Source organism: Bacillus sp. 11B20, assembly GCF_056098985.1.
Window position 1 is genome coordinate 1 of sequence record NZ_JBLZWZ010000006.1, and the last position, 57,671, is coordinate 57,671.

Consider the following 57,671-nt stretch of genomic DNA (forward strand, 5'->3'; position numbering starts at 1 on the left):
TAACCCGAAGGTCGCAGGTTCAAATCCTGCCCCCGCAACCAAAATGGTCCGGTAGTTCAGTTGGTTAGAATGCCTGCCTGTCACGCAGGAGGTCGCGGGTTCGAGTCCCGTCCGGACCGCCATTTTTATAACTTGTAAACGAAAACGTATAGTTTCGTTTTTTTTTATGTCTTTTTCTTTCCACAAGTACCCACGATGCAATGAAATGATTTGTGTTTGGCTACACTATATGAAAGAATAGATAGATTATTTCAACCCAGCCTGGTTTTTACACACCAGGCTTTCTTTATATCATTTTTAGTTGGAACTGAGACTTATATTCGCTACACTAATACTAACTGTGTTTGACATCATGTCTACTTAACCAATTGATTGCAAGAAGGGGCTGTCTTTTTATGGATGAATTTGATCTTATTCGCCGAATCACACCAAAAGATACATATCAGCGCTCTTTGATCATGGGCATCGGTGATGATGCAAGTGTTTATCAACCTCATTCACATTGTGAAGAAGTCGTTTGTGTTGATACAATGGTGGAGCATGTTCATTTTCGTTTTGACTTTTCCACACCTTATGAAGTTGGCTTTAAGGCACTAGCAGTCAATGTCAGTGATATCGCTGCAATGGGAGGCACCCCAAAGTATTATCTTGTTTCAATTGCAATCCCGCCTCATGGTGATGAAACAATCGTCACGGCTCTTTACGAGGGAATGAAAGCGTTGGCTGACACCTATCATATGGATTTGATTGGTGGAGATACAGTAGCCACCCGCAGTGACTTTGTCATTACCGTGACGGTTATTGGTGAGGTGTCAAAGGGAACAGCTTGTTATCGTCACAGTGCTCAAACTGGAGACGTCGTCTTTGTCACAGGTGAACTCGGTTCGTCGGCTGCTGGGTTATCAATCTTAATGAACGAAGCAACTCCTTCTGAGGCGGTCGATGCTGATTTTTTTCTTAAGCGTCATAAGATGCCTCAGCCTCATATTGCTGCTGGTCACATTTGTTCAAGTTTCCCGCGGGTCACCTTGAATGATGTGAGTGATGGATTAGCGAGTGAGTTGAATGAGATAGCTGAAGCGAGCGGTGTGAGGATCGAGATAGAAGCTGATAAGCTTCCAATTCATCCAGATTTACAGGTGCTGCGCAAAGACTGGCTTGAATGGGTGTTATTTGGGGGAGAAGACTTTGTTTTAACTGGAACGATACCAGAAACTGATTGGGAAAGCTTTGAATCTCAATGTCGAAAAGAAGGCATTCAGATCACACGTATTGGACAAGTCAAAAAGGATCAAGCAGCCGGTGTTATGTTAAAAGACAATGATCAACAAACAATGTTAATGAAAAAAGGATATAATCATTTTAAGAAATGAGGTGACATCAACGGTGAAATTAACATGGACAACAAAAGGTGCGGATGAGACGAAACGAATTGCCGCTGCTTTGGCCAAACTTGTGATGCCAGGCGATGTATTGACATTAGAAGGAGATTTAGGCGCAGGCAAAACCACTTTTTCAAAAGGTTTTGCGGAAGGCTTAGGAATTACCCGTATCGTCAACAGCCCCACCTTTACAATTATTAAAGAATATACCGATGGCAGACTGCCACTTTACCATATGGACGTGTACCGCATGGAAGATGCGGAAGAAGACATCGGACTCGAAGAATATTTTGAGGGTGAAGGTGTATGCTTGGTTGAATGGGCACATCTGATTGAACCTCAATTGCCTTCTTCCTATTTAAAAATTGAAATGCTGAGAACAGAACGTGAAGAAGAACGGCATCTCACGTTTGATGCAAAAGGGGAGCGTTATGAGTCCCTTTGTAAGGAGATGAAAGAATTTGACCATACTGGCCATTGATACATCAAACCATACACTAGGAATTGCTCTTGTAAGAGACCTCACTGTGATTGGCGAGAGCATTACGTATTTAAAAAAGAACCATTCCGTCCGAGCAATGCCCACTGTTGAAGCATTAATGAAAGAATGTGGTGTAGCACCAAGCGAACTAAGTAAAATCGTTGTGGCAAAAGGACCTGGTTCTTACACTGGCGTCAGAATAGGTGTTACCATAGCAAAAACACTTGCGTGGACGCTGTCTATCCCGATATCGGCTGTTTCGAGTTTAGAAGCGCTTGCGGCAAATGGTCAATATTTTGATGGGTATATCTCACCTCTATTTGATGCGAGAAGAGGACAAGTTTATACTGGGCTATATACGTTTGAAAAAGGTAAGATCAAAGAGGTCGAACCAGATCAAAATATCCTGCTCACGGATTGGCTTCATGAGCTGAAGAAGACAGGAAAACCTGTTCTATTTCTTGGACAAGATGTGCACCTTCATGAAGAGAGCATTCGCTCCATTTTAGGAGAAACGGCTGTACTGGCAGGGGGGACATTTCATAACCCAAGACCTTCAGTGCTTGCATTTTTAGGCGCAGCTCGTCCTGCTGAAGATGTTCATCAGCTTGTTCCTAACTATATTCGTTTGGCAGAAGCGGAAGTGAAATGGCTTGAAGGACAAAAATAACCTTAACATAGCAGAAATACGACAAATGACAGTAGCGGACATTCCAGAAGTGTATACGATTGAAGTGCATTCGTTTACAGCGCCTTGGAAAAAGGAATCGTTTGTCTATGAGATTCTTCATAACCAATACAGCCATTATTTCCTCATCGAAGAAGATCAGCAGCCTGTTGGATATTGCGGGGTCTGGATTGTCATGGACGATGCACAAATTACGAACATTGCGATTCTCCCTGAGCATAGAGGAAAAGGCTACGGGGAAGCATTGCTTCGATATGTCATGGAATTTTGCAAAGAAAAAAAGACAGATCATCTTTCTTTAGAGGTGCGGGTTTCAAATACACCAGCACAATCCCTCTATGAAAAGCTCGGTTTCAGACCAGCTTCTATTCGAAAGAATTATTATACGGATAATGGAGAAGATGCATTAGTCATGTGGGTGAATATAAATGAGTGAACAAACAGATCGATTCATATTAGGAATAGAAACAAGCTGTGATGAAACAGCTGCATCCATTGTGAAAAATGGAAAGGAAATCGTGGCAAATGTGGTCGCCTCGCAAATAGACAGTCATAAACGATTTGGCGGTGTTGTACCTGAAATTGCTTCGAGGCATCACGTGGAGCAAGTCACCATCGTATTAGAAGAAGTGATGACACAGGCGGGTATGAGCTTTAAGGATTTGGATGCGATTGCTGTTACGGAAGGGCCCGGTCTCGTCGGTGCCCTGCTGATTGGCGTCAATGCAGCAAAGGCACTGAGCTTTGCCCATCAAATTCCTCTTGTTGGTGTTCATCATATTGCAGGGCATATTTATGCCAACCAGCTTGTTGATGAATTGGAGTTTCCATGTTTAGCTCTTGTTGTCTCTGGCGGACATACTGAGCTTGTTTTAATGAAGGAGCACGGATCTTTTGAGGTCATCGGAGAAACATTAGATGATGCAGCTGGAGAAGCCTACGATAAAGTGGCCCGGACGATGGGTCTCCCGTACCCAGGCGGACCTCATATTGATCGGTTAGCACATGAAGGAGAGCCGACAATTAAGCTTCCTCGTGCATGGCTTGAAGAAGGGTCTTATCACTTTAGCTTCAGTGGTTTAAAATCAGCTGTGATCAACACCTTACACAATGCGTCACAAAAGGGAGAAACGATTGCCCCAGAGAATTTAGCCGCAAGTTTTCAAGCAAGTGTCATTGAGGTGCTTGTTGGGAAAACATTGAAAGCAGCAGAAGCCTATGGTGTGAAGCAGGTTGTTCTAGCTGGAGGAGTCGCTGCCAATAAAGGATTAAGAGAAGCTTTAACATCAGCATTCACGAAACTGCCAGACGTGAAGGTTATTATTCCGCCATTATCACTTTGCACAGACAATGCAGCCATGATCGCTGCCGCTGGAACCATTGTGTTTGAAAAAGGAATCAGAGGCGATATGGCGATGAATGGCCAGCCAGGATTGCCGCTAGCCTCATATAAATAAAACTCCTGTGGATTACAGGGGTTTTTATTTTTCTATGAAAGCGATTTATTCACATGTAAACGCTAAATATCCACAATTGTTAGAAAATTTCGTTTTAAAGTCAAGAGGATGTGTATAAATACGACATTTTTTGTGGATATGTGATTAAAACACTGTGGATAAAGTGGATAAGTCTAAAGTGTTTAAGAATAATCAAGAAGTTATTGTGGGTATCGTTGTGGATAATAAATTTTCATTGAAAGAAAAAAGAGTACCCTTTAGGGCACTCTTTAAGAATCTGAGAGCTCTTCCCACTCCGCAAAAAGTGATTCTAACTCTTGATTGAGCGTATCATTTTCTGTTTGAATGGCTTGAACCTTCTCGTGATCTTGAAAAATATCAGGATCACATAACAGCTCTTCATTTTCACCGAGCTTGTCTTCAATGACAGCAATCCGTTTTTCAATTTCTTCAATCCTGCGCTGCTTTTGTCTTTCTTTCTTTTTCAGTTCTTTTTCTTCAGCATAAGAAAGCTTTGTTGTTTCTACTGGCTGGGCAGCTTGTTTTTTAACCGGTTCATTTTCTTGAAGTGCCTTCAGCTCTAGTTGTTCATTTTTCTTTTCGAGGTAGTAGTCATAATCACCGAGATATTCTTTAGTTTCTGTAGGCGACAGCTCGAATACTTTCGTAGCGAGACGATTGATAAAATAACGATCATGCGAGACAAATAAGATGGTTCCTGGATAATCGATCAGTGCATTCTCTAAAATTTCCTTACTATCTAAGTCCAGATGGTTTGTCGGTTCATCGAGAATAAGGAAATTGGCTTTTTGGAGCATCAGCTTTGCCAGTGCAAGACGTGCTTTTTCCCCACCGCTTAATGCATGGACAGGTTTTAAAACATCATCACCTGAGAAGAGGAAGTTTCCTAAACATGTCCGAATTTCTTTTTCATTCATATGAGGATAATCATCCCAAAGCTCATTTAGCACTTTTTTCGAGGATGTCAGTTTGGCTTGCTCTTGGTCATAGTAGCCGATCGTGACATGAGATCCAAAAGTGATGTCGCCTTTTACCGGTGTTAATGTGTTCGTTAACGTTTTTAAAAGGGTTGATTTCCCGATCCCGTTAGGACCAATGAGTGCCACACTATCCTCGCGTTTAATCTGAAAAGAAAGAGAGGATAGGAGCGGTGTTTTTTCATCATAACTAATATCGAGATCATGTACCTTCAGTACATCATTGCCGCTTTGTCTCGTAATATCAAAATGAAAGTTTGCAGATTTTTCATCTCCTAAAGGCTTATCTAAACGATCCATCCGTTCGAGCTGTTTGCGTCTGCTTTGAGCGCGCTTTGTGGTGGAGGCTCTTGCCAGGTTGCGGTCCACGAAATCCTGGAGCTTTGAGATCTCTTCTTGCTGCTTTTCGTATAGTTTCATATCCCGCTCGAGCTGCTCTGCTTTCAGATCCAGATACTTACTATAGTTCCCTGCAAACTTTTTCATCGAAGTTCTTGAGACTTCATAGACGTGGTTTACGACTTTGTCTAAGAAATAGCGGTCATGGGACACGATGAGAATGGCACCTGTATAATTTTGCAAATACTGCTCAAGCCATGATAAGGTATCAATATCTAAATGGTTTGTCGGCTCATCCAGAATTAAGAGTTCTGGTTTCATTAACAAGAGCTTTCCAAGTGCTAAACGGGTTTTCTGGCCGCCGCTTAAAGATTGGACGGTTGTCTCATCTTCAAAATGACTAAAGCCGAGTCCATGAAGAATGGAGCGGACATCTGCTTCATATTGATAGCCGCCTTGATCTTTAAATTCCTGCTGAAGCCTGTCATAGGTTTTCATCAGGGCTTCCAGCTCAGAACCTGTGGAAGAAGCCATTTTCTCCTCAATGGTTCTCATCTCTTGTTCCATCTCTTTTAAATGATCAAAAACCGATAATAATTCGTCTTTTAGCGTACGTGTAGACGTCACATCGGTATGCTGTGCTAAATAGCCGATCGATAGGTCTTTTGGTTTGATGATCTCACCTTGCTCGTAAGACATTTGACCGGCAATGATTTTCAAAAGCGTGGATTTGCCTGCGCCGTTACGACCTACAATGGCAATTCGATCCCTTGCTTTGACTTCCAATTTTATATTCGTTAAAACGGTATCAGCGCCAAACGATTTGGACAGCTGATTCACTTGTAGAATCATCATGTAACTTCACCTCTGCTATAATATGTTAAGTGTAGCTTATCAGCAGTAAACCGGCAAATGTTACATACAATCGCCATATTCAAATGAAAGACAGATAGGAAAAAATAGTGTATCATTTGAGTGAGGGAGCGTTGAAAGATGAGTCAATTTAGCCACTTTAACGAACAGGGGAGAGCAAAGATGGTCGACATTAGTGACAAATCGTCTACAGTGAGAACCGCCGTTGCTGTTTCAAGTGTTCGTATGATAAAAGAAGTGTTTCATAAAATACAACAGCATGAAATTGGAAAAGGGGATGTGCTGTCTGTTGCACAGGTTGCTGGCATCATGGCAGCAAAGCAAACATCTACCATCATTCCAATGTGTCATCCGCTTGCACTAAAAGGCGTGGATATCTCCTTTAATTGGGAGGAAGACGGAAATGCGCACATCCTGAACATACAAGTACAGGTGAAAACAAAAGGAAGTACGGGTGTGGAGATGGAAGCGCTCACTTCTGCTTCAGTATGTGCACTGACCGTTTACGATATGTGCAAAGCGATTGATAAAGGCATGATCATCGGTCCAACCTATCTAATTGAAAAGACAGGCGGGAAAAACGGTGATTTTCACAGAGCATCTGATATTTAAGTTGGAGGACCTTATATGAATATAGATCAGTCAAAAATTCCACAAGCGACAGCCAAACGTTTGCCGCTTTACTACCGTTTTTTAAAAAATTTGCATGCATCAGGAAAACAAAGGGTGTCATCAGCTGAGCTTAGTGATGCAGTCAAAGTGGATTCTGCTACCATTCGCCGAGATTTTTCGTACTTTGGTGCACTTGGGAAGAAAGGGTATGGCTATAATGTCGATTATCTCTTGACCTTCTTCAGAAAGACCCTTGACCAAGATGAAATGACCAATGTCATGCTCATTGGTGTCGGGAATTTAGGGACTGCTTTTTTACACTATAATTTCATAAAAAATAATAATACAAAAATTTCAATGGCTTTTGACGTCAATGAGAGTAAAATAGGAAGTGAGATAGGCGGCGTGCCTGTCTATGATTTGGATAAGCTTGAAGAGCATGTTCAAGAGGTAGGAGATATCCCTGTTGCAATTTTGACAGTACCTGCCGTAGCAGCTCAATCCATTACAGATCGTTTGATTGCCCTTGGCATCAAAGGAATCCTTAACTTTACGCCGGCTCGATTGAATGTGCCGGAACACATTCGAATTCATCATATAGATTTGGCGGTTGAACTTCAGTCTCTTGTGTATTTCTTAAAGCATTACTCTGTTACGCAGGAGGACTGACGAAAAGGGGTAAAGGGGGTGGAGCAAATGGGTCCGATCGGTCCTGGGAGTTTGATTCTGATTGCGATTGTAGCGCTCATTATTTTTGGGCCGAAAAAGCTTCCTGAATTAGGAAGAGCAGCAGGAGATACATTACGTGAATTCAAAAATGCCACAAAAGGCTTAGCTGATGATCAGGAAGAAAAAAAGAAAAAAGAAGATCAGTAGAATAGGATGAGCTTCATGAATGTCAAAGATATGCCGCTTATGGAGCATATTGTGGAACTGCGAAAACGCCTAGTGATCATTGCGATGTTTTTTGTCGCCTTTATGGTGGCTGGTTTTTTTCTCGCTAAGCCGGTCATTGTGTATTTACAAAATACCGATGAAGCGGCAACACTTACGCTGAATGCATTTAAACTTACAGATCCACTGTACGTGTTTATGCAGTTCGCATTTGTCATTGCTTTGGTTTTGACGTGTCCCGTTATTTTATATCAGCTGTGGGCGTTTGTGAGTCCTGGCTTATATGAAAAAGAAAGAAAGGTGACACTTGCTTACATTCCGATTGCACTGCTTTTATTTTTGAGCGGTGTGGCTTTCTCTTACTTTATTTTATTTCCGTTTGTCGTCGATTTTATGATGCGAATGTCGAATGATTTAAATGTAGAGCAAGTCATTGGGATTCATGAGTATTTTACATTTCTAATGCAGCTAACACTTCCATTTGGCTTTTTGTTTCAGATGCCAGTCGTGTTGATGTTTCTCACCAGACTCGGCATCATCACACCGATGTTTTTATCAAAAATACGGAAGTATGCCTATTTTGTCCTCCTTGTCATTGCCGCACTCATTACACCGCCAGAGCTTGTTTCTCACCTCATGGTCACCTTGCCAATGCTCGTTTTATACGAAGTGAGCATTATCATTTCAAGAGTGACCTATCGCAAAATGCAGCAAACAGAGGAGAAAGAAAAACATTATGTTTCATAAAAAAGCATCATGATCCAATAAGGGATCACGATGCTTTTTCTATTGTGTAAATTGATTGATCGCGTGAAAGAGGTGCTCATAATAGGCGGGCTCATGCGAGACAAAATCTCGAATACGTACTTCCCTGCTTTCCTCACGTCGTTCTCCGTTTGTATCAACTTTAAAGCCCTCGATTCGAATTCTTTCACATGATCCTGTTAAAAGCTGCTGTGCATCAACCAGTTTTGCTCTGTACAGACCAGCAACTTCTTCTTTCTGTAGATGAACTTCCATATGCTTTTCTTCATTCATATAAAGATACACATGGCAGAACTCACGGTCAATGAAAGAAGGCAGGTGAATTTCATCTTTTATGATTCCTGTATAAGTAAGGTTCTCAAAAGGGATAGAAAGACCAAGCTCTTCTTCTACCTCTCTTAAGCCATCAGAAGGCTGTTCATCTGCGAGAAGGTGACCTGCTGCGGTGATATCAAACAGTGAAGGAAAATCCTTTTTTGCAGGACTCCTTAGCTGAAAATAGAGATACACGGTGCCAAGCTCCTTTTTAAGAAGCCAGAAATGAAATGTTTCATGCCAAAGACCTTGGGCGTGGACATCTGAACGAGCGGCAGCTCCAATGGTTTCATGCTGATCATTGAAGAAACGAAGTTTTTCATGTTCCATGAAGTTACATCCTCCATAAAAAAACCATTTTCCAAACGCGGAAAATGGTTTTTGATTTATTTTTGCTGCTGTTTTTTGAGTTTGACAGAGAAGGCAAACATTTTAAGCGCGATATTGATATTATAGGCCGCAAACACCATCAGCAAAATGCTGTAAAATGACCACATGTCACCTGGATTTTGAATGGCCATATAGGTGAAAGCCACACCTACGGCAAAATAAATGATGCCCCATACGACTGGGTTTCTCATGAGAAAAAGCCTCCAATAATCATTTGCATGGTTTGAGATTGTTCTTCAATCATTTTTTTCACTGGCTCAATCTGCACAAGAACGACAAGTGAGTTCATCAGCATATGAGCGCCGATTGGGACAATGATTCGTTTTGTTTTCGCATATAAAAAGGCAAAGGTAAAGCCCATTGCGGTATAGAGCAAGATATGGGGAAAATCATAATGTACAGCAGCGAAAACCACTGAACTGGCAAGTGCTCCAATGAAGAAATTCGTTTTTTCATAAATCACACCAAAGATGATTTTACGGAAAATGATTTCCTCTAATATCGGTCCAATCAGGGCGATGACGATCACAAGCCAAGGAACGGCATCCATAATGGATAAAATGTTTTGGGTATTTTCAGATTCTCGTCCAATGCCAAATGCATATTGTTCAATCGCCCCCGCAATTGATTGTGCAAAGAGAGAAAGAAAGAAACCGCCAATGATCCATGCGATAGCAGAACCGATTGAAGCTGGCGCTTCATTTCGCAGTGAAGCTTTTGGGACGGTTCGAAGGATGAGCAGAATAATGATCAATCCGATACAGAAACTGATGATTGTCCACGTTCCTGATAATTTTGAAAGCTCTGTTTGAGTCATCGGTGATTGAATGAATCCCAGCCATTTCATTATGAGAAAATAAGGAAACGCAGATACCTGTACCAATATATACGTTAAGATGATGTACCAATATTGTTTTTTCAAGTAACGAAAACCCCTTTACTAAAAGAACTAAATTTATTGTAACACAAGTCTTCTTTTACGATGAAAAGGAAAGAATCTGAGATTCAAAAAGATCGTGAAAGCGTAAAAATTTTTAAAGGTTTTCACTTGAAATTGCAGAAGACATTCTTTATTATAATAAATGTGTTAGCACTCACTGGTGATGAGTGCTAAAAAAGACTACATATAAAAATTGAGGAGGTTGTTTCTTATGTTAAAGCCATTAGGCGATCGCGTAATCATTGAACTCGTTGAATCTGAGGAAAAAACCGCTAGCGGTATTGTGTTACCGGATTCTGCAAAAGAAAAACCGCAAGAAGGTAAAATTGTTGCAGCAGGTTCAGGGCGTGTACTTGAAAGTGGTGAGCGCGTTGCGTTAGAAGTAAGCACAGGCGACCGCATTATCTTCTCAAAATATGCAGGCACTGAAGTGAAATATGAAGGAAAAGAATATTTAATCCTTCGTGAGAGCGACATTTTAGCTGTTATTGGTTAATCACATAAAAAAGCATTGAGATATATTTTTAAAAAGACTGAGGAGGTTTCGTTATTATGGCAAAAGATATTAAGTTCAGTGAAGAAGCACGTCGTGCGATGTTACGTGGTGTAGATGCACTTGCAGATGCTGTGAAAGTAACTTTAGGACCAAAAGGACGTAACGTGGTTCTTGAGAAAAAATTCGGTTCTCCACTTATCACAAATGATGGTGTAACGATTGCAAAAGAAATCGAATTAGAAGATGCATTTGAAAACATGGGTGCAAAACTTGTTGCTGAAGTTGCAAGCAAAACAAACGACGTAGCTGGTGACGGTACAACGACTGCAACAGTTCTAGCTCAAGCGATGATCCGTGAAGGTCTTAAAAACGTAACAGCTGGTGCAAACCCTGTTGGCGTTCGTAAAGGGATCGAAGAAGCAGTAAAAGTAGCACTTGAAGGCTTGCACGAGATTTCTAAACCAATCGAAGGTAAAGAATCAATTGCTCAAGTTGCGGCTATTTCTGCAGCAGACGAAGAAGTCGGCAGCCTAATCGCTGAAGCGATGGAGCGCGTTGGCAACGACGGAGTTATCACAATTGAAGAATCTAAAGGTTTCACAACTGAGCTAGAAGTGGTTGAAGGTATGCAGTTTGACCGCGGATATGCTTCTCCATACATGGTGACAGATTCTGATAAGATGGAAGCAGTTCTTGAAAATCCTTACATCTTAATCACAGATAAAAAGATCACAAACATTCAAGAAATCCTTCCTGTACTTGAGCAAGTTGTACAACAAGGAAAACCATTATTGCTTATTGCTGAAGATGTAGAAGGCGAAGCACTTGCAACTCTTGTTGTGAACAAACTTCGTGGTACATTCAACGCAGTAGCAGTAAAAGCACCTGGATTCGGTGATCGTCGTAAAGCAATGCTTGAAGACATCTCTGTTCTAACTGGCGGAGAATTAATCACAGAAGATCTAGGACTTGACCTGAAATCAACTGAAATCGGTCAGCTTGGTCGCGCGTCTAAAGTCGTTGTGACAAAAGAAAACACAACAATCGTTGAAGGTTCAGGAGATTCTGCTCAAATTGCAGCACGTGTGAACCAAATCCGTGCACAAGTAGAAGAAACAACTTCTGAATTCGATAAAGAAAAATTACAAGAACGTCTTGCAAAACTAGCTGGCGGCGTCGCTGTCATCAAAGTTGGTGCTGCAACTGAAACAGAACTAAAAGAGCGTAAACTACGCATCGAGGATGCACTGAACTCAACTCGTGCAGCAGTTGAAGAAGGTATCGTATCCGGTGGTGGTACAGCACTTGTAAATGTATACAACAAAGTCGCTTCAATTGAAGCTGATGGTGACGTTCAAACAGGTGTAAACATCGTTCTACGTTCTCTTGAAGAGCCAATTCGTCAAATTGCTCACAACGCTGGTCTTGAAGGATCCGTTATCGTTGAGCGCTTGAAAAACGAAGAAATTGGCGTAGGCTTCAACGCAGCAACAAACGAATGGGTAAACATGATCGAAAAAGGAATCGTTGACCCAACAAAAGTCACTCGCTCTGCACTTCAAAACGCAGCTTCTGTAGCAGCAATGCTTCTAACAACTGAAGCAGTCGTAGCTGACAAACCAGAAGAAGGCGGCTCAGGCGGCGGAATGCCGGATATGGGCGGCATGGGTGGAATGGGCGGAATGATGTAATCATGCTTCCTGAATCCCATTAAAATTGGGATTAGACCTATATTATTCTTAAGGTAACCAGGATAACGAAAGAGTAACATTAACTTCAATACAGGTCTAAATTAGAGGTTTTCCATAAGTTCTTTGAACTTTTGGGAAGCCTCTTTTTCATTTTTTTGTGACTTGTAAATAAACATTTCTTTATGACTAATGTCTTTTTGATTTATTGGATTCAGTATAATAAGTGGGAGTTATTTTGTTTCTAAAAGAGAAAAATTCATGTTGAGGTTTATGGAGAAAAACTGGTATGATGATTATATTATTCTGATTGAGGTGATTGATGTGGCAGCGTTTAATGAGTGTTTAGGGTCTGTTATACGTTTTTATAGAGAATCAAAAGGGCTAACGTTGAGAGAATTGGCTGGAGATTTAGCTGTTCCTTTTACATCTCTTTCAAAGATGGAAAGTGGAGATCAGAAAATAGACAGTGAATTTCTGGTGAAGGTAGCTGACTATTTTGGAGTATCAATTGATACAATGCTTAATCGCTCATTGGAAGATACAGAAAAAAACACCTATCAAAGAGAAAGTGAGCTAAGCATGCGTGAGGCACTAAAATATATACTCGATAATTACCAAGAAGCAAGATCTGAATCGTTCAAGAATCATGAAATGGGTAACCATGTACGGAATATCATTAAGAACACGATTGCTAACGAGGCAGAATTAGATGAAAATCAATTCTTTATAGTGGGTTCAGTTGGACAAGGACAATGGGCGGAAATACCATGGATTTCAATATTTATTAGAGATATCACCTCAACAGCTAAAAGAGGTTATTACATTGTTTACTTGTTCAAAGCAGATATGAGCGGTGTATATATATCCTTGAACCAAGGATGGACTTATTTTAAGAACAAGTATGGTACTAAATGGGGTCGTGAAAAAATACGGTCGACTGCAAATATCATTAAGAAAAAATTAAATATTGCACCAGTTAATATGACTGCAACAGCAATTACTTTAGGAGGACGAGGGGACCTAGCGCAAGGTTACGAAAATGGCCATATTTTCGGGCGTCTATATAGTGCAAATAATTTGCCTAGTTCAAAGGAACTTATCAGTGACCTTAAAGAATTGCTGACTTCTTACAAAGAAATTGAATATATGATGGGGGAAAGATCTGTAGATCAATTTAATGACTATTTGTTGTTAAGTGATGATGGTCACTATTTAGAAGAGGACCAATATCAAGAAGAGGATTTTCAAGATAGTGTGCAGTCAACCCTTGATAAAAAGGTAAAGGAAGCAGAAAAGAATTCAATGGCAGAATTGGAGACTGAGGATATTCCTTTGCCAAAACCAAATCCTGTTTTTGATAAATCAAGAAAGGAACGTTGGCCAAGAGATGCTCAAGTTGCAGCAAGAGCGCTTCGTTTATCCGAATATAAGTGTGCCTTCGATGATTCGCATACTTCATTTACTTCGAAAGTTACTGGGAAAAGATATTTGGAAATGCATCATCTAGTGCCAATGAAGTATCAGGGAGAGTTTGATGTAAATTTGGATAGGGAATCGCAACTTTTAGCCTTATGCCCTACGTGTCATCGTCAGATTCATCATGGTACAGATGAAGAAAAAGAGAACATACTAAGAAAGCTATTTTATGAACGACGTGAGAAATTAGAGGCAATAGGTATTGAGATAGGTTTTAAAGAACTACGTAAAATGTATGGTATCGGGAACTAAGTATAGGCGGAGAGGAGTTTATAATAATGGAAAATTTGAAAAAAGCTGTATTGCATTTTCGGAATGAGAGAGATTGGGGGAAGTTTCACAATGCAAAGGATTTAGTAATTTCCTTAAACCTAGAAGCAGCAGAATTACTTGAAAATTTCCAATGGAAGTCCAGCGTAGAAGCAACTGAAACTAAAATCGAGGAAATCAGAGAAGAAGTTGCTGATGTCATGATATATTTGCTCCTCCTATGTGACAGGTTGGATATTGATTTAGAAGATGCAGTTCATTCGAAATTAAAAATGAATGCGAAAAAATATCCAGTGGAAAAATCCTTCGGGAGAAAAACAAAGTATAACGAACTGTAGGAGAGATTTGTTACATTTTTAAACAGAGTACGCAGCAATGTTATTCAAGAAGTTATTTATGAAAGTGAGGCGTTGATCCTGATGTTATTCCCGACAAAATTATCTTCATTTGAAGTGGTTAAGAAATCACGCAAGGAATTTGAACAAATTGATTTTAAAGACTTTGATATAGATACTGTGCCAGTGGTTTATATTCAACGTGATAAGAAAAATCTATATGTAGGAAAGTCTACAGACATATACGGTCGCTTTTCTGCACATTTAAAAGATATTAGTAAAACATTTACTGAGATCATTATTATTAAAAGTGAACTGTTTAACGAAAGCTCAATTAAACACATCGAAACTCTTTTAATCGATTATTTATTAGCTGATGGTAAGTTTAATCTACTTAACAAAATTAAAGGGCAGAATATTCATTCTTACAACGGCATTGAAGATGTAAATAACATGTTCGTGAAAATTTGGGATAAGCTTATTCAAGAAGGAATTGCTAGTGAACAGCTAAAGGAAATTCATAATAAATTTATCTATAAATACTCACCCTTTAAGGTGCTCTCAGCTAATCAAATTGAAGTCTGCCAAGACATCATAGAAGCAATGCTTACTACATCAGAAAGTCGACATCTGATTACCGGAGATCCAGGCACAGGTAAAACAATAGTATTGACGAATATTTTATATGCACTCATTTATGACCAAACAACTGGTAAGGATCGTGAAGATCTAGATCGTGAAGATGTGGCACTTGTGATTCCTCAAAACCATTCATTAGGTTTATATAAAGACTTAATTCGAAAAGTTGGTTTGCATGGTATTACCGTACTATCGCCTTCACAATTTATTAAAAAGGCAAAAGGTAAAGATGATAAATATAAATATGTTTTTGTAGATGAAGCGCATCGTCTAAAGCAATATTTCGGTAAGCAAGCTCGAGATTTGAAACATTTGATCACTGCTGATGGTCATAAAACGGAGTTAGAATTGATTTCAGACTATTCATATCATTTAACGGTTGTGTATGATCAGTATCAAACTATTCGACCAGCGGATATAGATACCGCTCGCTTTAAACAAATGACAGCTGATTATAAAAATTATATTTTACGTAAACAGTTTCGTTTGAAGTCTGGAGATCAATATTTAGCATGGTTGCGTAAATATCTACAGATTGCTAATGATGTCGCTGTTTATGAAAAAGGGCTGCTGAAGGGCTATGACTTTAAGATAATGGACTCCATTTCAGAATTGTACGCAGCAGTAAAGAAACTGAATAATGAACATGAACTGTGTCGTGTTGTTGCAGGTTACTCTTGGGAATGGGCTACACAGAAGAATAAGAATCTACATGATATTACAGATCCTACTACAGGTGAAGGATTTAAATGGAATTCCAAAACAAAAGGTTGGATTAATCAAGAAAATAGCGTAGAGGAGATAGGTTGTATTCATACAACCCAAGGTGCAGATCTGAATTATGTTGGAGTTATTTTGGGGGAGGAAATTGATTGCGATTATGCTGGCGAAGAAGATGGGGGCTATGATTTAAACAAAGCAAAAATTATAGTCAATCCGGAAAAGTATAGGGATCGAAACGGTCTTCCAATCAAAGGTACTGACTTAAATAATGAAGAATTAAAGGCCTATATCAAACGTATTTATTATGTATTGATGTCTCGTGGAATAAACGGTTGTTATGTATATGCAACAAACCCAAATATGCAAACATATTTGAAGGAAATTTTTAAAATCAGTAAGTGACCTTTTCAATCATAAAAAACGCTCAATATCCGGGTAAGTTAGCACATGATAACCTCCACTATTCATGTTACAAAGTAGTGGAATTATGGGTGGAATGATGTAACCCCTCGAAAACCCCTTGAAATATAGGGGTTTTGATATGTCTTCATGATTTTGGTCATATGCAATAAAAAGTACCAGGTGATGATGAATTGAAACCTTTACTGCTTTTCAATCGTTAAAATAAGTGACAGTGTTTTCATGGGTCTTTACCCGATATGAAGAGAATGGGTAATTTAAAGAGAAAAGCGGTGATCGTATGGGCTTGACGACGTGGGTGGCGATTATTGTTGCACTGGCCGTCGTGTTTGGATTGTTTGGATCGAAGAAGCGTGATAAATAATGAAAGAGTTAACCCCCACTTTCAAATAGGAGTAGGGGTTTTTTATTGTTAAGTGGAAAGCATTTCAGAGTTTTAAAAGGCGATCGTGATTTTTGAAGGACCGTATGCATAAAGCATACCCTCTTCACAGAAGCTGCTCTAAAATAAAAAAAGCCCTCATCATTCAAGGGCATTAGTGAAAGTTTATTTTACTTTAACTGTGAATGTCACGTCTTTACTATTCATGTAATCGTCAGTTGTGACATTTCCAAATTTCAGCTTTAATTCTTTGATGTTTTTAATGTTGATCTCTTTGCCTTCAGGAGCTAAGAATTGAATAACACCATCCTGTTTAACGCCACCTTCTACTTCGCCACCGATATCACCATCAGTCATAAACATATTCGCATCTAATTGCATGCTTCCCGCTACAGCTTTACCTTGATCTGGATAGAAGTTTAGAACTTTATCTGTCGTATTTTCGATATTCATTCCAACATTGATTCTATCCTTCATAATTTTAATTTCACCAAGGTTTACTTTCATTCCTTGAGCAGTTGTTTTGTGTTTGCTCGCATTTATTTTCTTTGAACCATCATCTTTTTTGTTTTTTGATTGTGTTTTTGTGCTTGTAGACTCTTTTTCTTTAGATGCACCTGTAGACACATCTTCTGTTGAGCCGCAAGCAGCCAGTGTAAATGTTAGCCCTAAAGCTAAAAATAAAGCATAGAATTTCTTCAAAATGAAAGTCCCCTTTTGTTTAATTTATATAAGCATCTTGTGCTTACACATTGACTATGACTATTATAATAGGATAAAAGTACTTTAAAATCAACAAAAAATGATAAAAATAGAAAATAATTGTTTTAGAGTGTTTTTTTATAAACCGGTTAGCTTAAAATTACATAAAATCCACTTCTTGTGACTTAAATCGAACTTGAATTTCCTTATAATAGAATTATTATAAGGGATTGGGAGTGATTGAGATGGATGGTTCGTCAATCAAGACGGTTAATAGAGAGGATCAACATGAATTCTTGTTTCTGAATATATCCTCAAATACAGTTGGGGCTCTTTCAAAGGAATCTGCTGAGAGGATTCTAAGGGGGAGGGATACCGATGAAATACACCAATTGATGTATGTTCCTATTGAAAATCATGAAGACCTCAAATGGCTCATCCACTCTTTGCATAAAGCCATCATGGATGAAAAAGATGTACGTGTCGCTCTTGAATTGGCTGATCTGCTCTATTTCTTTGTTGTCCCTGCTTACAAAGAAGAATTGATGAGCCGGGAAGATTTGTCACACATGATGAATGACATTCTATTTATGTTGGATCTTTGGACAGATGAAAACATAATAGAGTTAGTTGATGCCATTCAATATGAATTACAAAAAGTAGAGAGAAAAGGCTTGTAGAGCAATCTCTACAAGCTTTATTCTCTATTTTTATGCAGTTGTGTTATTGACGACAGGCTCTTTTCTAAACACGCCCATGCAGCCTGCAATGATGATTAATACAGCTGGAAGGATGAAGAACATAGAAATAGAAATAATGCCACCTACAGCAGATACTAATAATAGAATTCCACCAAGCTTTGCTTTTTTCTTTACAATGACAGATGAGACAATGGCAAGAATAGAGAAAAGCATTGCTGCCCAGCCTAATCCTGTAATTTCACTGGTGCCTGAATCGCTAAATGCTGCATCGATTCCTCCGAAAGCAAGAGCGAACATTGCGCCGAAAAATCCAAAAATACCTCCAATTAAACCTAAAACAAATTCTGTCGTTCTTTTCATAATACTTTCCTCCGATATGTAAATAAGAATTATTGGTACTTAAGAACCAACACAATCTTACTAATCGGCATTTCTTTCATAATGTTAATAGTTTTGTTAAAAAAAAGAAGAAAATCCATAAAGGATTTTCTTGTCCAGTTATTGGGCTCTTTCCCAAGTAATTTTTGTTTCATTTGTTTTTTTCGTTCCCTTTGCCAGCACCTTGCCGTTTTCTTGTTTCACGGTGATGTTTAGGTCATAAAAGGAATAGAGAGCGCCGAGGCTGTCGTTTTCTGGTTTATGAAGATTGTTTTCTTTTTCAGTTGATGCTCCAATGGCCAGCGTTTTTGCAAAGTTTAAACCAATGACTTCAGCGTAATCACTATTGGTATCAGAGGAAGCTGTTACGTTTAAAGAAATGATTTTTTTCTTTTGATCAACGGTGATGTCAGTGTCTTTGATGAGCTTAGACTGCTCCATCACTTCTTTCGTTTCCTTTTGAATGCGTTCATTAATTGTTGGAAGTGCCTTCGTTTCTGTTTTTTGTTCTTTCGTCGTATTTGAGCAAGCTGCTAGAATGCAGAGAATTACAGCTAGACTCATGAAAACAAGTAGACTTTTTTTCACGTTCGATCTCCTTTTTTTCTTCGAAGTATGTATGCTTATGTTACCACGAATCCTTGTTTTGATTAAAAGAGAAGTGTTGATAAGCTGTGAACAATAAAAAGCACCCTCTATCGGGTGCTTTATTTCTTATTGTGCTGAAAGGCTTGTACTTAATGGAATAGAAGAAATAACGGTGAATTTAGGAGTGGCAGCACCAGATTCTAAATTTTTACGTAAAAGCGATGATTTGATTGACCCATCCCATTTTTTATAGACACTTCCTGATGTATTTGCTCGAAGCTGTACATTTGAGAAGCTTGCTTGTGAATAGCTGTTTGTTCCATTATCCTGTACGCCGTGTACCATTTTGACAACATCAAGGTTTTTCAGACGGCTAGGGTTGTAAACAGGCTGCTTATAGCGCAGTTTTCCATTGACGTATAGTGACACTGTACCATCACCGTTGTTGATGAGCTTTAAGTTGACGCGTGCGCCATCTTTAATACTTGAATCGTATTCGCTGTTCCAGTATTTACTGCCGCCTTGTGAGCCGCTGCCTAGAAAGACCTTATAGCCAGAAGACGTTTTTGAAATACCGCTCTCTACAACGGCAGAGCCGAGACCGAGATACCAGTCCGCATAGCCATTTTTAATGGTGGCTGTTTTCGGCAGGACAATATCGGCAGAGATACCTGACCATTTGGCTTCATCCGTTTGTGTCACAATGGCGCCGTGACGAGGACTAGCAGCTGAGGCAGGAAGGCTTGAAAACATCAATACGAAGGCCAAGCTTACAATCAAAACAGTGAACCACTTTTTCATGAAAATTCCCCCTTAAATTTGATTCACCTTCATTATATAAAATGAAAGAGGGGAGCTGCTTACAATGTTCTAGCTGATTTTGGCAGTATTTATGAACTTAATCGGTCATAAAGTGGTCAACTTGTATTTGAATTGTAATGTGTCTGTAAAATAACTGGGTTCATCTTCATGTATAATAAGTGCAGAAACCAAAAACGGAGGATTTCTTAATGAATAAAAAGCTTATCACGACAATCGTAACAGTAGCTAGTTTATTTTTAGCATTCAGTTTCTCACATGGAGCAAGTGCAAAAAAAGTAAGCGGCAATATTACTTGGTATAATGGTGTCGGCAAAAAAGGCGCAGATGGAAAAAAACTCGGTCATTGGGATGCAGCAACTAAAATGGGCTTTGACGTACCGAAAAAAGGTACAAAACTAAGAGTGACAACAAAAGCGAAACCACATAAAGTGATTACAGTATATAAATATGATGTAGGCAGAATGCCAAATGCTGTACTAGACGTAAGTCCAAAAGCATTCAAAGCACTTGGGTATAAAACAAGTAAAGGTGTCGTAAAAGGGCATTACACTTATTAATACATAGGCATGCAAAGAAGCGGGAAAAGTTCATTTTCTGGCTTCTTTTCTTGTAGAGAGGGTCTGAAAGGCAATGAAAAAATCAACATGGTGGATCATCACAGTCATTGGCGTCGCAGTGATTGCGGCAGTTATTTTCTTCATGATGAAGCCGGGGCAAGAGGCAAAACATGCAGGGGAAGTCAAAACAAACCAAGATGCAAAAGACGAATTGCTCGTTTCATTTACAGATCAAAAGTTAAACAATACTTATTACTTGCATGATCGGGCACTTCATACGGAGAAACTGACAGCATATCCTTCGATTGCTTATGATTCTACGAAACAGATTTTATATTACACGTATACAGATGAAGATACGCAAAAGGTGAGTATTCGGGAATTAAAGGTGAAATCTGAAGAAGAAAAAACACTGTTTACGAGTGATGATTCCATCGACAGTATGAGGCTGTCTGGTGATGGGAAGAAGTTATTTCTTAGGTATAACAAGGATTCTGGAGAGCAATTTTATGTCGCATCTTTTGATTTGAAAACACACAAAATGAAGGAGCTGTATCCAGAAAAAAGCAAGGACGATACGGTGAGTTCTTTTGCATATGATCCGACTTCAAATGATTTGGCGATCCAGCATTATTCTTTAAAAGAAGATTATCAAAAAACCGATGAAGCGAATGAAAAGGGCAGAGATCCTGAACCAACAACCATGAAGATCACCCTTCAAACAGGTGAGAAGGGGAAACGCATTGCACGCATCTCACAAATGATCAATGATATTTCATTTTCTCCAGATCATAAGAAATTGATTTATACAGAAGTAAAGGTTCGTAAAGAAAAAGAAACATCCTCTATTAAGATGCTTGATGTAGAAACAGGAAAAACGATGACACTCGTTAAAAACAGTCAGGATGTTCATATTTTAAGTGCTGCACAGCCGCAATTTTCTACGGACGGGTCGTCTGTTTATTTCTTAGGTGTTGCAAAAAACGCAAAAGAATTAAAGGATGACACTGGACGAAAAGCGAAGGTAAGAACGATCTTTGAATACAATATGAAGAAGAAAACAGTGGAAGCCGCTTGGGAGAAGGATGGCGGAATCATTAACAATTTCACTGTCAATCGATAAAGGAAACGTTCAGTTATTTATATAACTGGACGTTTTTTTATTTTGTCACTTGAAATGCTGGAGAAATGGTGAGTTTATAGGAAGAAAATCAGCTTTTAAACAGTGATACGAGTGCTATTTTCATATTTTGCTTATGTGACAGAGAAAAAGAAAAAGAGTAATATGAGTGAACATAAAAAAACGAGAGGACTGATGACATCTCGTTTTCTCTGTTTTATTTGTTTTCATCTAATAAGTTTTGAAAGATAAACAGGGCATTAATGGAGTGAGGGAAGCCAGCAACCTTTGTACAGTGTTTAATAATCTCCATAATCTCTATGACAGAAAGTCCAATATGTAATGCTTGTTCAAAATGAGTCTTTAAGTCTTCATCACAATCGCCTTTTGTGATGAGGGAAGATAATGTGCTGATGGCCTTTTGTTTTTCATCTAATATGAAGTGGTTAAATTCTTTTTGTTCACTGAGTTCAATGGTTAGTTGTTCAATGTTTGACCGAATGCTCTCGTTCTCATGAATTGAAAGCTTCTCTCTGTTACCTGCCGCTGTTTCTTGTTTGACCTGGCAAGTTTCTTTTTCTTCATTCAAATTGAACTCCTCCGTTTGTTATCGCAATTTTCCATTTGTTCGTTCATTATGGCTTATGTGCCTTTTGATAGATGTAATGGGTATATAGTAGTATTATCGGTTTGCTGCGTCAACTTTTTAAGTGTGTAATGCTTCTCAAAGGAATGATTTATGCGATTTATTTTTCCATTTTGAAATGGATCATAAAAGGGCTAATGAATAGATGTCCGTTAGCCCTTTGTAATCAGCAATTTCATAAAAGTTCTACGCATTTAGCGGAAGAATGGTTTCATTTTTAATGAATGATATCCATCGGCCTCATCATGTCATAATCTTCATGCTCTAAAATATGACAATGCCACACATATCGGCCGGTATATGGAACAAATCGAGCAACGATCCGAATGACTTCACCTGCATGCGCCTGAATGGTGTCCTTGTAGCCTTGTTCATGTAAAGGAGGCGCTTCGTTTGGCCCTGTATACACGATTTCTCCTGTCGATTGATAGACTTCTGTATCAAACGGCCTTCTGTCTAATACCCTAAATTGAACAAGATGCAAATGAATAGGGTGTGTACCCCTGGTTGGATTGACGATGGACCAAACCTCTAGACTGCCAAGACGAGGATTTTCCGTGACAGGGTCATTCCAAAAGTTGTTATCGAGCAATAGGATTGGGCGGCCGTATTTATCCTGTGTGCCGGTAAGTGTGAGTGTACGCTCTCTATCAGCTCGACTTGGCCGAAGCGGTGGCAGCGGTTTGAAAATCGGACGTAATGTCTTAGGTACCCTTCCTTTTAGCGGACGTGTGACTTTGAATTGCATAATGTTCGCATCTGTTTCAGGATTCACATCCTGTCCGCAGCCGGCTGTATTTTTGAGAGTGATCGTTTTGTTTTCGTAAGCTGAAAAGTCGATGATGACATCGAAACGTTCAGCAGGCGCGATGCTAAATGATTGATGGCGAACGGGTCTTGGCAAAAAGCCCCCATCGGAACCAATTTGCATGATTGTAGCGTCGTTATCTAGATGCAGCTCATAAGTTCTAGTATTGGACGCATTTAAAATACGAAAACGGTATTTTCGCGGCTCTACTTCTAAATACGGCCATACTTTTCCATTGACTAAGATTGTTTCTCCACAAAAAAAGGGCACGATGGATGGATCTGGTATGTCACTGTCTTCTGGCGTGTTGTTTGGTCTGCTAGGATAAAACAGTGAGCCATCCTCCTGAAATGTACGGTCCATAATCATTAAAGGAATGTCATAGTCATCTTTCGGAAGCTCTAAGGACTTTTCAAATGCATCTGAGATTAAATAAAACCCAGCTAAACCGGCGTACACATTTAGTCGTGTCAATGCCATCGCATGATCGTGATACCACAATGTGCAGGCTTGCTGATGATTTGGGTATACGTAAGTCTCTCTTTCAAAGAAGGGGCCGGTTGCTTCAAAGTCCCGTGAAAACCAGGCTTCTGGATAGCCGTCACTGCTTGCTGGTGTGACACCGCCATGCAGATGAACGACTGTTTTGACCTCTGGTTCATCGTGATGCCCAGGATGAATGGTGTGATCGACAGGGAGGAAATGTTTCAATGGCAATTTGTTCATCCATTTCACTTTGACCTTTTCATTTCGATTGGCTTTAATGGTTGGACCAGGCAAACTGCCATTATAGGTCCATAGCTTGGTTGGGGGCAGGTCTCTATGAACTTTTAAGAATACCTCCTCCATAGCAATTTCATAATACGTTTGTCTTGGGTTCTTTTTGACGGGCTCCGCGACTTTTGGAATTGGAAGCTCGTCAACGAATTTTTCTAGGTTCATGTTGACTAATCCTCACTTAAATACAATTTGATACAGTATAAGTGCGGACATCCAAATAGGTGAATAAAATAAAAAAACCCGCTTTTCAGCGGGATAAATTAAGGGTGTTTATTTTCAAGCGCCGCATTTGCAGGCACTTTTTTATTCGGTTTAAAGATAAAATAAGCAGCCAGTACGCTAAAGGTAATGATACTCGTCAAAATGAGCTGTGGCCGCATGGATTCGATAAACAGCATCGATGCCAAGATGGCGCAAATGACCAAAATGGTAAAGTACGTGAGGTATGGGAACAGCCACATTTTGATTTTGAGCTGTTCTGGATTTTCTTTTTCGATTTTACGGCGCATTCTTAATTGTGAAACGGCGATGACCAAGTAGACAAGAAGGGCAATGGCTCCAGATGCATTGACTAAGAACAAAAAGATGGTTTCAGGATAAAAATAGTTCATCATGACAGCAATGTAGGAAAAGAAGGTACCTGCGACTGTAGCCGCTACAGGAACACCACGTTTGCTGATTTTCATAAAGCGTTTCGGCGCTTCGCCTCTTTCTGCTAATGAATAAAGCATTCTGGACGTTGTGTACAATCCGGAGTTTAAACAAGATAGAACAGCTGTTAAGACAATAACGTTCATGACTTGAGCGGCTGATGGAACACCGATGTATTCTAATACCGCAACGAACGGGCTTGTTAAAATACTTGCGGAATTCCACGGAAGTAAGGTGACAACGACAGCAATTGATCCGACATAGAATACGATAATACGCCATACAACAGAGCGTGTGGCTGTCGTCACAGATTTGACTGGGTCTGCTGATTCACCAGCCGCTATGGCCACAATCTCCGTTCCCATGAAGGAAAAGATGACGACAACGATTCCGAGTAACACAGAGCTGAATCCATTTGGAAGGAAACCGCCGTTCCCTGTTAGATTGGCAAGTCCTGAAGTATGATGACCGCCAAAACCAAAGATAAATGCAAAACCAATGAGTAGAAAGAGAATGATGCTGACGACTTTAATCAATGAAAACCAATATTCAAATTCGCCAAAAGATTTAACAGAAAAGATATTTGTTAATGTTAAGAGGATTGTGAGGATAAGACTTGTGAGCCAAACAGGTGCATCTCCATACCAATATTGAATAATGGCAGCACCAGCAATGGCTTCAATGGCGATGACGATCACCCAGAAGAACCAGTAAAGCCAGCCGATTGTAAAACCGGCCCATGGACCGATAGCATCGCTCGCATATTGTGAGAAAGAACCGCTTGTCGGATAGGCACATGCCATTTCTCCGAGCATTCTCATAATAAAGATCACCAGAAGTCCGGCAAAAGAATAGGAAAGAATGGATCCAGGCCCTGCAGAATGAATGACAGCGCCGCTACCAACAAATAGCCCTGCCCCAATGACCCCAGCAATGGAGATCATCGAAATATGTCTTGTTTTAAGGTTTTTTTGAAGACCGTTTGTCATGTTGGACATTTCTTTACCTCCAAACATTTCTCATGAATAGAGAATTTGTTTTTAGAATATTTTAAATTTTATCACACTGAATTGTCATTCAGCATTGGACAGGTTATCAAACTGACATTTCAAACCTCTTAACATGATGTTAAAAAGTATAAAGGATTTGAGAGATTATGTTCCCTCTTTTCCTTCGGATGATTCTTAAAATAACATAAAAAAGGGGGTGGGGAAGTTGTGTCACAAAATAAAATTATTCTGATAATTTCCCCAAGGAGAGAGATTTGACGATATGTCCATTTCGAAGAGAATTGGAAAAAGGTTGATAGGAGTAGGTCTTGAGGTCGTTTGACCTTGTAAAAATAAGTTTACTTAGGTCAACACATTTCTATTTATCCTATTTTGCTGACATAAGCGAATCATGTTGCTGTAGACCCACACGGGCTTTGCTTTGTAAGATAAATAATAGAAAAGTGATGTGTGAGGAGGCGCGGTTCGACATGGAGCGCTATAACGAATTAAGACAAGGTGAAACGGGTGCTTGGGTCAGCATCATTGCCTATGTGATCTTATCTGCGGTCAAGCTCATTATTGGGTACGTGTTTCATTCAGAGGCTCTTTCGGCAGATGGATTGAATAACACGACGGATATTATTGCATCCCTTGCTGTGTTGATTGGGCTGCGTATTTCTCAAAAGCCGCCTGATGAAGATCATCCATACGGTCATTTTAGAGCGGAAAATATTGCGTCTCTAGTGGCTTCCTTTATCATGATGCTTGTTGGGCTTCAGGTTTTGCTGAGTGCAGGGAAGTCGCTCTTCTCATCTGAGCATCAAACGCCGGATATGATCGCGGCTTGGACGGCAGCAGGAAGTGCTGTTGTGATGTACGGTGTGTATATTTATAACCGCAATCTGTCCAAACGGATCAATAGCCAGGCACTTCATGCGGCAGCTGCTGATAATAAATCAGATGCGTATGTGAGTATTGGAACATTTGTAGGAATTATCGCTTCTCAATTTCAGCTGGCATGGATTGATACGCTTGCAGCGTTTGTCATTGGCTTAATTATTTGTAAAACTGCGTGGGAAATTTTCAGAGATGCCTCTCATTCGTTAACAGACGGTTTTCATATCAAAGATATGTCTAAATATAAAGAGACCATTGAAGCAACACCAGGAGTGGGCGATTTAAAGGATATTAAAGCGCGTTATCTTGGAAGTACAGTCCATGTGGATGTAGTGGTTGAGGTCGAGCCCAACTTGAACATTGCAGAAAGCCATGATATTGCAGATGAAATTGAACGCAGAATGAAACAGGAGCATGATATTTTACACTCTCATGTTCATATGGAGCCAGCAAGTGAGCCGAAAGAAGAGAAGAAGTCTTTTCCATCGTGAGAAGGCTTCTTTTTTATACGTGCTGATGTTATATGCAAATGCGTGTTGTATGGTAAAGTTAGACTATATGAAATTTGACAGAAACGTGATAGGAGGATCAGGATGGCATTTGAAGAACCGATGCATTCAGATTTACAAAAAATCGTAGATAACATCAATAAAGTCATGGTTGGGAAAAAAGACATTGCGATATTAAGCCTTGTTGCGATTTTGGCGAAGGGGCATGTGCTGCTAGAGGATGTGCCTGGTGTAGGGAAGACGATGATGGTTCGTGCTTTGGCAAAATCCATTGGTTGTGAGTTTAAGAGAATCCAATTCACTCCTGACCTTTTGCCTTCAGATGTAACAGGCGTGTCGATTTACAATAAAAAGACGAATGAATTTGAATTTAGGCAAGGACCGATCATGGGGCAGATTATTTTAGCTGATGAGATCAACCGGACCTCTCCTAAAACACAATCAGCTTTACTTGAAGCGATGGAGGAAGGCAGTGTCACTGTGGACGGGGAAACGATGCCGCTTGCGGATCCATTTTTCGTCATGGCGACGCAAAATCCAGTTGAATATGAAGGAACTTATCCGCTGCCAGAAGCGCAAATGGACCGGTTTTTATTCAAGCTGCAGATGGGATATCCGACCATGCTCGAGGAGCTGGAGGTGCTCAACTTGCAGGAGAAGCAATCCCCGATTGATACGCTCCAAGCTGTCATGACAAAGGAACATATCCATGCGTTGCAACAGGCTGTTCAAACCATTCATGTGGATGCATCCATTAAAGAATATATTGTTGAAATTGCTCAAGCGACGCGTAAACACCCATCTGTTTATCTAGGTGTCAGTCCAAGGGGATCGATCGCCTTGATGAAAGCGGCACAGGCGTATGCGCTTTTGAATCAGCGCGATTATGTGATTCCTGATGATGTACAGTATTTGGTGCCTTATACATTACCGCATCGTATGATTTTGACATCAGAAGCGACATATGAAGGGAAGAAGGCGGAGACACTGCTGCGACAAATGCTTGAGCAAATTGGCGTGCCAGTTCAAAAGTCGATGACTCAATGAAGTCGCGTCATCGTTTAGCAGTTTCATTATGGTTACGGGTGATGATGCTCATCATTCTCACTGCGGCAGCCTTTTGTTATGCCATGTTTCAGGGAGGGTTTGTGAGCTGGTTCCTTTTTTATGCATTTTTACCATATGCTTTGTATGCATTGCTGTTTGCTCTCGTACCGCTTCGCGCGACAGCCAAGAGAACATTACAGCAAACCCGTTTGAAGGCGGGGGATGTGCTGTCCGTTGACATTGAAATCAAGCGGACACATCCATTTCCGTACGTTTACGTCATGATAGAGGATGCTCCGCCAGACACCTTTCATTTACAGGAACAGATTGAAATGAAGCAAATGCTGTTTCCTTGGTTTCGGAAAACATGGCGATTTACTTATCAATTGAACGATATTCCGCGGGGAGAGCATCATTTAACAGCAGTTAGAATCAAAACGGGTGATATGTTTGGGTTTGTTGAAAAAGAAATCATCATTCCGCTAGAGAAAAAGCTGCTTGTCTACCCAAAAGTGCTGGATATCCCTGTAGAGCCTGCTGAGTCACTGAGTGAAAATGGAGGCAAAGCGGTTCACTCGTGGTTAAATGAACCGACTCATGTGACAACAGGCGTACGAGAATACCAACAAGGAGACCGGTTTGCTTGGGTGGATTGGAAGACGACGGCCAGAAGAGGCCAGCTGATGACGAAGGAATTTGAACAGAATCAAGCAAAGGACCTTGTCGTGTTTGCTGATTTTACTGATCAAGCTGTTTATGAAACAGTTGTCTCTATTACAGCATCTGTTCTTCAAACGGCTGTGAAAAAAGGAGTGCCGTCAGGTCTTGTCCCTCTGGGAGATCAGTATGCCTTTCGGGTCGATCAAGGAGAACTTCATTTACAGGACATGCTTTATTATTTAACAAGAGTGCAGCATCAGCCTTCCCGTGCACTAGAATATAAACCGTTAGCAGCGAGTGAGTATCAGCATTCAGGAAAATATGTCGTCACAGGTCAGCTGCAGGAGGAGCTTGCGGCAAGTCTCTTCGGAAATCGAAATAGAAAGAACATCACCGTGCTTTTAGTGAAGAAAGCCGTTGACCGTTTGACGACAAAAGAAAAACAGCTTGCAGACCGGCTCAAGGCCTATGGAATACGCATCACCCTTTTATTTGAAGACCGGCTGCACGAAAGAACTGTGAGGTGACAAACATTTATGCTGCATACGCATCTGCGGCAAAGCCGTTTTGAATTGTTCATCTATTATGCTGTAGCTTTTCTGCTGCTATGGGAGTGGCTTCGTCCACTTCAAGATTTTACAGAGACGAGCCATACGTCTTATTTCATCATTTTTATCGGGCTTACGTGTTTGTTTACGTTCTTTCGTCTGAAGTGGTATGTGACCTTTCCTATTTGTGCTGGACTGATTTTACTCGCCTTATATTTGATCTTTTATCAATCAGCGCCAGGCTATCCGTCTGCTTTGTTTGCTGATATTAAGGATAATATCACATTAATGAGCATGGGCATGTGGAGTGACATGTATCCGTCTTTCCGCACATTGTTGTTTTATATTTTGCTGTGGCTGCTTGTCTACTTGCTTCATTATTGGGTGGTCTATCAGCAGCGTATCTTTTTCTTTTTACTCATGACGATTGTGTATGTCACAATTCTTGATACGTTTACGCCATATGATGCGACCTTTGCGATCGTTCGTATTATGGTATTTGGCTTTTGTTTGCTTGGATTGCTGTATTTCGATCGACTGCGTTCAGCTGAGGGCGTTCGGGTGTCACAGAAAGCACGTCTAAAATGGTTTTTCCCCATGCTGGCGCTTGTCCTTCTATCAGCGACACTCGGCGCTTCTTTGCCGAAGTCAGATCCAAAATGGCCCGATCCTGTCCCGTTTTTTAAGGCGGTCACGAATCAAGATGGAACAGCCGGGCAGAATAAAGTGGGATATAGTGCAGATGATTCGGCGCTTGGCGGACCGTTTAGTGAGGACCGCACACCTGTCTTTAAATGGAGCGGAAAGGAGCCGTCTTACTTTCGTGTAGAAACAAAAAGTATTTACACAGGAAAGGGCTGGGAGGATGCATCAAATGATACGAAGCCTACTCGGCTAAAGGAGGACACTGTGCCGCATCGGTGGTTTACTGAGCGAGTGAAAACAGAGGAGCATGAAACAAGAATCGATATAGAATCGGATTATCGATTTAATCATGCTGTGTATCCTATTGGAACGATCATGCTGACACCAATGGAAAACATTCCGCTGCAAATCATAGGCAAAACGGAGAAAATTGTCCCGTCTATGCAAAACCCACCCAAAAATTTAGGGAACTATCAAGTCAGCTTTTTATCTCCTACATTTATCCTAGAGGATTTGCAGAGAATCAAAGTACCGACAAAAAAGCAGGTGAATCAGCAGGTTGGCCGTGAATACTTGCAGCTTCCATCCTCACTCCCAGAGCGTGTGAAAACTTTGGCAAACAGCTTAACGGAAACGAAGGATAATATGTATGATAAAGCGAAAGCGATCGAGGATTATTTAGGATCTGCGAAGTTTTCATATGAAACGCAAAATGTCGCTGTGCCTGGTCGTAATGAAGATTATGTGGATCAATTTTTATTTGATACGATGATTGGCTACTGTGATAATTTTTCAACCTCTATGATCGTGATGCTTCGATCGATCGGGATTCCGGCGAGATGGGTGAAGGGATATACGTCTGGTCAGTTATATGAAACACAAATGGATGGAAACAATGTGTATGAAGTAACCAATAACAATGCGCATTCATGGGTAGAGGTTTATTTTCCAAACAGAGGCTGGGTCACCTTTGAACCGACAAAAGGATTTACAAACCCAGAGACATTTACAAATGAATCCGTTTCAAGTGATCAAACGGATGATCAAAAGGAAGAAGAAAATCAGTCTAGTTCTGATGCAAGTGAAGAAAAGCAGCAAGACCAGCCGCAGCAGCAGGAGACAGAGCAGCCGGCACAACCAAAGGAACAAACAGCGAAGGCAAAGCCAAATATGGTACATGCTGGTTCAATTGCAGGTTATGCGGCAGGAGCTATTGTCCTGCTTGGATTCATCAGCTGGATGCTTTATCGATTCAGAACAAGATGGCTGCCATTCTTTATTGTAAGAAAGGTGAAACGTCTGCCAGAGGATGAAGCATTCTTCTATGCATATGCGGCTCTATTAAAGCAGCTAGGGCGCAGGGGAATTGAGAAAAAGCCAGGTATGACGCTAAGAGAATTCGCTTCTTTGATCGATGAGAAGGATGGAGATCATTACATGTCAGAGCTGACGCAGCTCTATGAACGTGCGCTTTATCGGCGAGAGGATTCGTCGGCGCTTTGGCAGCAGTCGGCAAAGTTATGGGAAAATTTAATAAACAGGAGATAGTCTTGACCGCGTACCTTCCTGTTGTTAGAATAGGTGAATATTAAAACCTTCTAAAATACATGAAATTGAAGCGTTCGGATGTGAGTCTGGGCGCTTCAAAAGCGTGATTCACACTGAGAGCAGGTTTTCTCCTCTCATTTTTTCTGTGCGTTTATAAAAAACTATATTGGACATAGAGGTGACACCATGACAAATTTAGTAAATGAAATGATTTTGGTTCTCGATTTCGGCAGTCAGTACAATCAGTTGATCACACGCCGTATTCGTGAATTTGGTGTGTACAGTGAGCTTCATCCGCACACTTTAACTGCTGAAGAAATTAAAGAAATGGCGCCTAAAGGAATCATCCTTTCTGGTGGACCAAACAGTGTTTATGATGAAGGATCTTTCCGCTGTGATGAAAAGATTTTTGATCTAGGCATTCCGGTTCTAGGCATTTGCTACGGCATGCAGCTCATGACTCACTATTTAGGCGGGAAAGTAGAAGCGGCAAGCCAGCGTGAATATGGAAAAGCAGATATTCATATTAACGGAACACCTGCTTTATTCAAAGACCTTCCAACGGATCAAGTCGTTTGGATGAGCCATGGTGACCTCGTAGTTGAAGTACCAGAAGGCTTTACAGTCGATGCAACAAGTGCACATTGTCCAAACTCAGCGATGAGCTTAGCTGAGAAGAATTTCTATGGCGTTCAGTTCCACCCAGAGGTTCGTCACTCTGAGTACGGAAATGACCTATTGAAAAACTTTGTCTTCGGTGTGTGTGATTGCGATGGCAAATGGTCAATGGAAAACTTCATTGAAATCGAAATGCAGAAAATCCGTGAAACAGTAGGCGACAAGCAAGTATTGTGCGCACTAAGCGGCGGTGTCGATTCATCTGTTGTGGCAGTATTGATCCACAAAGCCATCGGCGATCAGCTGACATGTATTTTCGTTGACCACGGTCTTCTTCGCAAAGGCGAAGCAGAAGGGGTTATGAAAACATTTAGCGAAGGTTTCAACATGAACGTGATTAAAGTAGATGCAAAAGATCGTTTCTTAAACAAGCTAAAAGGTGTGTCTGATCCTGAGCAAAAACGTAAGATCATCGGTAACGAATTCATCTATGTATTCGATGACGAAGCGGACAAGCTAAAAGGAATCGACTACTTAGCACAAGGAACACTTTACACAGACATCATTGAGAGCGGAACAGCAACGGCACAAACAATCAAATCTCACCACAACGTAGGCGGTCTTCCAGAAGACATGCAATTCGAATTGATTGAGCCACTCAATACGCTATTCAAGGATGAAGTCCGTGCCTTAGGTTCAGAGCTTGGCATTCCTGATGACATCGTCTGGAGACAGCCATTCCCAGGTCCAGGACTAGGTATCCGTGTACTAGGTGAAATTTCAGAAGAAAAACTAGAAATCGTCCGTGAATCGGATGCAATTCTACGCGAAGAAATTGCCAACTTCGGACTTGAGCGCGACATCTGGCAATACTTCACGGTTCTCCCAGACATCCGCAGCGTAGGTGTTATGGGTGACGCAAGAACATACGACTACACAATCGGCATCCGTGCTGTTACTTCTATTGATGGTATGACGAGTGACTGGGCAAGAATCCCTTGGGATGTACTTGAGAAGATCTCGACTCGTATCGTGAATGAAGTGAAGCATATTAACCGCGTGGTGTATGATATTACGAGTAAGCCGCCTGCTACGATTGAGTGGGAATAGTTATAAAAGAGCTAGAAACCTTTGTGTATCAAGGGTTTCTAGCTCTTTTTTATTTTTAACTGCACTTTTTCCTTCCGTCTTCATGTGTTTATTCATCATTCCATCCCTTACACACATCAATCCATTGTGAATAACCGGAGTGTTTTTCTAATTGTTTTATTGTGAGTTCAATAGCACTGTTACTGCTCCCGCAGGCTGGATAGACTGTCTCAAAACGTTTGAGTGAAATATCTAAATAAATAGAAACGCCATTCTTTGTAGCAAAAGGACATACTCCGCCAATTTCATGACCGACCAAGTCAACAACCTCATGAGGAGAAAGCATTTTAGCTTTTGTTTTAAAATATTCCTTGAATTTTTTGTTATCAACTTTTGCATCGCCAGAGGTCACAACTAAAATAGCTTGTCCATTTACTAGAAAGGAGAGGGTTTTTGCGATTCTTTCAGGTTCGCAGCCCAGTGCAGAAGCAGCCAAGTCTACGGTTGCACTAGATACTGAAAATTCTTGAATTCGAGTATGCATATCATATTGTTTAAAGTAATCTTTTACTTGTTTGATTGACATGATGATTTCTCCTTTTTATTTGTATTGATTTGACATGATCTATTTTTTAAACGATATTGATGTGGTGTTAGGTGATACTTTTTCTTAAATAAACGAATGAAATGCTCTGCATTTTGATAACCAACGGCTGCCGCAATATGATCTACTTGTAAATGGCTACCAGTGAGCATTTCGCAGGCTTTTTCCAATCTTATTTCTTGTCGAATCTCACGAAATGATTTCCCAAGCTTACGAGCTATATATTTTGACAGATAAGATTGAGAAAGGTTAAATTCCTCTGCCATCTCCTGGATGGTAATATGCTCACAACATTGCTGAATATATTGTAGCATTTGAATCATACGTATATCACTAGATTGTTTGACCTGATTGACGTTCATATGGCTTGGTTTGAATCTTAATAAGAGACATAATAATATCTCAAACACATTATTCATAATCAACTGGTAACTAGGGAGTCGATTGTAATTTTCTGTAAATAATTGAAGAGAGCAGTCTAGCAAATGTTTATCCAAGTGACTATGGAAAATAAGAATATTTTTATTTTCTTTTATATACAATGCATTCAAAAAGAACTCTGAAATGACATGATTTCCTTTTAACATTTTAAAAAACACTTTTTGAAAAGTACTCTTACGGATCATGATTTGCATGGCGATTGTATTCTCCATTACAATTGGCTTGTGTATTGTGTTAGGTGGGATAAAGGCAATATCTCCTGATTTTAAAGCCATTTTTTTGCCTTCGACTTCTACATACATCTCATTTTCCAGAACATAGATCATCTCAAAGAAATCATGGATAGCCGACAATTGGGGCATAAAACGGCTATACTTTCTCACTTCGATATCTTTCTCCTGATCTAACCACATGGTATCTTCCTTTTCAAATTCATTCTGTCCTTTTAGCAAAAATTCTTCTATATATATTTGTTTATGCATTAGACTGTGTTTATCATAATCCTTCAAAAATAATTGCAATGATGTATTGTCATGCTTTTTCTGTTGGTATTTTTGATAAAAGATTTCTTGTTCGTTATATTCTCTTAAATATTGCATCACTTCATGTTTTTCAAGTTTATCTTTTTCCATCTACATCCAAACCTCTAGTTTATTTACTGCCACCACCAGAGCCTTTACTGTTGCTTCTATAATATCTTTATCAATTCCCGCACCCCAATGCATTTTTCCTTGAGATGAAATTCCAATCTGTGCACAGGCTTTTGCTTCGGAATCCTTGCCCAAAGAATTCTGTTCATAGACTTCCAAAACATAATCGAGATGAAAATATGCTTTTAACGTATTACTGATGGCATCTAAACTTCCAGTGCCAGTTCCTTGTATGTCGATTTGTTGCTGATCTCTCAGCAAAGTTAAGGTGACTTCCTGCTTATTTCCCTTATTAAATTGATAATCAAGCAGCTGGAAATGAGGGTGAAAATCAACATACTGCTTTTCAAAAACATGATATATTTCTTCGATAGACAATTCCCTATTTGTCTGATCAGATACTTTTTTCGCTGCATATCCCATGGCTTCATTCATTTGATAAGGAAGTTTAATGCCATAATTTGTTTCTAGTATATAGCCTATGCCGCCTTTTCCAGACTGGCTATTGATTCGAATCACATCCGTTTGATAGTTCCTCCCCAAGTCAACTGGATCTACTGGGATATACGGAACGTCCCATTTATCAACATTATTTTCTTTTCTATATTTCATCCCTTTAGATATCGCATCTTGATGTGACCCAGAGAATGCGGTGAAAACCATCTCCCCAGAATAGGGCTGCCTCTCAGGAACAGTGATTTTTGTTAGTTTTTCATATTTTTGACGAATAGCTTCTAGGTTATTGAAATTCAATTTTGGATCATAACCTTGTGAATACATATTCATCGCCAAGGTAATCAAGTCTACGTTCCCTGTACGTTCACCGATACCAAATAATGTACCTTCGACTCTTTCTGCGCCAGCTAGAACACCAAATTCTGCATCACTCACCCCAGAGCCACGGTCATTATGAGGATGGACAGATAATGTCACACTGTCTCGGTAAGACAGATTTTTGTGTATATACTCAATCTGACTTGCAAAGATATGAGGCATTGAATATTCAACTGTTGTCGGAATATTGATGATTGCTTTATGAGTTGGTGTCGGTTTCCAAATATCTAAAACACTATTACAAATATCTAACGCATAATCAACTTCTGTTCCTGGAAAGCTTTCTGGACTATATTGAAAATAAATATCACTATTTGTTCTTTCGGCAAGTTCTTTTACTAAAATAGCTCCATCAATGGCAATTTGTTTAATTTCATCTTTTGTTTTCTTAAATACCTGTCTGCGCTGCGCTTCTGAAGTCGAATTATATAAATGAACAATCGCTTTCGGTACCCCCTTAATGGCTTCGAACGTTCGGCGGATAATATGCTCTCTCGCTTGCGTGATCACCATAATCGTGACATCGTCTGGAATCATATGATGATCAATCAGTGTCCGCAAAAACCTAAACTCTGTATCAGAAGCAGCTGGAAATGCGATTTCAATTTCTTTAAAACCGATCTCTACTAGTAACTGAAACATCTCCAATTTTTCTTTTAAGTTCATAGGAATAGGTAATGCTTGATTACCATCCCGTAAGTCCACACTGCACCATATCGGAGCACTTTCTAATGTTTCTTTCTTCACCCAATCATAAGTAAGCTTCGGTGGCAAAAAGTATTTCTTTTCGTATTTTTTGTGATTAAACATCATCGATTCCTCCTGTAATTGGAATATAAAAAAAGCCTTTCATCCCCAAGATTTAACTTGGAGACGAAAGACTTCTTCTTACGCGGTACCACCCCTGTTTCATGATAAACAAACATTATCATGCCCTTATTCGGATACAGACTGTTTGATCTTATATCCTTCCCATATAACGGTGGGGTGCCGACCTTAACTACATCAATCCTTTTCATTTCACTAAGGCTACTCTAAGGTGAGTTCCCTGCCTTTTTGTTATTGCTTCTCATCAGCCAGCAACTTTCTGAAAACAATTCGGCAAGTACTATTCCTTATCATCGCATTCTCATTTTTCTGATTTTTTCTATTATACCAAGTCTATAAAAAAGAGATAGTGACAGGGATATCTTTTTCAATTGATTTTTTTTGTCCTATGGATGTCTTATCTTCATTTTTAATCCTCTTCACCAAATAAAAATCCAAGGCCACAAATAAAGGTGAGTGAATTCATAGCGAACAATAAAATCGCACCAATTTTTTTCATGGCAATGAACCTCCTCTTAAATTCAGTCTGCTAGCCTTCAAAATTTAAATTCACTGGTTCATCCTCTAAATGATCCACAGTATTTTGTTCTGTCACTGGCACACTTTCATCTACAGTTTTAAAACTAAGTTCGTCCATCCAAATGTGACCTGGACCTTGTAGTAAAATGCCAAACGCAATGACTTCACTTTTTATTGGAACATCTAGAACTACACTAAAATGATTCCAGCCGTTTGTTCCTGTAATGGGACGGTTCATCATATTGTCAAACGCAAGAACTTCACCTGAAGAATGATCAATTCTCATCCATAAACCAGCTGAACCTTTCACATCTTCGCTTTTGACAAAAGCAGAAAATTGAAGGCGTTCTCCTCGGTAACGATCAGAGTTAATTTGCTGCATCAATGTCGCGAATCCTCGTGCTTTTTCATCCTTTGATTTCAGGTAAGCGGAGTACGTACCACTGTGTACAATTCTGTCATCTAAACCTGTTTCATAATCAAATGGTGTTTCTCCCGTCATAATCCAGCCAGTAGGTGTGTTCTGATGATCAGCCATATTTGTTTCCTCCTCATCAATGATATTCCTTAATAACTTCCGATAACGTGCGGGCGACATGTCATATATCTTCTTAAAGGCTCTAGTGAAGGATTCCTGTGAACCAAAACGATACTGCAATGCGATATCAATCGCCCTTTGGTCCGTATGGATTAAATCCTTCGCCGCTTGGGTCATCCGTCGTTCCCTTATATAATCCACAACTGACTTCTTAATCACTCTTTTGAAGATACGGTGAAAGTGAAACCTAGAATAACCAGCGTGTTTCGCTAGAGTTTGAAGCGGTAAATCATCTTTCAGATGCTGTTCAATATAATTTAATGTTTCTTGAATCGTTTTCTCATGTTCTTGATAGGACAACCGAGCACCTCCTTGCCTTACGAGTTTAGTATAGCGGAAATGCTTTTTAGGAAACTTGACTTTTTGTGCTATGTTGTAATATTAGAATGGGCTTTCTAGTCCGAGGTAGCAGTGTACTGAGTGGGATTTCTGAAGAAAATCTAGAAATCGTCCGGAAATTGGAGGGGATACTATGCAAAGGAATTTCCAGCTTTGGTCTTGGGTGAAGCAAGAACATACGACTACACAATTGGTTTCCGTGCTGTATGAAGAGTGACTGGGCACAAGAGTACCTTGAAGAAGTGCTTGAGAAGATCCCAACTTGTATCGTGAATGAAGCATGTTAACCGAGGGGGATATGATATCACGAGCAAGACGTCTGCTACGAGTGAGTGGGGATTATATTGATTTGGTGTGTAAAATCTTTATTATTTGAGTTGTTTAAAAATCACTACAAAATTTTGTGATTACACACCAAAAAACCAACAAGGGGAGAGAAATACCGATTTTTTGTGAGAGTTTGGCATTTTTATTTTTTATATCTCTATAAAGATATAAAAAAGCGAAGTATTAACTTCGCTTTTGTTTGTTAATCTATTTCGTTTGAGAATCGAATTTGTATATCTTTCAGTTCATCATAAAAAGTGAAATAGTGTAACTCCAATTCTTCACAGACTTTTTTGATGATCCATTTGCCTCGTTCTTCAATCCTAAGATTGACTTTATTTAGAAACTCACTTAATTCTTGTTCATTTTGAGGTTTTAATCGATTGTAATTTCCGATTCCTTTGAAGTGACCTTTCCAAAATTCACTGACTGTCCATTCTTCATCATTGTTCACATAAGGTTGAAGGAAATATCGTTCGACGAACTGTTTCCAACATCCTAATGGTTGCAAGAATTCAAATAGTGAATACATCGTAACATCCCAATAATCTTGAGAAAATAAATAACGACCAGAGTTCATCCAATGTGGTAATACGGTGAAATTCCCAATGCAATGTGTGGAAGCAGCAAAGGTTTCAAATTTATGGGTGATATGACTATCAAAAGTTAGTTTTTTAGAATGATTGAAAGTCGTAATAAACGAATTCATTGTTTCTCCACGGAGCAAGTTGTAACGATCTAAAAAAAGCTTTGGCTTAGGCTCTGACTCATAATCAGTACGCCAAAGTAATTGATAAATATAAAAAGGTTCTTTATCGCAGTCAGCTTTACGACCAGCTTTTTTGGTGACATTACAAATTCCAATTTCTTTGAGTTTACGACTTTTATAATCTAATAATAACTCTATATGTGATTTATCTTTTGGTATCGGCTCTTTGATATAACTTTGTTTAAAATCCCATTCCCAAGGCTTTAATTCAAGCTCTTCGCACTTTTTAAACCAGTCATCTATCCATGTGTTATTCGTCATTTGTTTCTCCTCTGTTCATTAAGGTTTTATTGGTAATCTCTCATCAAAATCGCATACATAAACACATCATCAAACCCGTTCTGACCAAAATCATACTCCCTTAATAAACCCTCTCGAACAAAATCAAAGTTCTCCAATAATTGAACAGAGGACGTATTAGCTGGATCAATAATCGCTTCAATCCGGTTCAGATACATTTCCTGAAACCCATATCGTAACACCGCAGCGATTGCCTCACTCATGATGCCTTTTCTCCAATGATCGTGGTGTAATTCATAGCCAATTTCGGTGCGGCAGTGCTGTTTTTCTAGATTGAGAAAGCCGCAGCTGCCGATGATGGCTGGATTGTCTTTTAGAGAAATGCCCCAGCGGATGCCTGTTTGTTCTTTGAAGATGTTGTCATACCACTTGATTTCTTCTTTTGTGTCTTCAATTGTTTCATGAGCATCAATGCCCATGTAGCGGCACACGGTTTCATTGGATAAGTAGATGTGCATATCCTCAGCGTCTTCGATCGTTGCTTGTTTTAAAATTAGTCTTTCGGTATGTATTGTTGGAAATGTTTGTGGGAAGTTGATTTTGTTCATTTGGTTATCCTCCATGAGATGTCTTTTGTTCTGTACATGCCTTACAATAAAAAACCCCTTCATTCCTCAGCCAAGCCTTTACCTCTGTCATTCCTTTTCTTTTTGGATAGACCAGCTTGACGTACACTTCTTCGTTTCCTTCTATCTTTTTCTGACAGCTAGCACACGTGGGTTCTTCAAATAGAAACAATCGACTTACTCCTTTTTGTACATATTTCTTCCATTATATCAAATGTTCGACATGTTCTTTGCGGCCTGTTCTTCACTTTTTCTATTTTTGTCCGACATATGGTAAGGAAAAGAAATTTTAGTTTGTTGAAACCGTTTGAGAGAAAGCTTGCTCTAACAGGTGTAGGAGGTGTGAGTGAGATGAAGCAAGTGCGTCTAATTAAAAAAGCACAAAAAGGGAATGTCCCGGCATTTGAGAAATTAATGCTGATGTATCAAGAGCGTTTATATAAAACGGCTTTTCTCTATACAAGAAATAAAGAGGATTCGTTAGATGCTGTTCAAGAGACGGTCATTAAAGCGTTTAAACATTTATCTGGATTAAAGGAACCGGCTTATTTTTCTACCTGGCTGACGCGGATTTTGATTCATACGATTTTTGCGATGAAGAAAAAGCAGCAAGATGTTGTTCCGTTTGAACAGCATCATGAGAGCGTTGAGCGACATGATTTTTTAGAAGACAAGCTCGATTTAAAAAATGCACTTGAAGTGTTAGATGAGCAATATCAGCTCGTGATTCAGCTATTTTATTTTCAAGATTATTCGATTTCGATGATGTCTGAACAGATGGGTGTGCCTGAAGGAACGGTTAAAACTCATTTGTATCGAGCAAGAAAGCTATTAAAGCAAACATTGGAGAAGGAGGAAAGTGTCGATGGAACGAAAAGAAATGAAAAAGCTCTATGATGAGATTGATGTACCAACGGTTGAAGTGACCTCTGCGATTCGTCAAGCAATAGGAGATGTAAAAGCGGAACAAAAAAGACACTGGTTCAAATGGAACTGGAGAACGCCAATATACTCTGCCATTGTTCTCATCGTCCTTTACTTTTCATCAGGTTTCCTTTTTCCTTCTCTTAATACAGCGATGGCACGTGTCCCGATTGTTGGGCAATTTTATATGATGTTTCACGATAAAGTAGGAATGGCTCTTTTTCAGAGTGATTTGGTGAAGCATGTCAATGAGGGGGCTGAATCAAGAGGGGTGACTGTGAAAGTAAACAGTGTGTACTATGATGCCGGGCGGCTTGTTTATACGTTTACTGTCGATCATTTGAATACAAAAGAAAATTCAGTACCATTTGTAGTCAACCTAGATCCAGTAAATGAAACCACCCAATCAAGTGACTACAATCATGAATTAAAAAAATTGAAAGATGGTCGTTATGCTGGACAGGTGACAGTCTATACAAATGGACAGACGATTAAGCAAGGTCAAAAAGCGCCACTCGTCATTTCAAAAATTGGAGATATAGTAGGGAATTGGCGATTTGAATTACCTGTAGTGAAGCAAAAAACTACTATATTAGCTGGACAAAAAGACGTATCTATTTTAAAAGGACGTTATCAAATAAGGAATGTAAAAGTAGAAAAAGGATTGAAAGGGTCTGTTATTCAATATGCCATTGATTACAATGGTTTTGCCAAAGATGATAGAGTCATTATAGATAGAATGAAAGATGATTTGGGTAATGATTACCAATTTGAGCTTGGAACAGATTTAGGAGAAAAACAACTGACTCCTGAAAAAACTAGAAAAGATCATTTGACCATTTTGAATCAACCGATCGATCCAAAGGCGACTGAATTAACATTTTACACAATTGTGGATTTCGAACGAGAAGAAAGCAAAATCATTCCTCTCAAGACAAAGCTGCCTGTTCAGTTCAAAACAAAACACCATGGCATCGGAATCAAAATCATTAAGATAGAGCAAAAAGACCGTTCTGTGATTGTTGATTATCAATTTACTGGAGTAGATCAAAAAGAATTAGATCAGGATGTGATGGAGAATATAGGTGAATTCATTGGATTAGGCGATGTTGAAAAGATGAAATCATGGCCCGATCCACAAGCAGACTATGAAAGCGGATATTACTTGAAGGGGAACCATGCGAAGGTGACGAATTTAAAGACAGCTTCCATGCAATCCACCTTTGAATTTGATGATAAGAATTTAGAGACTTTATCATTAAACCATTTTTCTTTTAAAGAATATGGGCTTTATCTTGATTTGACTGAACTGAACATGTTGGCACCACAGAAAGCGATAAAGGTAACCATTCCAGTCAAAAAAGAAACTTCAAAAGCTAGTCAATAAATAAAAAAGCGAACATGATTACACATGTTCGCTTTTTGTCTGTTGTCCCACCATTCGATTCCGATTGAACGAGTACCGAATCAACATCAACGCCACAAAACTAGCTAACCCGCCAATCCAACTTAAATTCGTTACATTTGTATACTGTATAATCACGCCGCCCATAGACGATCCGAGCATCATGCCGATGTTCATAATCGCTGTATTAAAGCTCAGCACGGTTTCTGATGCTTGTGGTTTAAGGGAGATCAGATAAAACTGCTTCGCTGGTGTTGTTGTCCATGTAGCGATGCCCCAAATGGCAAGCGTGATCAAGACGCTAATTGTAGAGAATTGCGTAAAGAATAAGGTGAAGAGAGCGAACATCTGAATCGTGATGCTGATTGAGATCGTTCGGTTTGGTCCCCATTGATCGACGGCGAAGCCGCCAAAGCGTGAGCCAATAAAAGCAGAAATTCCTAAAACGAGCAAGGCCATGCTTGTCATTTCAAGTGAAATGCCGGCGGTCTGTCGTAATAATGGGGAGATATAAGCAAAGACCATCGTGTAGCCTAAGATCCAAAAGACGGTTGTGGCTAAGCCGCTGATCACTCTGCGGTCTTGAAGAATGTGTAATTGCTGCTTTAATGGCAGATGAGAATGTCCCTCTATGCGTGGCAGCAATTGATAAAGAAGCATGAAGAGACAAGCCGTAGCTAGTGCAATGATGAGAAAAATATAGTGCCAATCCACTTGACCTGATAGAAATGTTCCAATCGGCACACCAAGTACGAGTGAAACGGTAAATCCAGTAATGACCGCTGCCATCGCACTTCCCTTTTTTTCTGGCGGGGCGATCTGCGCTGCATAATTCGTGGCAACGACAATATATAAGCCGCCGCTCATGGCCATGATGACACGAGATAGCAGGAGCAGCACAAAATGATGGCTGAAAAAGGCGAGCATATTGCCTAAAATAAACACAAAAATAGCCGCTAACAAAACTTTTTTTCGGTTCAGTTTCGACGTTGCCATGACTAAAAAGAGAGCGCCTATTGCATAAAAAAGAGAATAGACGGTGATGAGCTGTCCGGCAGCAGGAATGGAGATGTGTAAATCGACAGCAATGATATCTAGAATGCCTGACACGACGAATTCTGACGTGCCTGTGACAAATGAACCGACAGCTAAAAGAACAATCAACAGCTGATGAGATGTGTTTTTCATTTTGAACCCTTCCTTCATGTTGATACGTTGTCTTTAGTTTAAATTCCATGCTAACATAAGTAAAATTGATGTTTTTCATGAAGGAGATGAGTAAATACTCATGAGCTTTGTTCGCTTTGATATTATCGCAAAAGTTGTGGAGCTTGGCAGTTTTACAGCAGCAGCTGAAGCATTAAATATGACGCAGTCAGCTGTGAGTCATGCAGTGGCGAATTTAGAGTCAGAGTGGGGTGTGTCTTTATTCATTCGCGACCGAAAAAAGGGCATTATGCTGACGGACATTGGTCAAACGCTTCTCCCGCATATTAGAGAAGTGTTAAATAGAGTGGAGAAAATCCAGCAAGAAATTGCGTTAACGAAAAATATTGAAACAGGCTTGATTCGTATCGGCACATTTGCCAGTGCCTCTGCTTGTTTATTGCCTAAACTGCTTGTGAGCTATCAGAAAAAACATCCAAAAATCGAATTTAAATTCTATGAGGGAACGTATGAAGAAATATTGGAGTGGCTGGATTCTGGCATCATTGATGTTGGATTTGTTGTGAAAGGCCATTCGGATGAAGCCTTTGATTTACTGCCGCTTATGAAAGATGAGATGGTCGTCGCCTATCACCCAAATCATCGATATGAACAGCAGCCCATTGTAGATATAACAGATTTGGCGGGTGAACCATTTATTATGCCGACTGGCATGTATCAATCACATGTAGAGGATATTTTTTCGGAGGCGCAAATGAAGCCAGCTGTTTTATTTGAAGTTCATGATTGTACGACCATTGCTCGTATGGTAGGGGAAGGACTTGGTGTCACGATAGGTCCGGAGTTGTTTTTAAAAACGCAGCAGCTTGTGCATATTCGTCAGCTGAATGTCTCTCATCATCGTGAGGTTGCGCTCGCCTGTCCCTCTCTCTCCCAAGCTTCTCCAGCAGTGAAAGAGTTTTTCCATGTAGCCGAAACGGTTTTTGCAAAAGAGAAGGATTTGGAGAAGGGTGTATAAAGAACTAGATGTGAATTTCCAAATTCGTGTAATAAGACGAATGAAGCGGACATTTCTTTGAAAAATGTTCGCTTTTCATATTGTATTTTAAAAATGAAGTTGGTACAATAGACACAGAAATCAAATAGATAGAAGTCGTATAATCGCGGGGATATGGCCCGCAAGTTTCTACCAAGCTACCGTAAATGGCTTGACTACGTCAATTCACACTCGTTTGATATAAATCATGCATTGTTCTTGTTTTATGTCACAGTCTGAATTCACATATGTAGTCAAGCGTCCCAAAATTGTTGGGGCGTTTTTTATTTGACTAGTGAATGGGACAGACTAAAACAAAAGGACATGAAGGGAGTCAGTTGGCTTGAAACAGTATTTTCAGTTTGATGAGTTAGGAACGAATTACCGCAGAGAAATCATCGGTGGTTTAACCACATTTTTGTCGATGGCTTACATTCTGTTTGTCAATCCGATCACACTTGCATTAGTGTCGGTACCGGATTTTCCAGATAAATTACGTATTGATCAGGGCGCTGTCTTTACAGCAACGGCGTTAGCTTCTGCTGCAGGGTGTTTCCTGATGGGATTGATCGCCAGGTATCCGATTGCAATTGCACCAGGTATGGGTCTGAATGCGTTCTTCGCCTTTTCGGTTGTGCTTGGCATGGGCATTAAATGGGAAGCAGCACTTTCAGGTGTGTTTGTTTCAGGATTGATTTTCGTTGCCCTTTCTTTAACAGGTTTCCGTGAAAAAATCATCAATGCCATTCCAGCTGAGCTGAAGCTGGCAGTTGGTGCAGGTATTGGTTTGTTCATTACGTTTGTTGGTCTACAAGGCTCTGGCATTATCGCCAATAATGATAATACACTCGTTTCGATTGGAAATATTCATAGTGGTCCAGTTCTGTTAACGGTGTTTGGTATCGTAGTGACTGTTATATTAATGGTTCTTCGTGTGAATTCAGGTGTCTTCATTGGGATGCTTGTGACTGCTATTGCCGGGATGCTTTTTGGTCTTATACCAGTACCGTCTCAGATTGTGGGAAGTATTCCAAGTTTGTCTCCAACCTTTGGTCAAGCCTTGATTCACTTACCAGAAATATTCTCGATTCAAATGCTTATTGTGATCTTAACGTTCCTTTTCGTTGGATTCTTTGATACAGCTGGTACGCTTGTAGCTGTGGCAACACAGGCTGGTTTAATGAAAAATAATGAGCTTCCTCGTGCAGGAAGAGCACTGCTGGCGGATTCTTCTTCTATTGTTGTAGGTTCTGTTCTTGGTACATCTACAACAACATCTTATGTTGAATCTAGCTCAGGCGTTGCTGCTGGTGCGCGTTCTGGTTTTGCAGCTGTCGTCACAGGGATTTTCTTCTTGCTGGCGATGTTCTTCTCACCGCTTTTATCCATTGTTACACCTAATGTGACAGCACCTGCTTTGATTATTGTTGGTGCACTGATGGTCGCTCCGCTTGCAAAGATTGCATGGGATCGCTTTGAAATTGCGGTACCAGCGTTCTTAACGATGATTATGATGCCACTGACATACAGTATTGCAACAGGGATTGCGGTTGGCTTTATTTTCTACCCGATTACGATGATCTTTAAAGGGAAAGCCAAAGAAGTGCATCCAATCATGTACGGATTGTTTGTCATCTTTATTCTATATTTCGCTTTCTTAAATCATTAATTGAACATCTGAAACAGCAGCTCATGGGGCTGCTGTTTTTTGTTAAAAAAATCAAAACATAGTTGACTTATAGGAATTATGTGTTTATGATAAAAAGACATAATTCGCTGATTGGATCACCAAAGGCGCTTTGATTTCCTTTTTTAATAGAAGGTTTCAGGGTGCCTTTTTTTCTTGCAAACATTCAAAAGGGGGAGGAGATGTCTTTTGTCACGCTGGCTTAGACAGGTGATTGAACGAAAAAAGCAGGTGCTGATTCAAAAGCTCCTTTTATGGGGGCATGAAGAAAAGCAGGAAGCGCTCATGCATTATACAATTCATGAGCTGGAAAATGAGGTTCTCTATTTAAAAGAGCGAAAACAAAAATAGGGGGATGAGCGATGGATGAACAAAAGCTGAATTATATTTTATCTGCCTTAAAAGGGATCGACTATGGATCAGTGGTCATCACCATTCATAATGGACATATTACACAGGTCGATACGACCAAAAAGACTCGGTTCCCCGCTCATCAGGAGAATCTCCGAGTTCAGCAAGGAAAGCGGAGTCACTATCGTTGACCATGCAACATTGATAAAAAGCTGATGGAGGCCGTCAGCTTTTTTGTTTTGTCTTATTTTCTCTCCATTTTAAAACCTCTTCTGCCTTTTATCCGTCTATTCGTATGAACGTCAAGGAATCTTGACTGAATAGAGAGACTCCGCTACTTTAAGAGGAGTCATCCGAACAGTTCATTCACTTGAACCTGTAAGGATTGGATAGGAGTTGATATAGATGTTAGAGAAAGATCAAGATCAGAGGACATCTGAAAAGAAAAATGAAGAGTCATCAATAGATCAAGAAACAAGGCAATCCCGCCTCAGCCGCAGCGCTGCAAAACGTGGAAGAATCTCAAAATCAGCAGAGGATGAGCGTTCAACCATCCAGCGTATGCTGCAAGGTGTAGGAGGCGCGTTTAAGCGCTATGGTTCATATGGACTGGCAATGTTAAAATCACCGAGCCAGGCCATCAATCAAGCGGAAACATTGCGTATGAAGTACGCCTGGATCTCGATTGTGTTATTCAGTGTGTTTTTTGCTTTAGGCAACTATGTTCAATTAAAGGCGTCAAAAACCCGTTTATTAGGCTTTGGCATTCATTATTCTTTTGGTGACGCCTTTTTGAGGGTTGCAGTCTTTACACTCATTGTGTTGACATTGATGATGCTCACCGTCTGGCTGCTCGGAAAATACATGCTAAAAGGAAACATATCACTGAAAGAAGTGATCATGAAGTTTGGTGCTGCGCTTGTGCCGGTGTTGGTTTTATCCATCCTTTGGCTTGTATTTGCCATGCTGAATATTCCATATGTGACCGTCATATTATCCGTGATGATGTTTGTCGGCCTTCAGTTGATTGCGGTCGTGCTCTTTCGCTCGATTCAATCGGAGCACGATGCCGTACGTGGAGATTTGATGTATGCAGGCTGGATCTTTTTATTGGTTGAGCTTGTCATCATTGCGCTGCTCTGGGGCATAGTCGGGGAGTATTTGATTCCATCACTTGTTCCTGTTCGATTCGGATAAAACACACTGAAAACCTCCTTTTTTGAAAAAGGGGGTTTTCATGTTGAGAAGAGAAAAAAACGGGTAAACTCTTGGTAACAAATACCACCCTTGTTGTCGAAAGATATATGTGTTTTGATCGCGTAAATTTGATTGTATCAAGGTATGTTCTCTAGTAGAATATGGGGTGCTTTATTTGATTTTTTAGTGCAGGGGGTTCGAATCGTGCTTCAACAACTTTTATCCAATGCGTTCACCATGGTTTTAATCATTTTAGTGATTAATATTGTCTATGTTTCTTTTTCCACCATGCGTTTGATTTTAACAATGAAAGGCAGAAGGTACGCAGCTGCTTTTGCGGGTACGATCGAAATGCTCATTTATGTCATTGGGTTAAGTATCGTTCTAGATAACTTAGATCAAATACAAAATGTCATTGCGTATGCGCTAGGTTATGGAATGGGAATCATTGTCGGGATGAAAATTGAAGAGAAGCTGGCACTTGGCTACACAACTGTTAACGTGATCACAAAAGAATTGGATGTCGATCTCCCAAGACAATTGAGAGAAAAAGGATATGGTGTCACCAGCTGGGTAGCAGGCGGTCTTGAAGGAGACCGGACAGCATTGCAAATTTTAACACCGAGAAAATATGAACTGCAATTATATGAAACGATTAAGACGCTGGATTCAAAGGCGTTTATCATTTCATATGAGCCCAAATCGATTCACGGCGGCTTCTGGGTGAAGGCTGTGAAGAAAAGGAGAATTAAAGAATGACCGCAAAACCAAAGAAGAAAAAATTCTATGTGGAAGACAACATGACGATTGATCAAGTGTTGTCCCAGATGGCAGCGGAAGGCTACTCGCCTGTCCGACGAATGGAGGAACCGATTTTTCAGGAAAAGAAGGAAAATGGGTCGATTCAGATCATTCCGATTGGGAAAAAAATCGTATTTGAAGGAAAAATAGTCTAAATCCGAACATTAAAACGACGACTTCATAGATTGTTCGATAAATCCGTTGACATCATGAACATCCGTTGTTAAGATAAACATGAAATCAAAACACGAGCCTCATATAATCTTGGGAATATGGCCCATAAGTTTCTACCCAGTTACCGTAAATGACTGGACTATGCAGGATAGTGAACAAAACTGACATGGCAATTCAAAAGCGAACAGCGCTTACCATGGCCCGGTTTGTGTTGCTTCCTAACAATGCAATGCAAATCGGGCCTTTTTGTTCGGCGTTTGACAAGCTGCTTAGGTTTGGGAAGCGTGTCAAACGATACAAAATCGAATATCAGCTTAAAGGTGGGGACAAAATGAAGCCGCTTGTAGGTGTCATCATGGGAAGTACATCTGATTGGGAAACAATGAAAAATGCGTGCGACATCTTAGAGGAATTAAACATTCCGTATGAAAAACAGGTAGTATCCGCACACCGGACACCTGACTTGATGTTTGAATATGCGACTGAAGCAAGAGGTAAAGGACTAAAGGTCATCATTGCCGGTGCTGGAGGCGCAGCACATTTACCGGGAATGGTCGCAGCAAAAACGACACTGCCGGTCATTGGTGTGCCTGTACAATCAAAAGCACTAAACGGGCTGGATTCCTTATTATCCATCGTTCAAATGCCAGGCGGTGTACCAGTTGCTACAGTAGCAATTGGCAAAGCAGGTGCAACAAATGCAGGCCTTCTTGCCGCACAAATGATTTCAGCATTTGATGAAACAATCGCAGCTCGCCTTGAAGAAAGAAGAGAGCAGACAAAACAGACTGTACTAGAAAGCAGTGATCAGCTTGGCTAAGCAGACCATTTTTCCAAACGCAACCATCGGTATCATTGGCGGCGGACAGCTTGGCAGATATATGGCTGTCAGCGCAAAGCAAATGGGGTACCGGGCAGCAGTTCTAGACCCGGTCACACAATCTCCTTGCGGACAGGTTGCCGATACAGAAATCACAGCCGCATATAGTGATCTTGAAGCGATTCGAAAGCTGGCAGAAATCAGCGATGTGGTGACTTATGAGTTTGAAAATATCGATTATGATGCACTGAATCAGCTGAAGGAAGAAGCCTATTTACCACAAGGAAGCGACCTTCTTCTTTTAACTCAAAATCGTGAGACCGAGAAAAAAGGGATTGTAGACGCAGGCTGTGAAGTAGCACCTTACCGCATCATTCATAATGAGAAAGAGCTGGAAGATGCAGTAGACGTGCTCGGTTTGCCAGCCGTGCTGAAAACATGCAGAGGCGGCTACGACGGAAAAGGACAGTACGTCATCAAAGAAAAAGGACAGCTTCAGGAAGCAGCTGCACTTCTCACACATGGAACTTGTATTTTAGAAAGCTGGGTTCCATTCCAAATGGAGCTTTCGGTGATCGTCACTCGTTCTGTTCATGGAGAGATCGCAGTATTCCCAGTCGCTGAGAACATTCATAAGCATAATATTTTGTTCCAAAGCATTTTACCTGCAAGGGTAGAGAACCGCATTCAGGAGAAGGCGAAAGAACTGGCAACAACACTGGCTGAAAAGCTAGGGCTGGTTGGTACCCTTGCTGTAGAACTGTTCCTGACAAATGACGGAAAGCTGCTCGTCAATGAACTGGCACCACGCCCGCATAATTCTGGTCATTATACGCTCGATTTATGTGAGACAAGTCAGTTTGAACAGCACGTCCGCGCTATATGTGGTCTACCGCTTGGCGGTACAGCCCTTTTATCAGAGGGAATGATGGTGAATTTATTAGGCGATGAAGTGGACATTCCAAAAGAGCATCCTGAGCTTCTCAAAGAAGCGAAGCTTTATCTATATGGAAAGCATGAAGTAAAAGCCGGCCGCAAAATGGGGCATATGACGTTTATGAAACAGCTCGATGATGAATGGATGACAAACATCACAAAGATATGGACTGAAAGAGATGGAGGAAACGGGAAATGATCGAACGTTACGCACGACCAGAAATGTCAGCAATCTGGACAGAGGAAAACAAATTTAATGCATGGCTTGAAGTAGAAATTCTCGCTTGTGAAGCTTGGGCAGAGCTTGGCGTCATTCCGAAAGAAGACGTTGTGACAATGCGCAAAAATGCAAGCTTTGATATTGGACGTATTCTGGAGATTGAACAAGACACGCGCCACGACGTGGTTGCCTTTACGCGTGCTGTATCTGAATCTCTAGGAGAGGAAAGAAAGTGGGTTCATTACGGATTAACATCGACAGACGTAGTGGATACGGCGCTTTCATATCTATTAAAACAGGCGAATGATATCTTGCTCAAGGACATTGAGAGATTTGTTGACATACTAAAAGAAAAAGCAAAAGAGCACAAATATACCGTCATGATGGGCCGTACACACGGTGTACACGCTGAACCGACAACATTTGGCCTGAAGCTTGGTCTTTGGTACGAAGAAATGAAGCGTAACCTAGAACGTTTTAAACAAGCAAAAGCTGGCATTGAATACGGCAAAATCTCTGGAGCTGTTGGCACATATGCGAACATCGACCCGTTTGTTGAGCAATATGTATGTGAGAAACTTGGCATCAAAGCTGCACCAATTTCAACCCAAACCTTGCAGCGTGACCGCCATGCAGATTACATGGCTACTCTTGCTTTAGTCGCAACGAGCATTGAGAAATTTGCTGTTGAAATTCGTGGTCTACAAAAGAGTGAAACACGTGAAGTAGAAGAGTTCTTTGCAAAAGGACAAAAAGGATCATCAGCGATGCCGCATAAGCGTAACCCAATCGGTTCTGAGAATATGACTGGGATTGCCCGTGTGATCCGTGGATATATGCTGACAGCTTATGAAAATGTGCCGCTTTGGCATGAGCGTGATATTTCTCATTCATCTGCTGAGCGCATCATTTTACCAGATGCTACGATTGCACTGAACTATATGCTCAACCGTTTCTCAAACATCGTGAAAAACTTGACGGTCTTCCCTGAGAACATGAAACGCAACATGGACCGCACACTTGGCTTAATTTACTCACAGCGCGTTCTTCTTGCCTTAATCGATACAGGCATGGCACGTGAAGAGGCATATGACACGGTTCAGCCAAAGGCAATGGAAGCGTGGGAGAAGCAAGTGCCGTTCCGTTCATTAGTAGAAGCAGAAGAAAAAATCACGTCACGTTTAACACCTGAACAAATCGCTGACTGCTTCGATTACAACTATCATTTGAAAAATGTCGATATGATTTTCGAACGTCTAGGTCTTGCGTAAGAAATGGGTCGCCTGCTCGCCAGGCGCCCAATCCTGAAAATTGCCAACATTCAAATTAGGAGGCCAACCTGAATGACTGTGAAACAAGAACTTCTCTACGAAGGCAAAGCGAAAAGAATTTATCAGACCGATGACGAGCATATTTTATATGTTGAATATAAAGACTCAGCTACAGCATTTAACGGCGAAAAGAAAGCTGAAATCGAAGGCAAAGGCAGACTGAACAACGAGATTTCAAGCTTAATCTTTCAAATGCTGCATGAAAAGGGGGTCAACAATCACTTTGTAAAACGCCTCTCTGAAACAGAACAGCTCATTCAAAAGGTACAGATTGTTCCGCTTGAAGTCGTTGTACGAAATGTAGTGGCGGGCAGTATGTCAAAACGCCTTGGCATTCCAGAGGGAACGAAACTGGACACACCTTTGATTGAGTTTTACTACAAAGATGATGCGCTCGGCGATCCGCTCATTACAGAAGATCATATCCGCATTTTACATGCAGCGACACCAGAGCAGGTCGAGGAAATAAAACAAATCACAAGACAAGTGAATGAAGAGTTAAAACAAATCTTCTCAGACTGCCATGTGAATTTAATTGATTTCAAGCTTGAATTCGGAATAGATCACGAGAATCGTATTTTGCTAGCTGATGAGATTTCACCTGATACGTGCAGGCTTTGGGACAAAGATACAAACGAAAAGCTTGATAAAGACGTGTTCAGACGAAACCTGGGCGGCTTAACGAATGCATACGAAGAAATTTTCAAAAGACTTGGAGGCCATAAACATGTATAAAGTGAAAATTTTTGTCAGCTTAAAAGAGAGCGTTCTTGATCCACAAGGAAGTGCCGTGCAGCACGCTTTGCACAGCATGTCTTATCAGGAAGTAAAGGATGTCCGTATCGGGAAATACATGGAGCTTGTCATTGAAAAATCAGATCGTGATTTAGACACAGTCGTCAAAGAAATGTGCGAAAAATTACTTGCCAACACGGTGATTGAAGATTACCGCTATGAGGTGGAGGAGGTTGTCGCACAGTGAAGTTTGCAGTGATCGTCTTGCCTGGCTCTAACTGTGATATCGACATGTACCATGCGATTCAAGATGAGTTAGGTGAACAAGTTGAATATGTATGGCACGACGAAACGAGTCTTGACGGATTTGACGGTGTACTCGTACCAGGCGGTTTCTCTTATGGGGATTACTTAAGATGTGGTGCGATCGCCCGCTTCTCAAACATCATGCCGGCGGTGAAGAAAGCAGCTGAGGAAGGAAAACCTGTTCTTGGTGTTTGTAACGGGTTCCAAATTCTTCAGGAGCTAGGCATTCTTCCGGGTGCGATGAGACGAAATAAAGACTTGAAGTTTATCTGTCGACCAGTTGAACTCATTGTAGAAAACAACGAAACGCAATTTACAAGCGGTTATCAAAAAGGCGAATCCATTACGATTCCTGTAGCGCACGGTGAAGGCAACTTCTACTGTGATGAAGACACTTTAGCGAAGCTCATTGAACGCGGCCAAATCGCTTTCACTTACGGAGACGATATTAACGGCAGTGTGAATCGAATTGCAGGTGTAACGAATGAAGAGGGCAATGTACTCGGCATGATGCCGCACCCTGAGCGCGCGGTTGATTCATTACTAGGCAGCGCAGACGGACTTAAATTGTTTCAATCTATCGTGAAAAATTGGAGGGACACTCATGTCACTACTGCTTGAACCAAGTCACAAGCAAATTAAAGAAGAGAAATTGTATCAGCAAATGGGATTGAGTGATGAAGAATTCGCTTTAATCGAATCCATTATTGGCAGGCTGCCAAACTACACAGAAACGGGCATTTTTTCTGTCATGTGGTCAGAGCATTGTAGTTATAAAAACTCAAAGCCTGTTTTAAGCAAATTCCCGACAAAAGGAGAGCACGTCCTTCAAGGTCCTGGGGAAGGCGCTGGAATCGTTGATATTGGAGACAACCAAGCGGTTGTATTTAAAATCGAATCACATAACCATCCATCTGCGATTGAACCGTATCAAGGAGCGGCGACAGGTGTCGGCGGAATTATCCGTGACGTATTCTCCATGGGTGCGCGTCCAATTGCTGTATTAAACTCTCTTCGTTTTGGTGAACTGACTTCACCGCGCGTGAAGTACTTGTTTGAAGAAGTAGTGGCAGGGATCGCAGGCTATGGAAACTGTATCGGAATTCCAACAGTCGGCGGAGAGGTTCATTTCGATCAAAGCTATGAAGGCAACCCGCTCGTGAATGCAATGTGTGTTGGATTAATCAACCATGAAGACATCAAAAAAGGGCAGGCCAAAGGTGTTGGCAACACGGTCATGTACGTTGGTGCCAAAACGGGACGTGACGGAATTCACGGTGCAACATTTGCGTCTGAGGAATTTTCTGATGAATCAGAAGAAAAACGCTCAGCTGTTCAAGTCGGTGATCCGTTCATGGAAAAACTGCTGCTTGAAGCGTGCCTTGAAGTCATCAAAAACGATGCACTCGTTGGGATTCAGGATATGGGAGCGGCTGGCTTAACAAGCTCAAGTGCGGAAATGGCGAGTAAAGCAGGTTCTGGTATCGAGATGAATCTAGATCTCATCCCGCAGCGTGAAACAGGCATGTCAGCATACGAAATGATGCTGTCTGAATCTCAAGAGAGAATGCTTTTGGTCATTGAAAAAGGCCGTGAACAAGAAATCATTGATATTTTTGAAAAATACGATCTTGAAGCGGTATCAGTCGGTCATGTGACAGACGATAAAATGCTTCGTTTACTCCATCAAGGTGAAGTAGTATGTGAGCTTCCTGTTGACGCTCTTGCAGAAGAAGCGCCGGTTTATCACAAGCCGTCAAGTGAGCCTGCCTACTATCGTGAGTTTTTAGAAACAAAAGTTGAAGCACCTGCTATCACAGATGCAGCTGACACGTTAAAGCAGCTCCTTCAGCAGCCAACGATCGCAAGTAAAGAATGGGTCTATGATCAATATGACTACATGGTTCGGACAAATACAGTCGTTGCACCAGGCTCTGATGCGGGCGTTTTAAGAATCCGTGGAACGAAAAAAGCCCTTGCGATGACAACCGATTGTAACGCACGTTATCTGTACCTTGATCCAGAGGTCGGCGGGAAAATCGCAGTCGCAGAAGCAGCACGTAACATTGTGTGCTCAGGCGCTCGTCCACTTGCAGTAACAGATAACTTAAACTTCGGTAACCCAGAAAAACCAGAAATTTTCTGGCAAATTGAAAAATCTGCTGACGGTATTAGCGAAGCGTGCCGCAAGCTAAGCACACCAGTTATCGGTGGTAACGTCTCTTTATATAACGAATCAAATGGAACAGCCATTTACCCAACACCAGTCATTGGGATGGTTGGTTTGGTTGAAGATACAGCTCATATTACGACGCAGTCGTTCCAGCAGGCTGGCGATGTAATTTTCGTGATTGGTGAGACGAAGGAAGAATTCGCAGGCAGTGAGCTACAAAAGATGACAGAAGGCCGTATTTACGGAAAAGCACCGGAAATTGATTTGGATGTAGAGCTCACGCGTCAGGAAGCCCTTCTTGCTGCGATTCAAAACGGACTTGTTCAATCAGCACACGATGTGTCTGAAGGCGGTCTTGGTGTCGCACTTGCTGAAAGTACATTTGGAACAGACGGTCTTGGAGCTCATATCCAAATGGATTTAAACAGCGAAGCTTCATTATTTAGTGAAACACAGTCACGTTTTGTTGTCACAGTGAAACCAGAGCACCGCGAAGCATTTGCTGCGGCTGTCAAAGATGCGAAAGAAGTTGGAACGGTCACAAATGATGGTGTATTCACCGTCAAAAATCAAGAAGGACAACAATGGATTCATGCAGCGGTCAACGAACTTGAACGTGCATGGAAAGGAGCGATCCCATGCTTGCTGAAATCAGAGGCTTAAACGAAGAGTGTGGCGTCTTTGGGGTTTGGGGACACGAAGAAGCCCCGCAAATCACATATTACGGATTGCATAGTCTTCAGCACCGAGGACAAGAAGGTGCGGGAATCATTGCAACAGATGGTGAAAACCTGACGGCACATAAAGGCCTTGGACTGATTACGGAAGTCTTTCAAAACGGTGAGCTAAAGGATTTGAAAGGTAAAGGTGCAATCGGACATGTCCGGTATGCGACAGCAGGCGGAGGCGGCTTTGAAAATGTGCAGCCCCTCTTCTTCCGCTCGCAAAACAACGGCAGTCTTGCCCTTGCTCATAATGGGAACTTAGTGAATGCAACGCAATTAAAGCAGCAGCTAGAGAACCAGGGGAGTATATTTCAGACATCTTCTGACACTGAAGTGCTCGCTCATTTAATTAAACGCAGCGGCTATATTGAATTGAAAGAGCAGATCAAAAATGCTCTGTCCATGCTTAAAGGAGCATATGCTTTCTTAATTATGACGGAAACTGAAATGATTGTGGCACTTGATCCGAACGGCTTACGTCCGCTTTCACTTGGTATGCTTGGGGACGCTTATGTCGTTGCTTCTGAAACATGTGCATTTGACGTTGTCGGCGCCACGTATTTACGAGATGTGGAGCCTGGCGAAATGCTGATTATTAATGATGAAGGCCTCAAATCTGAGCGCTTCTCCATGAATATTAACCGCAGTATGTGCAGCATGGAATACATTTATTTCTCAAGACCTGACAGCAATATCAACGGTATCAACGTGCATAGTGCGAGAAAGAACCTTGGCAAAAAGCTTGCTGAGGAAGCGCATGTCGAAGCAGATGTTGTGACAGGAGTACCAGATTCTAGTATTTCTGCAGCGATTGGATATGCCGAAGCAACAGGTATTCCATATGAGCTCGGTTTAATTAAAAACCGTTATGTCGGCAGAACCTTTATCCAGCCGTCTCAAGCATTGCGTGAGCAGGGCGTGCGCATGAAGCTGTCTGCTGTGCGCGGGGTCGTCGAAGGAAAGCGTGTCGTGATGGTGGATGATTCCATCGTACGCGGAACAACAAGCCGCCGCATTGTGACGATGCTAAGAGAAGCGGGTGCGACGGAAGTCCATGTCCGCATTAGTTCACCGCCAATTGCACATCCGTGTTTTTATGGAATTGATACGTCCACACATGAAGAGCTGATTGCTTCTTCTCATTCAGTGGAAGAAATTAGACAGGAAATCGGTGCAGACTCCATTGCATTTTTATCTGTAGACGGTTTAATGGACGGGATTGGCAGAAAGTATGATGATCCGCAGCGCGGTCAATGCTTAGCATGCTTTACTGGGAAATACCCGACGGAAATTTATGAAGATACTGTTCTTCCGCATGTGAAGGAAACAGCACTGACGAAATAATCGAATAAAGGAGCAGCAGTCAAGATGATTTGATATGCTGCTCTTTCATTCTGCTGGAAATAAATGAAAGAGAAGCAGCTAAAAGGAGTGAATGGGATGTCAGAAGCATATAAAAACGCCGGTGTCGACATCGAAGCAGGATACGAAGCCGTCAAACGAATGAAAACACACGTAGAACGTACAAAAAGAGCAGGCGTCATGGGTGCTCTAGGTGGATTTGGCGGTATGTTTGATTTATCTGAGCTGCCATATAAAAAGCCCGTTCTTGTTTCAGGAACAGATGGTGTCGGAACGAAATTAAAGCTTGCCTTTTTAATGGATCAACACGATACGATCGGTGTCGATGCCGTGGCAATGTGTGTCAACGATGTGCTTGCACAAGGGGCAGAACCGCTCTTTTTCTTAGATTACTTAGCAGTCGGAAAAGCAGATCCTTTGAAAATTGAATCCATTGTCAAAGGTGTGGCTGACGGCTGTGAGCAGTCTGGTTCAGCGCTTGTCGGCGGAGAAACAGCAGAAATGCCGGGTCTTTATACAGAAGATGAATATGATATTGCTGGTTTTTCAGTAGGCGTCGTTGAAAAGGATGAAATCGTGACAGGAGAGAGCATCAAAGAAGGACACTTGCTGATTGGACTCAGCTCAAGCGGAATTCATAGCAATGGGTATTCTCTCGTTCGTAAAGTATTGCT

The 57,671-nt window shown here is 40.8% G+C and carries 59 protein-coding genes, 1 tRNA gene, 2 riboswitches and 1 other annotated feature (1 of these 63 running past the window's edge); of the genes, 41 read left to right on the forward strand and 19 right to left on the reverse strand.

Annotated elements, in window-relative coordinates:
* The first annotated feature begins 45 nt into the window (after positions 1-45).
* The 6 genes from ACN6NB_RS02790 to tsaD all read left to right on the forward strand — a co-directional run bounded on the left by ACN6NB_RS02790 (position 46) and on the right by tsaD (position 4,008).
* Positions 46-122: transfer RNA gene (locus tag ACN6NB_RS02790), tRNA-Asp, on the forward strand.
* Positions 123-395: 273 nt separating this feature from the next.
* Entirely contained in the window at positions 396-1,373 is a 978-nt protein-coding gene (gene thiL, locus ACN6NB_RS02795; protein WP_474253220.1) for a thiamine-phosphate kinase, read from the forward strand.
* Between the two features lie 13 nt (positions 1,374-1,386).
* Positions 1,387-1,863 carry a tRNA (adenosine(37)-N6)-threonylcarbamoyltransferase complex ATPase subunit type 1 TsaE gene (gene tsaE, locus ACN6NB_RS02800; RefSeq protein WP_059376127.1) on the forward strand — a complete coding sequence of 159 codons (477 nt, stop codon included), beginning with the start codon at positions 1,387-1,389 and terminating at the stop codon, positions 1,861-1,863.
* Complete coding sequence (tsaB, locus tag ACN6NB_RS02805) at positions 1,844-2,533, forward strand: tRNA (adenosine(37)-N6)-threonylcarbamoyltransferase complex dimerization subunit type 1 TsaB (RefSeq protein ID WP_338594133.1); 690 nt, start codon at positions 1,844-1,846, stop codon at positions 2,531-2,533. The genes tsaE and tsaB overlap by 20 nt, the downstream gene beginning before the upstream one ends.
* A 25-nt stretch (positions 2,534-2,558) precedes the next feature.
* Entirely contained in the window at positions 2,559-2,987 is a 429-nt protein-coding gene (rimI, locus tag ACN6NB_RS02810) for a ribosomal protein S18-alanine N-acetyltransferase (RefSeq protein WP_047202836.1), read from the forward strand.
* Positions 2,980-4,008 (forward strand): tRNA (adenosine(37)-N6)-threonylcarbamoyltransferase complex transferase subunit TsaD, encoded by a 1,029-nt coding sequence (gene tsaD / locus ACN6NB_RS02815; RefSeq protein WP_474253221.1) that lies wholly within the window; start codon positions 2,980-2,982, stop codon positions 4,006-4,008. The genes rimI and tsaD overlap by 8 nt, the downstream gene beginning before the upstream one ends.
* A gap of 269 nt (positions 4,009-4,277) precedes the next feature.
* On the opposite strand, the gene ACN6NB_RS02820 is transcribed toward tsaD, so the two are convergent.
* Complete coding sequence (locus ACN6NB_RS02820; RefSeq protein ID WP_144490752.1) at positions 4,278-6,200, reverse strand: ABC-F family ATP-binding cassette domain-containing protein; 1,923 nt, start codon at positions 6,198-6,200, stop codon at positions 4,278-4,280.
* Between the two features lie 138 nt (positions 6,201-6,338).
* On the opposite strand from ACN6NB_RS02820, the gene moaC reads away from it, so the two are divergent.
* Genes moaC through tatC form a run of 4 tightly spaced genes read left to right on the forward strand, consistent with a single transcriptional unit; the run spans position 6,339 to position 8,471 of the window.
* A complete protein-coding gene (moaC, locus tag ACN6NB_RS02825) occupies positions 6,339-6,830 on the forward strand; it encodes a cyclic pyranopterin monophosphate synthase MoaC (protein WP_039176857.1) in 492 nt (163 codons plus the stop codon).
* 15 nt (positions 6,831-6,845) lie between these two features.
* Positions 6,846-7,499: a redox-sensing transcriptional repressor Rex gene (locus ACN6NB_RS02830; protein ID WP_008355687.1), complete on the forward strand. Its 654-nt coding sequence runs from the start codon at positions 6,846-6,848 to the stop codon at positions 7,497-7,499.
* 27 nt (positions 7,500-7,526) lie between these two features.
* Positions 7,527-7,706: a twin-arginine translocase TatA/TatE family subunit gene (locus tag ACN6NB_RS02835; RefSeq protein WP_008355689.1), complete on the forward strand. Its 180-nt coding sequence runs from the start codon at positions 7,527-7,529 to the stop codon at positions 7,704-7,706.
* Between the two features lie 6 nt (positions 7,707-7,712).
* Positions 7,713-8,471, forward strand: coding sequence for a twin-arginine translocase subunit TatC (gene tatC, locus ACN6NB_RS02840; RefSeq protein ID WP_098676753.1), 759 nt, complete (start codon positions 7,713-7,715; stop codon positions 8,469-8,471).
* Between the two features lie 39 nt (positions 8,472-8,510).
* Here tatC and ACN6NB_RS02845 read toward each other — a convergent pair whose 3' ends face one another.
* Genes ACN6NB_RS02845 through ACN6NB_RS02855 form a run of 3 tightly spaced genes read right to left on the reverse strand, consistent with a single transcriptional unit; the run spans position 8,511 to position 10,116 of the window.
* Positions 8,511-9,134, reverse strand: a complete 624-nt coding sequence (locus tag ACN6NB_RS02845) for an NUDIX hydrolase (RefSeq protein ID WP_144491791.1) — start codon at positions 9,132-9,134, stop codon at positions 8,511-8,513.
* A 56-nt stretch (positions 9,135-9,190) separates the two neighbouring features.
* Complete coding sequence (locus tag ACN6NB_RS02850) at positions 9,191-9,385, reverse strand: YdiK family protein (protein ID WP_003213897.1); 195 nt, start codon at positions 9,383-9,385, stop codon at positions 9,191-9,193.
* Positions 9,382-10,116 (reverse strand): CPBP family intramembrane glutamic endopeptidase, encoded by a 735-nt coding sequence (locus tag ACN6NB_RS02855; RefSeq protein WP_058837872.1) that lies wholly within the window; start codon positions 10,114-10,116, stop codon positions 9,382-9,384. The genes ACN6NB_RS02850 and ACN6NB_RS02855 overlap by 4 nt, the downstream gene beginning before the upstream one ends.
* 229 nt (positions 10,117-10,345) lie before the next feature.
* Between ACN6NB_RS02855 and groES the strand changes: the two genes are divergently transcribed.
* The 5 genes from groES (at position 10,346) to ACN6NB_RS02880 (ending at position 16,166) form a co-directional block, all read left to right on the forward strand.
* Positions 10,346-10,630, forward strand: coding sequence for a co-chaperone GroES (groES, locus tag ACN6NB_RS02860; RefSeq protein WP_024426730.1), 285 nt, complete (start codon positions 10,346-10,348; stop codon positions 10,628-10,630).
* A 56-nt stretch (positions 10,631-10,686) separates the two neighbouring features.
* A complete protein-coding gene (groL, locus tag ACN6NB_RS02865) occupies positions 10,687-12,321 on the forward strand; it encodes a chaperonin GroEL (protein WP_024424467.1) in 1,635 nt (544 codons plus the stop codon).
* A 258-nt stretch (positions 12,322-12,579) separates the two neighbouring features.
* The gene (locus ACN6NB_RS02870) at positions 12,580-14,049 is read left to right on the forward strand and encodes an MrcB family domain-containing protein (protein ID WP_260982305.1); all 1,470 of its coding nucleotides are present in this window, start codon (positions 12,580-12,582) and stop codon (positions 14,047-14,049) included.
* Between the two features lie 26 nt (positions 14,050-14,075).
* A complete protein-coding gene (locus ACN6NB_RS02875) occupies positions 14,076-14,405 on the forward strand; it encodes a nucleotide pyrophosphohydrolase (RefSeq protein WP_047202830.1) in 330 nt (109 codons plus the stop codon).
* 81 nt (positions 14,406-14,486) lie between these two features.
* A complete protein-coding gene (locus ACN6NB_RS02880) occupies positions 14,487-16,166 on the forward strand; it encodes a DUF2075 domain-containing protein (RefSeq protein WP_260982304.1) in 1,680 nt (559 codons plus the stop codon).
* A gap of 565 nt (positions 16,167-16,731) precedes the next feature.
* Here the strand turns inward: ACN6NB_RS02880 and ACN6NB_RS02885 are convergent.
* Entirely contained in the window at positions 16,732-17,268 is a 537-nt protein-coding gene (locus ACN6NB_RS02885; protein ID WP_126681416.1) for an LptM family lipoprotein, read from the reverse strand.
* Positions 17,269-17,513: 245 nt separating this feature from the next.
* Between ACN6NB_RS02885 and ACN6NB_RS02890 the strand changes: the two genes are divergently transcribed.
* Positions 17,514-17,948, forward strand: coding sequence for a hypothetical protein (locus tag ACN6NB_RS02890; protein WP_058837870.1), 435 nt, complete (start codon positions 17,514-17,516; stop codon positions 17,946-17,948).
* Positions 17,949-17,978: 30 nt separating this feature from the next.
* Here ACN6NB_RS02890 and ACN6NB_RS02895 read toward each other — a convergent pair whose 3' ends face one another.
* The 3 genes from ACN6NB_RS02895 to ACN6NB_RS02905 all read right to left on the reverse strand — a co-directional run bounded on the left by ACN6NB_RS02895 (position 17,979) and on the right by ACN6NB_RS02905 (position 19,736).
* Positions 17,979-18,329 carry a DUF4064 domain-containing protein gene (locus ACN6NB_RS02895; protein ID WP_025092751.1) on the reverse strand — a complete coding sequence of 117 codons (351 nt, stop codon included), beginning with the start codon at positions 18,327-18,329 and terminating at the stop codon, positions 17,979-17,981.
* Between the two features lie 138 nt (positions 18,330-18,467).
* A complete protein-coding gene (locus tag ACN6NB_RS02900) occupies positions 18,468-18,935 on the reverse strand; it encodes a hypothetical protein (protein ID WP_059376139.1) in 468 nt (155 codons plus the stop codon).
* Between the two features lie 126 nt (positions 18,936-19,061).
* Positions 19,062-19,736, reverse strand: a complete 675-nt coding sequence (locus ACN6NB_RS02905; protein WP_058837869.1) for a hypothetical protein — start codon at positions 19,734-19,736, stop codon at positions 19,062-19,064.
* Between the two features lie 209 nt (positions 19,737-19,945).
* Between ACN6NB_RS02905 and ACN6NB_RS02910 the strand changes: the two genes are divergently transcribed.
* Positions 19,946-20,314, forward strand: coding sequence for an RlpA-like double-psi beta-barrel domain-containing protein (locus ACN6NB_RS02910; protein WP_024424478.1), 369 nt, complete (start codon positions 19,946-19,948; stop codon positions 20,312-20,314).
* Between the two features lie 73 nt (positions 20,315-20,387).
* A complete protein-coding gene (locus tag ACN6NB_RS02915) occupies positions 20,388-21,437 on the forward strand; it encodes a hypothetical protein (RefSeq protein WP_474253222.1) in 1,050 nt (349 codons plus the stop codon).
* A 214-nt stretch (positions 21,438-21,651) separates the two neighbouring features.
* Here the strand turns inward: ACN6NB_RS02915 and ACN6NB_RS02920 are convergent, their stop codons facing one another.
* The 3 genes from ACN6NB_RS02920 to gabP all read right to left on the reverse strand — a co-directional run bounded on the left by ACN6NB_RS02920 (position 21,652) and on the right by gabP (position 25,317).
* The gene (locus ACN6NB_RS02920) at positions 21,652-22,023 is read right to left on the reverse strand and encodes a carboxymuconolactone decarboxylase family protein (protein WP_039176890.1); all 372 of its coding nucleotides are present in this window, start codon (positions 22,021-22,023) and stop codon (positions 21,652-21,654) included.
* A 274-nt stretch (positions 22,024-22,297) separates the two neighbouring features.
* The gene (locus tag ACN6NB_RS02925) at positions 22,298-23,830 is read right to left on the reverse strand and encodes a multicopper oxidase family protein (RefSeq protein ID WP_144491788.1); all 1,533 of its coding nucleotides are present in this window, start codon (positions 23,828-23,830) and stop codon (positions 22,298-22,300) included.
* Positions 23,831-23,928: 98 nt separating this feature from the next.
* On the reverse strand, positions 23,929-25,317 hold the full coding sequence (gene gabP / locus ACN6NB_RS02930) for a GABA permease (protein ID WP_039176895.1): 1,389 nt from the start codon (positions 25,315-25,317) through the stop codon (positions 23,929-23,931).
* 482 nt (positions 25,318-25,799) lie between these two features.
* Between gabP and ACN6NB_RS02935 the strand changes: the two genes are divergently transcribed.
* The 5 genes from ACN6NB_RS02935 (at position 25,800) to guaA (ending at position 32,893) form a co-directional block, all read left to right on the forward strand.
* Positions 25,800-26,699 (forward strand): cation diffusion facilitator family transporter, encoded by a 900-nt coding sequence (locus tag ACN6NB_RS02935; RefSeq protein ID WP_059376152.1) that lies wholly within the window; start codon positions 25,800-25,802, stop codon positions 26,697-26,699.
* Positions 26,700-26,801: 102 nt separating this feature from the next.
* The gene (locus tag ACN6NB_RS02940) at positions 26,802-27,764 is read left to right on the forward strand and encodes an AAA family ATPase (RefSeq protein WP_039176899.1); all 963 of its coding nucleotides are present in this window, start codon (positions 26,802-26,804) and stop codon (positions 27,762-27,764) included.
* A 101-nt stretch (positions 27,765-27,865) separates the two neighbouring features.
* Positions 27,866-28,951: a DUF58 domain-containing protein gene (locus ACN6NB_RS02945; protein WP_260982303.1), complete on the forward strand. Its 1,086-nt coding sequence runs from the start codon at positions 27,866-27,868 to the stop codon at positions 28,949-28,951.
* A 9-nt stretch (positions 28,952-28,960) separates the two neighbouring features.
* Positions 28,961-31,165, forward strand: a complete 2,205-nt coding sequence (locus tag ACN6NB_RS02950) for a transglutaminase TgpA family protein (protein ID WP_144491786.1) — start codon at positions 28,961-28,963, stop codon at positions 31,163-31,165.
* Positions 31,166-31,351: 186 nt separating this feature from the next.
* On the forward strand, positions 31,352-32,893 hold the full coding sequence (gene guaA / locus ACN6NB_RS02955) for a glutamine-hydrolyzing GMP synthase (protein WP_039176907.1): 1,542 nt from the start codon (positions 31,352-31,354) through the stop codon (positions 32,891-32,893).
* Positions 32,894-32,981: 88 nt separating this feature from the next.
* Here guaA and ACN6NB_RS02960 read toward each other — a convergent pair whose 3' ends face one another.
* From ACN6NB_RS02960 to ACN6NB_RS02990, 7 genes are all read right to left on the reverse strand, one after another.
* Positions 32,982-33,458: a YbaK/EbsC family protein gene (locus tag ACN6NB_RS02960; RefSeq protein WP_474253223.1), complete on the reverse strand. Its 477-nt coding sequence runs from the start codon at positions 33,456-33,458 to the stop codon at positions 32,982-32,984.
* Positions 33,440-34,549 carry a helix-turn-helix domain-containing protein gene (locus ACN6NB_RS02965; RefSeq protein WP_474253224.1) on the reverse strand — a complete coding sequence of 370 codons (1,110 nt, stop codon included), beginning with the start codon at positions 34,547-34,549 and terminating at the stop codon, positions 33,440-33,442. Before ACN6NB_RS02965 ends, ACN6NB_RS02960 begins: the two co-directional genes overlap by 19 nt.
* The gene (locus tag ACN6NB_RS02970; RefSeq protein WP_474253225.1) at positions 34,550-36,211 is read right to left on the reverse strand and encodes a 2-isopropylmalate synthase; all 1,662 of its coding nucleotides are present in this window, start codon (positions 36,209-36,211) and stop codon (positions 34,550-34,552) included.
* Between the two features lie 56 nt (positions 36,212-36,267).
* Positions 36,268-36,532, reverse strand: a binding site (T-box leader).
* Positions 36,533-36,758: 226 nt separating this feature from the next.
* Positions 36,759-37,646 (reverse strand): helix-turn-helix domain-containing protein, encoded by an 888-nt coding sequence (locus ACN6NB_RS02975; RefSeq protein ID WP_474253226.1) that lies wholly within the window; start codon positions 37,644-37,646, stop codon positions 36,759-36,761.
* A gap of 568 nt (positions 37,647-38,214) precedes the next feature.
* Positions 38,215-39,042 carry a hypothetical protein gene (locus tag ACN6NB_RS02980; RefSeq protein WP_151284103.1) on the reverse strand — a complete coding sequence of 276 codons (828 nt, stop codon included), beginning with the start codon at positions 39,040-39,042 and terminating at the stop codon, positions 38,215-38,217.
* A gap of 26 nt (positions 39,043-39,068) precedes the next feature.
* Complete coding sequence (locus ACN6NB_RS02985; RefSeq protein ID WP_151284104.1) at positions 39,069-39,629, reverse strand: GNAT family N-acetyltransferase; 561 nt, start codon at positions 39,627-39,629, stop codon at positions 39,069-39,071.
* A 4-nt stretch (positions 39,630-39,633) separates the two neighbouring features.
* The gene (locus ACN6NB_RS02990; RefSeq protein ID WP_070326836.1) at positions 39,634-39,819 is read right to left on the reverse strand and encodes a Fe3+ hydroxamate ABC transporter substrate-binding protein; all 186 of its coding nucleotides are present in this window, start codon (positions 39,817-39,819) and stop codon (positions 39,634-39,636) included.
* A 179-nt stretch (positions 39,820-39,998) separates the two neighbouring features.
* On the opposite strand from ACN6NB_RS02990, the gene ACN6NB_RS02995 reads away from it, so the two are divergent.
* Together ACN6NB_RS02995 and ACN6NB_RS03000 are read left to right on the forward strand one after the other, a co-directional pair.
* Complete coding sequence (locus ACN6NB_RS02995; RefSeq protein WP_099662977.1) at positions 39,999-40,544, forward strand: sigma-70 family RNA polymerase sigma factor; 546 nt, start codon at positions 39,999-40,001, stop codon at positions 40,542-40,544.
* Positions 40,513-41,958: a DUF4179 domain-containing protein gene (locus ACN6NB_RS03000; protein ID WP_474253227.1), complete on the forward strand. Its 1,446-nt coding sequence runs from the start codon at positions 40,513-40,515 to the stop codon at positions 41,956-41,958. Before ACN6NB_RS02995 ends, ACN6NB_RS03000 begins: the two co-directional genes overlap by 32 nt.
* Positions 41,959-41,976: 18 nt before the next feature.
* On the opposite strand, the gene ACN6NB_RS03005 is transcribed toward ACN6NB_RS03000, so the two are convergent.
* A complete protein-coding gene (locus tag ACN6NB_RS03005; RefSeq protein ID WP_474253228.1) occupies positions 41,977-43,164 on the reverse strand; it encodes an MFS transporter in 1,188 nt (395 codons plus the stop codon).
* A gap of 100 nt (positions 43,165-43,264) precedes the next feature.
* Between ACN6NB_RS03005 and ACN6NB_RS03010 the strand changes: the two genes are divergently transcribed.
* The 16 genes from ACN6NB_RS03010 to purM form a co-directional block, all read left to right on the forward strand.
* The gene (locus tag ACN6NB_RS03010) at positions 43,265-44,161 is read left to right on the forward strand and encodes a LysR family transcriptional regulator (protein ID WP_224930604.1); all 897 of its coding nucleotides are present in this window, start codon (positions 43,265-43,267) and stop codon (positions 44,159-44,161) included.
* 115 nt (positions 44,162-44,276) lie between these two features.
* Positions 44,277-44,378: riboswitch (purine riboswitch) on the forward strand.
* 144 nt (positions 44,379-44,522) lie between these two features.
* Entirely contained in the window at positions 44,523-45,848 is a 1,326-nt protein-coding gene (locus tag ACN6NB_RS03015) for an NCS2 family permease (protein WP_041087063.1), read from the forward strand.
* Between the two features lie 207 nt (positions 45,849-46,055).
* Entirely contained in the window at positions 46,056-46,217 is a 162-nt protein-coding gene (locus ACN6NB_RS03020) for a hypothetical protein (RefSeq protein WP_166644707.1), read from the forward strand.
* Positions 46,218-46,228: 11 nt separating this feature from the next.
* The gene (locus tag ACN6NB_RS03025; protein WP_047202807.1) at positions 46,229-46,408 is read left to right on the forward strand and encodes a YezD family protein; all 180 of its coding nucleotides are present in this window, start codon (positions 46,229-46,231) and stop codon (positions 46,406-46,408) included.
* A gap of 214 nt (positions 46,409-46,622) precedes the next feature.
* Positions 46,623-47,414, forward strand: a complete 792-nt coding sequence (locus ACN6NB_RS03030) for a hypothetical protein (RefSeq protein WP_151284106.1) — start codon at positions 46,623-46,625, stop codon at positions 47,412-47,414.
* Positions 47,415-47,618: 204 nt separating this feature from the next.
* Positions 47,619-48,173, forward strand: a complete 555-nt coding sequence (locus tag ACN6NB_RS03035; RefSeq protein ID WP_024424505.1) for a DUF2179 domain-containing protein — start codon at positions 47,619-47,621, stop codon at positions 48,171-48,173.
* On the forward strand, positions 48,170-48,370 hold the full coding sequence (locus ACN6NB_RS03040; RefSeq protein WP_012009137.1) for an NETI motif-containing protein: 201 nt from the start codon (positions 48,170-48,172) through the stop codon (positions 48,368-48,370). Before ACN6NB_RS03035 ends, ACN6NB_RS03040 begins: the two co-directional genes overlap by 4 nt.
* A gap of 79 nt (positions 48,371-48,449) precedes the next feature.
* Positions 48,450-48,551, forward strand: a riboswitch (purine riboswitch).
* Positions 48,552-48,720: 169 nt separating this feature from the next.
* Positions 48,721-49,209: a 5-(carboxyamino)imidazole ribonucleotide mutase gene (gene purE / locus ACN6NB_RS03045; RefSeq protein WP_039183007.1), complete on the forward strand. Its 489-nt coding sequence runs from the start codon at positions 48,721-48,723 to the stop codon at positions 49,207-49,209.
* On the forward strand, positions 49,202-50,344 hold the full coding sequence (purK, locus tag ACN6NB_RS03050; protein ID WP_144491784.1) for a 5-(carboxyamino)imidazole ribonucleotide synthase: 1,143 nt from the start codon (positions 49,202-49,204) through the stop codon (positions 50,342-50,344). The genes purE and purK overlap by 8 nt, the downstream gene beginning before the upstream one ends.
* Positions 50,341-51,636: an adenylosuccinate lyase gene (purB, locus tag ACN6NB_RS03055; RefSeq protein WP_024426701.1), complete on the forward strand. Its 1,296-nt coding sequence runs from the start codon at positions 50,341-50,343 to the stop codon at positions 51,634-51,636. The genes purK and purB overlap by 4 nt, the downstream gene beginning before the upstream one ends.
* A gap of 72 nt (positions 51,637-51,708) precedes the next feature.
* Positions 51,709-52,431: a phosphoribosylaminoimidazolesuccinocarboxamide synthase gene (gene purC / locus ACN6NB_RS03060; RefSeq protein WP_126681391.1), complete on the forward strand. Its 723-nt coding sequence runs from the start codon at positions 51,709-51,711 to the stop codon at positions 52,429-52,431.
* Entirely contained in the window at positions 52,424-52,678 is a 255-nt protein-coding gene (purS, locus tag ACN6NB_RS03065; protein ID WP_003214349.1) for a phosphoribosylformylglycinamidine synthase subunit PurS, read from the forward strand. Before purC ends, purS begins: the two co-directional genes overlap by 8 nt.
* The gene (gene purQ, locus ACN6NB_RS03070; RefSeq protein ID WP_024424510.1) at positions 52,675-53,358 is read left to right on the forward strand and encodes a phosphoribosylformylglycinamidine synthase subunit PurQ; all 684 of its coding nucleotides are present in this window, start codon (positions 52,675-52,677) and stop codon (positions 53,356-53,358) included. The genes purS and purQ overlap by 4 nt, the downstream gene beginning before the upstream one ends.
* Positions 53,342-55,573 (forward strand): phosphoribosylformylglycinamidine synthase subunit PurL, encoded by a 2,232-nt coding sequence (purL, locus tag ACN6NB_RS03075; RefSeq protein ID WP_039176940.1) that lies wholly within the window; start codon positions 53,342-53,344, stop codon positions 55,571-55,573. Before purQ ends, purL begins: the two co-directional genes overlap by 17 nt.
* Positions 55,549-56,979: an amidophosphoribosyltransferase gene (purF, locus tag ACN6NB_RS03080; protein ID WP_039183010.1), complete on the forward strand. Its 1,431-nt coding sequence runs from the start codon at positions 55,549-55,551 to the stop codon at positions 56,977-56,979. Before purL ends, purF begins: the two co-directional genes overlap by 25 nt.
* Positions 56,980-57,075: 96 nt before the next feature.
* Positions 57,076-57,671: the 5' portion of a phosphoribosylformylglycinamidine cyclo-ligase gene (purM, locus tag ACN6NB_RS03085; protein WP_039176942.1), read on the forward strand. 445 nt of this gene lie beyond the right edge of the window; the window shows 596 of its 1,041 coding nt (coding positions 1-596); the start codon lies at positions 57,076-57,078; the stop codon falls past the right edge of the window.

Coding starts and splice junctions, on each gene's coding strand:
- thiL (WP_474253220.1), top strand. CDS start 396: ATGGATGAATTTGATCTTATTCGCCGAATCACACCAAAAGATACATAT.
- rimI (WP_047202836.1), top strand. CDS start 2,559: ATGACAGTAGCGGACATTCCAGAAGTGTATACGATTGAAGTGCATTCG.
- tsaD (WP_474253221.1), top strand. CDS start 2,980: ATGAGTGAACAAACAGATCGATTCATATTAGGAATAGAAACAAGCTGT.
- ACN6NB_RS02820 (WP_144490752.1), bottom strand. CDS start 6,200: ATGATGATTCTACAAGTGAATCAGCTGTCCAAATCGTTTGGCGCTGAT.
- moaC (WP_039176857.1), top strand. CDS start 6,339: ATGAGTCAATTTAGCCACTTTAACGAACAGGGGAGAGCAAAGATGGTC.
- ACN6NB_RS02830 (WP_008355687.1), top strand. CDS start 6,846: ATGAATATAGATCAGTCAAAAATTCCACAAGCGACAGCCAAACGTTTG.
- ACN6NB_RS02835 (WP_008355689.1), top strand. CDS start 7,527: ATGGGTCCGATCGGTCCTGGGAGTTTGATTCTGATTGCGATTGTAGCG.
- tatC (WP_098676753.1), top strand. CDS start 7,713: ATGAGCTTCATGAATGTCAAAGATATGCCGCTTATGGAGCATATTGTG.
- ACN6NB_RS02845 (WP_144491791.1), bottom strand. CDS start 9,134: ATGGAACATGAAAAACTTCGTTTCTTCAATGATCAGCATGAAACCATT.
- ACN6NB_RS02850 (WP_003213897.1), bottom strand. CDS start 9,385: ATGAGAAACCCAGTCGTATGGGGCATCATTTATTTTGCCGTAGGTGTG.
- groES (WP_024426730.1), top strand. CDS start 10,346: ATGTTAAAGCCATTAGGCGATCGCGTAATCATTGAACTCGTTGAATCT.
- groL (WP_024424467.1), top strand. CDS start 10,687: ATGGCAAAAGATATTAAGTTCAGTGAAGAAGCACGTCGTGCGATGTTA.
- ACN6NB_RS02870 (WP_260982305.1), top strand. CDS start 12,580: ATGTTGAGGTTTATGGAGAAAAACTGGTATGATGATTATATTATTCTG.
- ACN6NB_RS02875 (WP_047202830.1), top strand. CDS start 14,076: ATGGAAAATTTGAAAAAAGCTGTATTGCATTTTCGGAATGAGAGAGAT.
- ACN6NB_RS02880 (WP_260982304.1), top strand. CDS start 14,487: ATGTTATTCCCGACAAAATTATCTTCATTTGAAGTGGTTAAGAAATCA.
- ACN6NB_RS02890 (WP_058837870.1), top strand. CDS start 17,514: ATGGATGGTTCGTCAATCAAGACGGTTAATAGAGAGGATCAACATGAA.
- ACN6NB_RS02895 (WP_025092751.1), bottom strand. CDS start 18,329: ATGAAAAGAACGACAGAATTTGTTTTAGGTTTAATTGGAGGTATTTTT.
- ACN6NB_RS02905 (WP_058837869.1), bottom strand. CDS start 19,736: ATGAAAAAGTGGTTCACTGTTTTGATTGTAAGCTTGGCCTTCGTATTG.
- ACN6NB_RS02910 (WP_024424478.1), top strand. CDS start 19,946: ATGAATAAAAAGCTTATCACGACAATCGTAACAGTAGCTAGTTTATTT.
- ACN6NB_RS02915 (WP_474253222.1), top strand. CDS start 20,388: ATGAAAAAATCAACATGGTGGATCATCACAGTCATTGGCGTCGCAGTG.
- ACN6NB_RS02925 (WP_144491788.1), bottom strand. CDS start 23,830: ATGAACCTAGAAAAATTCGTTGACGAGCTTCCAATTCCAAAAGTCGCG.
- gabP (WP_039176895.1), bottom strand. CDS start 25,317: ATGTCCAACATGACAAACGGTCTTCAAAAAAACCTTAAAACAAGACAT.
- ACN6NB_RS02935 (WP_059376152.1), top strand. CDS start 25,800: ATGGAGCGCTATAACGAATTAAGACAAGGTGAAACGGGTGCTTGGGTC.
- ACN6NB_RS02940 (WP_039176899.1), top strand. CDS start 26,802: ATGGCATTTGAAGAACCGATGCATTCAGATTTACAAAAAATCGTAGAT.
- ACN6NB_RS02950 (WP_144491786.1), top strand. CDS start 28,961: ATGCTGCATACGCATCTGCGGCAAAGCCGTTTTGAATTGTTCATCTAT.
- guaA (WP_039176907.1), top strand. CDS start 31,352: ATGACAAATTTAGTAAATGAAATGATTTTGGTTCTCGATTTCGGCAGT.
- ACN6NB_RS02960 (WP_474253223.1), bottom strand. CDS start 33,458: ATGTCAATCAAACAAGTAAAAGATTACTTTAAACAATATGATATGCAT.
- ACN6NB_RS02965 (WP_474253224.1), bottom strand. CDS start 34,549: ATGGAAAAAGATAAACTTGAAAAACATGAAGTGATGCAATATTTAAGA.
- ACN6NB_RS02970 (WP_474253225.1), bottom strand. CDS start 36,211: ATGTTTAATCACAAAAAATACGAAAAGAAATACTTTTTGCCACCGAAG.
- ACN6NB_RS02980 (WP_151284103.1), bottom strand. CDS start 39,042: ATGACGAATAACACATGGATAGATGACTGGTTTAAAAAGTGCGAAGAG.
- ACN6NB_RS02985 (WP_151284104.1), bottom strand. CDS start 39,629: ATGAACAAAATCAACTTCCCACAAACATTTCCAACAATACATACCGAA.
- ACN6NB_RS02995 (WP_099662977.1), top strand. CDS start 39,999: ATGAAGCAAGTGCGTCTAATTAAAAAAGCACAAAAAGGGAATGTCCCG.
- ACN6NB_RS03000 (WP_474253227.1), top strand. CDS start 40,513: ATGGAACGAAAAGAAATGAAAAAGCTCTATGATGAGATTGATGTACCA.
- ACN6NB_RS03005 (WP_474253228.1), bottom strand. CDS start 43,164: ATGAAAAACACATCTCATCAGCTGTTGATTGTTCTTTTAGCTGTCGGT.
- ACN6NB_RS03010 (WP_224930604.1), top strand. CDS start 43,265: ATGAGCTTTGTTCGCTTTGATATTATCGCAAAAGTTGTGGAGCTTGGC.
- ACN6NB_RS03025 (WP_047202807.1), top strand. CDS start 46,229: ATGGATGAACAAAAGCTGAATTATATTTTATCTGCCTTAAAAGGGATC.
- ACN6NB_RS03030 (WP_151284106.1), top strand. CDS start 46,623: ATGTTAGAGAAAGATCAAGATCAGAGGACATCTGAAAAGAAAAATGAA.
- ACN6NB_RS03040 (WP_012009137.1), top strand. CDS start 48,170: ATGACCGCAAAACCAAAGAAGAAAAAATTCTATGTGGAAGACAACATG.
- purE (WP_039183007.1), top strand. CDS start 48,721: ATGAAGCCGCTTGTAGGTGTCATCATGGGAAGTACATCTGATTGGGAA.
- purB (WP_024426701.1), top strand. CDS start 50,341: ATGATCGAACGTTACGCACGACCAGAAATGTCAGCAATCTGGACAGAG.
- purC (WP_126681391.1), top strand. CDS start 51,709: ATGACTGTGAAACAAGAACTTCTCTACGAAGGCAAAGCGAAAAGAATT.
- purS (WP_003214349.1), top strand. CDS start 52,424: ATGTATAAAGTGAAAATTTTTGTCAGCTTAAAAGAGAGCGTTCTTGAT.
- purL (WP_039176940.1), top strand. CDS start 53,342: ATGTCACTACTGCTTGAACCAAGTCACAAGCAAATTAAAGAAGAGAAA.
- purF (WP_039183010.1), top strand. CDS start 55,549: ATGCTTGCTGAAATCAGAGGCTTAAACGAAGAGTGTGGCGTCTTTGGG.